Source organism: Rhizobium sp. L9 (assembly GCF_002531885.1).
Taxonomy (GTDB): Bacteria; Pseudomonadota; Alphaproteobacteria; order Rhizobiales; family Rhizobiaceae; genus Rhizobium.
Genome location: NZ_NWSZ01000008.1, coordinates 224,780 through 279,989, shown reverse-complemented (window position 1 = coordinate 279,989; position 55,210 = coordinate 224,780). Strand labels below are relative to the sequence as shown.

Annotated in this window: 59 protein-coding genes and 1 tRNA gene; 30 read left to right on the top strand and 30 right to left on the bottom strand. The window is 60.7% G+C overall.

Annotated features, from left to right (window positions below):
* From CO660_RS11245 to CO660_RS11225, 5 genes are all read left to right on the top strand, one after another.
* On the top strand, nt 1–537 hold a 537-nt coding region (locus tag CO660_RS11245), incomplete at its 5' end, for a TOBE domain-containing protein (protein ID WP_141504831.1).
* Nucleotides 538–552: 15 nt separating this feature from the next.
* The gene (locus CO660_RS11240; protein WP_097598733.1) at nt 553–2,091 is read left to right on the top strand and encodes a GMC family oxidoreductase; all 1,539 of its coding nucleotides are present in this window, start codon (nt 553–555) and stop codon (nt 2,089–2,091) included.
* A 9-nt stretch (nt 2,092–2,100) separates the two neighbouring features.
* Nucleotides 2,101–3,756, top strand: a complete 1,656-nt coding sequence (locus tag CO660_RS11235) for a GMC family oxidoreductase N-terminal domain-containing protein (protein WP_097598732.1) — start codon at nt 2,101–2,103, stop codon at nt 3,754–3,756.
* A gap of 12 nt (nt 3,757–3,768) precedes the next feature.
* Nucleotides 3,769–4,938, top strand: a complete 1,170-nt coding sequence (locus CO660_RS11230) for a Gfo/Idh/MocA family oxidoreductase (RefSeq protein WP_097598731.1) — start codon at nt 3,769–3,771, stop codon at nt 4,936–4,938.
* Nucleotides 4,939–4,951: 13 nt separating this feature from the next.
* Nucleotides 4,952–7,036 carry an FAD-binding protein gene (locus CO660_RS11225; protein WP_097598730.1) on the top strand — a complete coding sequence of 695 codons (2,085 nt, stop codon included), beginning with the start codon at nt 4,952–4,954 and terminating at the stop codon, nt 7,034–7,036.
* An 18-nt stretch (nt 7,037–7,054) separates the two neighbouring features.
* Here CO660_RS11225 and CO660_RS11220 read toward each other — a convergent pair whose 3' ends face one another.
* The 5 genes from CO660_RS11220 to CO660_RS11200 all read right to left on the bottom strand — a co-directional run bounded on the left by CO660_RS11220 (nt 7,055) and on the right by CO660_RS11200 (nt 9,335).
* On the bottom strand, nt 7,055–7,237 hold the full coding sequence (locus CO660_RS11220; protein ID WP_085777852.1) for a hypothetical protein: 183 nt from the start codon (nt 7,235–7,237) through the stop codon (nt 7,055–7,057).
* Between the two features lie 5 nt (nt 7,238–7,242).
* Entirely contained in the window at nt 7,243–7,473 is a 231-nt protein-coding gene (locus CO660_RS11215; RefSeq protein WP_097598729.1) for a hypothetical protein, read from the bottom strand.
* 65 nt (nt 7,474–7,538) lie between these two features.
* On the bottom strand, nt 7,539–8,330 hold the full coding sequence (xth, locus tag CO660_RS11210) for an exodeoxyribonuclease III (RefSeq protein ID WP_097598728.1): 792 nt from the start codon (nt 8,328–8,330) through the stop codon (nt 7,539–7,541).
* Between the two features lie 95 nt (nt 8,331–8,425).
* On the bottom strand, nt 8,426–8,827 hold the full coding sequence (locus CO660_RS11205) for a GFA family protein (protein ID WP_097598727.1): 402 nt from the start codon (nt 8,825–8,827) through the stop codon (nt 8,426–8,428).
* 10 nt (nt 8,828–8,837) lie between these two features.
* Complete coding sequence (locus CO660_RS11200; protein ID WP_097598746.1) at nt 8,838–9,335, bottom strand: hypothetical protein; 498 nt, start codon at nt 9,333–9,335, stop codon at nt 8,838–8,840.
* Between the two features lie 301 nt (nt 9,336–9,636).
* On the opposite strand from CO660_RS11200, the gene CO660_RS33790 reads away from it, so the two are divergent.
* Entirely contained in the window at nt 9,637–10,149 is a 513-nt protein-coding gene (locus CO660_RS33790) for a hypothetical protein (RefSeq protein ID WP_097598745.1), read from the top strand.
* Between the two features lie 43 nt (nt 10,150–10,192).
* Here CO660_RS33790 and CO660_RS11190 read toward each other — a convergent pair whose 3' ends face one another.
* From CO660_RS11190 to CO660_RS33280, 3 genes are all read right to left on the bottom strand, one after another.
* A complete protein-coding gene (locus CO660_RS11190; protein ID WP_097598726.1) occupies nt 10,193–10,816 on the bottom strand; it encodes a response regulator transcription factor in 624 nt (207 codons plus the stop codon).
* Between the two features lie 2 nt (nt 10,817–10,818).
* Nucleotides 10,819–12,207, bottom strand: coding sequence for a sensor histidine kinase (locus CO660_RS11185; RefSeq protein WP_085777856.1), 1,389 nt, complete (start codon nt 12,205–12,207; stop codon nt 10,819–10,821).
* 65 nt (nt 12,208–12,272) lie between these two features.
* Complete coding sequence (locus CO660_RS33280) at nt 12,273–12,449, bottom strand: hypothetical protein (protein ID WP_176536270.1); 177 nt, start codon at nt 12,447–12,449, stop codon at nt 12,273–12,275.
* A gap of 159 nt (nt 12,450–12,608) precedes the next feature.
* On the opposite strand from CO660_RS33280, the gene CO660_RS11180 reads away from it, so the two are divergent.
* Entirely contained in the window at nt 12,609–13,451 is an 843-nt protein-coding gene (locus tag CO660_RS11180) for a methyltransferase domain-containing protein (protein ID WP_097598725.1), read from the top strand.
* 80 nt (nt 13,452–13,531) lie between these two features.
* Here the strand turns inward: CO660_RS11180 and CO660_RS11175 are convergent, their stop codons facing one another.
* The gene (locus CO660_RS11175; RefSeq protein WP_097598724.1) at nt 13,532–13,813 is read right to left on the bottom strand and encodes a hypothetical protein; all 282 of its coding nucleotides are present in this window, start codon (nt 13,811–13,813) and stop codon (nt 13,532–13,534) included.
* Nucleotides 13,814–14,003: 190 nt separating this feature from the next.
* On the opposite strand from CO660_RS11175, the gene CO660_RS11170 reads away from it, so the two are divergent.
* The 6 genes from CO660_RS11170 to CO660_RS11150 all read left to right on the top strand — a co-directional run bounded on the left by CO660_RS11170 (nt 14,004) and on the right by CO660_RS11150 (nt 17,722).
* A complete protein-coding gene (locus CO660_RS11170) occupies nt 14,004–14,402 on the top strand; it encodes a DUF1236 domain-containing protein (RefSeq protein WP_085777859.1) in 399 nt (132 codons plus the stop codon).
* Between the two features lie 106 nt (nt 14,403–14,508).
* Nucleotides 14,509–14,670 carry a hypothetical protein gene (locus tag CO660_RS33275; RefSeq protein ID WP_176536269.1) on the top strand — a complete coding sequence of 54 codons (162 nt, stop codon included), beginning with the start codon at nt 14,509–14,511 and terminating at the stop codon, nt 14,668–14,670.
* Nucleotides 14,670–15,251, top strand: a complete 582-nt coding sequence (locus CO660_RS11165; RefSeq protein ID WP_097598723.1) for a BA14K family protein — start codon at nt 14,670–14,672, stop codon at nt 15,249–15,251. Before CO660_RS33275 ends, CO660_RS11165 begins: the two co-directional genes overlap by 1 nt.
* A gap of 114 nt (nt 15,252–15,365) precedes the next feature.
* Nucleotides 15,366–15,680, top strand: a complete 315-nt coding sequence (locus CO660_RS11160) for a hypothetical protein (protein ID WP_085777861.1) — start codon at nt 15,366–15,368, stop codon at nt 15,678–15,680.
* Between the two features lie 63 nt (nt 15,681–15,743).
* Nucleotides 15,744–16,628, top strand: a complete 885-nt coding sequence (locus CO660_RS11155) for a hypothetical protein (protein WP_097598722.1) — start codon at nt 15,744–15,746, stop codon at nt 16,626–16,628.
* 101 nt (nt 16,629–16,729) lie between these two features.
* Complete coding sequence (locus tag CO660_RS11150; RefSeq protein WP_097598721.1) at nt 16,730–17,722, top strand: L,D-transpeptidase; 993 nt, start codon at nt 16,730–16,732, stop codon at nt 17,720–17,722.
* Between the two features lie 44 nt (nt 17,723–17,766).
* Here the strand turns inward: CO660_RS11150 and CO660_RS11145 are convergent, their stop codons facing one another.
* On the bottom strand, nt 17,767–18,558 hold the full coding sequence (locus tag CO660_RS11145; RefSeq protein ID WP_097598720.1) for a phenylalanine 4-monooxygenase: 792 nt from the start codon (nt 18,556–18,558) through the stop codon (nt 17,767–17,769).
* Nucleotides 18,559–18,681: 123 nt separating this feature from the next.
* On the opposite strand from CO660_RS11145, the gene CO660_RS11140 reads away from it, so the two are divergent.
* Complete coding sequence (locus tag CO660_RS11140) at nt 18,682–19,143, top strand: Lrp/AsnC family transcriptional regulator (RefSeq protein WP_097598719.1); 462 nt, start codon at nt 18,682–18,684, stop codon at nt 19,141–19,143.
* Nucleotides 19,144–19,146: 3 nt separating this feature from the next.
* Here CO660_RS11140 and CO660_RS11135 read toward each other — a convergent pair whose 3' ends face one another.
* Nucleotides 19,147–19,647 carry an Lrp/AsnC family transcriptional regulator gene (locus CO660_RS11135; protein WP_064801992.1) on the bottom strand — a complete coding sequence of 167 codons (501 nt, stop codon included), beginning with the start codon at nt 19,645–19,647 and terminating at the stop codon, nt 19,147–19,149.
* 129 nt (nt 19,648–19,776) lie between these two features.
* On the opposite strand from CO660_RS11135, the gene hppD reads away from it, so the two are divergent.
* Genes hppD through maiA form a run of 4 tightly spaced genes read left to right on the top strand, consistent with a single transcriptional unit; the run spans nt 19,777 to nt 23,990 of the window.
* A complete protein-coding gene (hppD, locus tag CO660_RS11130; RefSeq protein ID WP_097598718.1) occupies nt 19,777–20,886 on the top strand; it encodes a 4-hydroxyphenylpyruvate dioxygenase in 1,110 nt (369 codons plus the stop codon).
* 39 nt (nt 20,887–20,925) lie between these two features.
* Nucleotides 20,926–22,287 carry a homogentisate 1,2-dioxygenase gene (gene hmgA, locus CO660_RS11125; RefSeq protein ID WP_097598717.1) on the top strand — a complete coding sequence of 454 codons (1,362 nt, stop codon included), beginning with the start codon at nt 20,926–20,928 and terminating at the stop codon, nt 22,285–22,287.
* Nucleotides 22,288–22,335: 48 nt separating this feature from the next.
* Nucleotides 22,336–23,361, top strand: a complete 1,026-nt coding sequence (locus CO660_RS11120; RefSeq protein WP_097598716.1) for a fumarylacetoacetate hydrolase family protein — start codon at nt 22,336–22,338, stop codon at nt 23,359–23,361.
* Complete coding sequence (gene maiA, locus CO660_RS11115) at nt 23,358–23,990, top strand: maleylacetoacetate isomerase (protein ID WP_097598715.1); 633 nt, start codon at nt 23,358–23,360, stop codon at nt 23,988–23,990. The genes CO660_RS11120 and maiA overlap by 4 nt, the downstream gene beginning before the upstream one ends.
* Nucleotides 23,991–23,993: 3 nt before the next feature.
* On the opposite strand, the gene CO660_RS11110 is transcribed toward maiA, so the two are convergent.
* Nucleotides 23,994–24,464 (bottom strand): MEKHLA domain-containing protein, encoded by a 471-nt coding sequence (locus CO660_RS11110; RefSeq protein WP_097598714.1) that lies wholly within the window; start codon nt 24,462–24,464, stop codon nt 23,994–23,996.
* A gap of 342 nt (nt 24,465–24,806) precedes the next feature.
* Between CO660_RS11110 and CO660_RS11105 the strand changes: the two genes are divergently transcribed.
* On the top strand, nt 24,807–26,117 hold the full coding sequence (locus tag CO660_RS11105; RefSeq protein WP_245421313.1) for a hypothetical protein: 1,311 nt from the start codon (nt 24,807–24,809) through the stop codon (nt 26,115–26,117).
* Nucleotides 26,118–26,210: 93 nt separating this feature from the next.
* Nucleotides 26,211–27,479, top strand: a complete 1,269-nt coding sequence (locus CO660_RS11100; RefSeq protein ID WP_097598712.1) for a patatin-like phospholipase family protein — start codon at nt 26,211–26,213, stop codon at nt 27,477–27,479.
* Nucleotides 27,480–27,548: 69 nt separating this feature from the next.
* On the opposite strand, the gene CO660_RS11095 is transcribed toward CO660_RS11100, so the two are convergent.
* Together CO660_RS11095 and CO660_RS11090 are read right to left on the bottom strand one after the other, a co-directional pair.
* Nucleotides 27,549–28,070 (bottom strand): histidine phosphatase family protein, encoded by a 522-nt coding sequence (locus CO660_RS11095; RefSeq protein ID WP_097598711.1) that lies wholly within the window; start codon nt 28,068–28,070, stop codon nt 27,549–27,551.
* 312 nt (nt 28,071–28,382) lie between these two features.
* Nucleotides 28,383–32,195, bottom strand: coding sequence for a vitamin B12-dependent ribonucleotide reductase (locus CO660_RS11090; RefSeq protein ID WP_097598710.1), 3,813 nt, complete (start codon nt 32,193–32,195; stop codon nt 28,383–28,385).
* 114 nt (nt 32,196–32,309) lie between these two features.
* Between CO660_RS11090 and CO660_RS33270 the strand changes: the two genes are divergently transcribed.
* Complete coding sequence (locus tag CO660_RS33270; RefSeq protein WP_176536268.1) at nt 32,310–32,588, top strand: hypothetical protein; 279 nt, start codon at nt 32,310–32,312, stop codon at nt 32,586–32,588.
* A gap of 231 nt (nt 32,589–32,819) precedes the next feature.
* Here the strand turns inward: CO660_RS33270 and gpt are convergent, their stop codons facing one another.
* The 3 genes from gpt to CO660_RS11075 form a co-directional block, all read right to left on the bottom strand.
* Entirely contained in the window at nt 32,820–33,320 is a 501-nt protein-coding gene (gene gpt / locus CO660_RS11085) for a xanthine phosphoribosyltransferase (protein ID WP_097598709.1), read from the bottom strand.
* 194 nt (nt 33,321–33,514) lie between these two features.
* On the bottom strand, nt 33,515–34,357 hold the full coding sequence (locus tag CO660_RS11080) for a universal stress protein (protein WP_097598708.1): 843 nt from the start codon (nt 34,355–34,357) through the stop codon (nt 33,515–33,517).
* A gap of 94 nt (nt 34,358–34,451) precedes the next feature.
* Entirely contained in the window at nt 34,452–35,228 is a 777-nt protein-coding gene (locus tag CO660_RS11075; RefSeq protein WP_085777877.1) for a competence/damage-inducible protein A, read from the bottom strand.
* A gap of 278 nt (nt 35,229–35,506) precedes the next feature.
* Between CO660_RS11075 and wrbA the strand changes: the two genes are divergently transcribed.
* Together wrbA and CO660_RS11065 are read left to right on the top strand one after the other, a co-directional pair.
* Nucleotides 35,507–36,103 (top strand): NAD(P)H:quinone oxidoreductase type IV, encoded by a 597-nt coding sequence (gene wrbA, locus CO660_RS11070; RefSeq protein WP_097598707.1) that lies wholly within the window; start codon nt 35,507–35,509, stop codon nt 36,101–36,103.
* Nucleotides 36,104–36,316: 213 nt separating this feature from the next.
* Nucleotides 36,317–36,402: transfer RNA gene (locus tag CO660_RS11065), tRNA-Leu, on the top strand.
* Between the two features lie 395 nt (nt 36,403–36,797).
* Here the strand turns inward: CO660_RS11065 and CO660_RS11060 are convergent.
* On the bottom strand, nt 36,798–37,172 hold the full coding sequence (locus CO660_RS11060) for a VanZ family protein (protein ID WP_085777879.1): 375 nt from the start codon (nt 37,170–37,172) through the stop codon (nt 36,798–36,800).
* A gap of 178 nt (nt 37,173–37,350) precedes the next feature.
* Here CO660_RS11060 and ilvA point away from each other — a divergent pair, with 178 nt between their 5' ends.
* The 3 genes from ilvA (at nt 37,351) to CO660_RS11045 (ending at nt 40,477) form a co-directional block, all read left to right on the top strand.
* A complete protein-coding gene (gene ilvA, locus CO660_RS11055) occupies nt 37,351–38,601 on the top strand; it encodes a threonine ammonia-lyase (RefSeq protein WP_097598706.1) in 1,251 nt (416 codons plus the stop codon).
* Nucleotides 38,602–38,638: 37 nt separating this feature from the next.
* Nucleotides 38,639–38,965: an HlyU family transcriptional regulator gene (locus CO660_RS11050; protein ID WP_097598705.1), complete on the top strand. Its 327-nt coding sequence runs from the start codon at nt 38,639–38,641 to the stop codon at nt 38,963–38,965.
* Between the two features lie 243 nt (nt 38,966–39,208).
* The gene (locus CO660_RS11045; protein ID WP_097598704.1) at nt 39,209–40,477 is read left to right on the top strand and encodes a GGDEF domain-containing protein; all 1,269 of its coding nucleotides are present in this window, start codon (nt 39,209–39,211) and stop codon (nt 40,475–40,477) included.
* Between the two features lie 226 nt (nt 40,478–40,703).
* Here CO660_RS11045 and CO660_RS11040 read toward each other — a convergent pair whose 3' ends face one another.
* A complete protein-coding gene (locus CO660_RS11040; RefSeq protein ID WP_097598703.1) occupies nt 40,704–41,480 on the bottom strand; it encodes an SDR family oxidoreductase in 777 nt (258 codons plus the stop codon).
* A gap of 105 nt (nt 41,481–41,585) precedes the next feature.
* Here CO660_RS11040 and CO660_RS11035 point away from each other — a divergent pair, with 105 nt between their 5' ends.
* Nucleotides 41,586–42,161, top strand: a complete 576-nt coding sequence (locus CO660_RS11035; RefSeq protein WP_097598702.1) for a TetR/AcrR family transcriptional regulator — start codon at nt 41,586–41,588, stop codon at nt 42,159–42,161.
* A gap of 48 nt (nt 42,162–42,209) precedes the next feature.
* On the opposite strand, the gene CO660_RS11030 is transcribed toward CO660_RS11035, so the two are convergent.
* Nucleotides 42,210–42,824, bottom strand: a complete 615-nt coding sequence (locus CO660_RS11030; protein ID WP_097598701.1) for an FMN-dependent NADH-azoreductase — start codon at nt 42,822–42,824, stop codon at nt 42,210–42,212.
* A gap of 139 nt (nt 42,825–42,963) precedes the next feature.
* Between CO660_RS11030 and CO660_RS11025 the strand changes: the two genes are divergently transcribed.
* Nucleotides 42,964–43,932 (top strand): LysR family transcriptional regulator, encoded by a 969-nt coding sequence (locus CO660_RS11025; RefSeq protein ID WP_085780045.1) that lies wholly within the window; start codon nt 42,964–42,966, stop codon nt 43,930–43,932.
* Nucleotides 43,933–43,970: 38 nt separating this feature from the next.
* Here the strand turns inward: CO660_RS11025 and CO660_RS11020 are convergent, their stop codons facing one another.
* From CO660_RS11020 to CO660_RS11000, 4 genes are all read right to left on the bottom strand, one after another.
* Nucleotides 43,971–45,959: a bifunctional 2',3'-cyclic-nucleotide 2'-phosphodiesterase/3'-nucleotidase gene (locus CO660_RS11020; protein WP_097598700.1), complete on the bottom strand. Its 1,989-nt coding sequence runs from the start codon at nt 45,957–45,959 to the stop codon at nt 43,971–43,973.
* Between the two features lie 371 nt (nt 45,960–46,330).
* A complete protein-coding gene (locus CO660_RS11010; RefSeq protein WP_097598698.1) occupies nt 46,331–46,726 on the bottom strand; it encodes a PilZ domain-containing protein in 396 nt (131 codons plus the stop codon).
* A gap of 172 nt (nt 46,727–46,898) precedes the next feature.
* Nucleotides 46,899–47,795 (bottom strand): DMT family transporter, encoded by an 897-nt coding sequence (locus tag CO660_RS11005; RefSeq protein WP_097598697.1) that lies wholly within the window; start codon nt 47,793–47,795, stop codon nt 46,899–46,901.
* Between the two features lie 72 nt (nt 47,796–47,867).
* Nucleotides 47,868–48,329 carry an Lrp/AsnC family transcriptional regulator gene (locus CO660_RS11000; protein ID WP_097598696.1) on the bottom strand — a complete coding sequence of 154 codons (462 nt, stop codon included), beginning with the start codon at nt 48,327–48,329 and terminating at the stop codon, nt 47,868–47,870.
* A 156-nt stretch (nt 48,330–48,485) separates the two neighbouring features.
* Between CO660_RS11000 and ald the strand changes: the two genes are divergently transcribed.
* The gene (ald, locus tag CO660_RS10995) at nt 48,486–49,604 is read left to right on the top strand and encodes an alanine dehydrogenase (protein ID WP_097598695.1); all 1,119 of its coding nucleotides are present in this window, start codon (nt 48,486–48,488) and stop codon (nt 49,602–49,604) included.
* A 16-nt stretch (nt 49,605–49,620) separates the two neighbouring features.
* On the opposite strand, the gene CO660_RS10990 is transcribed toward ald, so the two are convergent.
* The 6 genes from CO660_RS10990 to CO660_RS10965 form a co-directional block, all read right to left on the bottom strand.
* Complete coding sequence (locus CO660_RS10990) at nt 49,621–50,130, bottom strand: DUF1203 domain-containing protein (protein WP_097598694.1); 510 nt, start codon at nt 50,128–50,130, stop codon at nt 49,621–49,623.
* A gap of 145 nt (nt 50,131–50,275) precedes the next feature.
* Nucleotides 50,276–51,451 (bottom strand): MFS transporter, encoded by a 1,176-nt coding sequence (locus CO660_RS10985; RefSeq protein ID WP_097598693.1) that lies wholly within the window; start codon nt 51,449–51,451, stop codon nt 50,276–50,278.
* Between the two features lie 159 nt (nt 51,452–51,610).
* Nucleotides 51,611–52,171, bottom strand: a complete 561-nt coding sequence (locus tag CO660_RS10980) for a GNAT family N-acetyltransferase (protein ID WP_097598692.1) — start codon at nt 52,169–52,171, stop codon at nt 51,611–51,613.
* A gap of 5 nt (nt 52,172–52,176) precedes the next feature.
* The gene (sseA, locus tag CO660_RS10975) at nt 52,177–53,046 is read right to left on the bottom strand and encodes a 3-mercaptopyruvate sulfurtransferase (protein WP_097598691.1); all 870 of its coding nucleotides are present in this window, start codon (nt 53,044–53,046) and stop codon (nt 52,177–52,179) included.
* A 15-nt stretch (nt 53,047–53,061) separates the two neighbouring features.
* Complete coding sequence (locus tag CO660_RS10970; RefSeq protein WP_085777892.1) at nt 53,062–53,799, bottom strand: alanyl-tRNA editing protein; 738 nt, start codon at nt 53,797–53,799, stop codon at nt 53,062–53,064.
* Between the two features lie 6 nt (nt 53,800–53,805).
* Nucleotides 53,806–54,843, bottom strand: a complete 1,038-nt coding sequence (locus CO660_RS10965; protein ID WP_097598690.1) for a cysteine synthase A — start codon at nt 54,841–54,843, stop codon at nt 53,806–53,808.
* 238 nt (nt 54,844–55,081) lie between these two features.
* Here CO660_RS10965 and CO660_RS34285 point away from each other — a divergent pair, with 238 nt between their 5' ends.
* Nucleotides 55,082–55,210 carry a hypothetical protein gene (locus CO660_RS34285; RefSeq protein WP_280952982.1) on the top strand — a complete coding sequence of 43 codons (129 nt, stop codon included), beginning with the start codon at nt 55,082–55,084 and terminating at the stop codon, nt 55,208–55,210.

The following is a 55,210-nucleotide window of genomic DNA, read 5'->3' as shown; positions in this document are numbered from 1 at the left end:
CAGATCGAGGCGATGACGCTCGCCACCCGCATCGCCGTGATGAAGGACGGCATCGTCCAGCAGTTCGGCACGCCGGCGGAGATCTACAACAATCCCGCCAACATGTTCGTCGCCGACTTCATGGGCTCGCCGGCGATGAACCTGGTGAAGGCCTCGGTCGAGAACGGCGCCGGCGGCCTTGCCGTCTCGCTCGAGCGGCCGAACGCCGACCCGCTCAAACTTCCCGTCACGATGACCGGCAACGGCCTTTCCTCCTATGCCGGCCGGCAGGTGATCTTCGGCATCCGCCCCGAGGCGCTGACCGACCCCGACGGCGCCGACCGCAATGCCCGCTCGCTCACCGAAGGCGACTGCCTGATCGAGGTCGTCGAACCGGCCGGCTCCGACACCTTCGCCGTCACCAAGCTCGGCGGCAAGGAAGTCGTCGCCCGCCTGCGCGCCGATGCCGGTATCGCACCCGGCCAGCACACACGCCTCGCCTTCAATCTCGACAAGGCTGTCTTCTTCGATCCGGAAACGCAGGCGCGGATCGCGTGATCACCAGGTGTTGACATGAGCGGTTCACCAGACATCGTCATCATCGGCTCGGGCGTCGGCGGCGCCACCGTCGCTGCCGGCCTGGCTGTATCAGGTGCGCAGATATTGGTCCTCGAAGCCGGCGATCATATTGCTGATCTTCCCGTCAATCGCGACCAGCGCGCCATCTTCCAGCGTGGCCACTTCCGGCCGAATGAGACGTGGTACGAAGCGAACGGCAGGGGCTTCAACCCCGGCAACTATTACAATGTCGGCGGCAACTCGAAATTCTACGGCGCCGTCCTCTCACGCTACCGCAAAGAGGATTTCGACGTCATTGAACATCGGGAAGGCGTGTCGCCGGCGTGGCCCTTTCCCTATGAAGAGCTGGAGCCCTGGTATTCGAAGGCGGAGCTGATGTATCAGGTTCGCGGCAGTCTTGGCGAAGATCCGACCGAACCGCATCACTCGGTTGCCTACGAATTCCCGCCCGTGCCCGATGAGGCGCCGGTCGCCGACGTCAGGGCACGCCTCAAGGCGAAAGGCCTGCATCCGTTTTCGCTGCCGCTCGGCCTGGATCTCGATGCCTGGCTCTCCAAGGCACGCACGCCCTGGGATGCGCATCCGAATTCGCGGGACGGCAAGATGGATGCCGAGACCGCAGCGCTCGCGGTGGCGCTGAAACACGAGAACGTGCGGCTTGAGACCAATGCACGGGTGATACGGCTCGACACTGGGGCGGGGAGCCGGATCGACCGGATCACCTATGTCAAGGACGGACAGACGCTGACCGTCTCGCCCAGGATCGTCATCCTCTCCGCCGGTGCGGTCCAGTCATCCGTGCTTTTGTTGCGTTCGAAAAACGATCGCTTCCCGAGGGGTCTCGCCAACTCTTCCGATCAGGTGGGCCGCAACTTCATGAACCATAACGCCTCGGCCGTGATAGCGGTCTCGCCGCGCTTCAGGAACACCGCCGTCTACCAGAAGACCTTCGCCTTCAACGACTTCTATCTCTCGGACGGGGAGGGCGGACCGCCACTCGGCAATGTGCAGTTGCTGGGGCGTATTTCCGAAAAGGTCCTCAAAGGCTCTCTGCCGCAGGCGCCGGAATGGCTTCTGCGTTTCATGACGGACCATGCCATCGACTTCTATGCGATGAGCGAGGACGTTCCGAATCCCGAAAGCCGCGTGATGGTCGACGGCGATCGGATCATCCTTAAATGGCAGAGGACCAACTGGGACGCGCATATTGCGCTTGTCGCCAAGCTGAAGGCGATCCTGCGGTCGATCGGTTTTCCGATCGTGCTATCCAGACCCTTTGACAAACGCACGCCGTCCCATCAGTGCGGAACGATCCGCATTGGAAACGACCCGGCAACAGCGCCACTGGATCCATACTGCCGGTCCTACGATCACGGCAATCTTTTCGTCGTCGACGCCGGTTTTCTCCCCACATCGGCTGCGGTCAATCCCGCGCTCACCGTCGCCAGTCAAGCGCTCAGAGTTGCCCATCACATCGCATCGGCGGATTTGCAGACACAGGCAGATTCATTAATGCGCGCCGGCTTCAAATAGGACAGTAAAATGGGATTCGATTATATCATCACCGGTGCCGGTCCTGCGGGCTGCGTTCTTGCAAGCCGCCTCAGCGAAGATCCCGATGTCAAGGTACTGCTGCTGGAGGCGGGCGGAAGCGACTGGAATCCTCTTTTCCACATGCCCGCCGGCTTCGCCAAGATGACCAAGGGCGTCGCCAGCTGGGGATGGGAAACCGTTCCCCAGAAGCACATGAAGGGCAGGGTGCTTCGCTACACCCAGGCAAAGATCATCGGCGGCGGCTCGTCGATCAATGCACAGCTCTACACCCGTGGAAACGCAGCTGATTATGATCTCTGGGCCAGTGAAGACGGCTGCGAGGGCTGGGACTACCGTTCGATCCTGCCCTATTTCAAACGTGCCGAGGACAATCAACGTTTCGCAGACGACTACCACGCCTATGGCGGTCCGCTGGGTGTCTCCATGCCGGCTGCACCGTTGCCGATCTGCGACGCCTATATTCGCGCGGGTCAGGAGCTCGGCATACCTTATAATCACGATTTCAACGGCCGCCAGCAGGCCGGCGTCGGATTTTATCAGCTCACCCAGCGCAACCGCCGCCGGTCATCGGCATCGTTCGCCTATCTCTCGCCAATCAAAAACCGAAAGAATCTCATGATCCGGAAGGGCGCGCGCGTCGTCCGCATCATGCTGGAGGCGGGTCGCGCGGTCGGCGTCGAAATCGCGACCGGACACGGTCTGGAGGTCGTGCGGGCTGAACGCGAAGTCCTCGTCTCGTCAGGCGCGATCGGATCGCCGAAGCTCCTGTTGCAGTCCGGGATAGGGCCGGCCGACCATTTGACCTCGGTTGGCGTCAGGCCCCTCCACGATCTGCCCGGCGTCGGCGGCAATCTTCAGGACCATCTCGACCTGTTCGTTATCGCCGAATGCACCGGCGATCACACCTATGACGGCGTCGCGAAGCTGCACCGGACAATTTGGGCCGGAATTCAATATGTTCTCTTCCGCACCGGTCCGGTCGCCTCGTCGCTCTTCGAGACCGGCGGCTTCTGGTATGCCGATCCCGACGCACGGTCTCCCGATATCCAGTTCCACCTCGGCCTCGGTTCTGGCATCGAAGCAGGCGTCGAGCGGCTCAAGAACGCCGGGGTCACGCTCAACTCGGCCTATCTGCATCCGCGCTCGCGAGGGACGGTGCGTCTCTCATCCGCCGATCCGGGTGCGGCTCCCTTGATCGATCCCAACTACTGGTCCGATCCTCACGACAGGAAGATGTCGCTGGAGGGGCTCAAGATCGCCCGCGAAATCATGCAGCAGGCGGCGCTGAAACCCTATGTCATGGCCGAAAGGCTTCCCGGGCCGAAGGTCGTGACCGACGAGCAGCTTTTCGACTATGGCTGCGCCAATGCCAAGACCGACCATCATCCGGTGGGCACCTGCAAGATGGGAACCGGGTCCGACGCGGTTGTCGGGCTCGATCTCAAGGTCCACGGCTTGGAAGGCCTCAGGGTCTGCGATTCCTCCGTCATGCCGCGCGTGCCGTCATGCAACACCAACGCGCCGACGATCATGGTCGGCGAAAAAGGATCGGACCTCATCCGGGGCTTGGCCGCCCTGCCGTCGGCGATCTTCGCCCATGAGCGCAATGATACCAGGCCGCGGGCCCGCGCCGAGATCCGCTAAGGAGTAACGACGATGTCTGAAGTGAAAGTTGCAGTGCTTGGCGCCTCGGGCTGGATGGGAAAGGTCCACACGATGGCCTATCAGACCTTTCAGCATTTCTTCGGCGTGTCGGACGGAACGGCGCGGATCGTGGCGCTTGTCGACAGCAACCCTGACGTAGCGCAGGATATCGGCAACAGGGCGCCGGGGGCCAGGATCTACCAGGATTGGAAGCTGGCGGTCGCCGACCCCGAAGTCGATCTGATCGATATCTGTCTGCCCGACCATCTTCACTATCCGGTGGCCAAGGCCGCGCTGCTGGCCGGCAAACATGTCTATTGCGAGAAGCCGCTGGCAAACACCGCCGATGAAGCGCGGGAGCTGGCCGCGATCGCTAAAGAGAAGGGGGTCATTACACGTGTCGGACACGCTTTTCCCCGAAACCCCGTTCATGATTTGGCGAAAGAGATCATCGAATCCGGTGAAATCGGCGAGATAAAGCTGTTTCGCGGCTGCCAGCATGTCGACATGTATGGGGATCCCACAGCGCCGTACATGTGGCGTGCCGATGGCAAGCTCGCGCCGACCGGGATCGTCGGCGACACCGGTTCGCACATCTTCAGCTTCATGGATTTCCTCGTTGGCCGCGTCAGCTCCCTGATCGCTGACAATCTCATCGTCACCCCGCGCCGGCCGATCGTCGAGGGGCTTGCCTATGGGGAGCAGGTGAAACTGTCAGGCAACGAGGCCTGGGCCGATATCACCAATCCCGACGCGACGAACCTGCTGTGCCGGTTCGAAAACGGCGCCGCCGGCATCGTCGACTTCAGCCGCGTCGCCACCGGCCGCAAATTCATGCAGACCTATGAAATCTACGGAACGAAGGGCAGCATCGCCTATACCTATGACGAGATTAACCGGCTGCGTTTTTACTCCAACGACGACAGCACGGGACGCCGTGGATTTCGCGAGATCGACGTCGGTCCTGAGAACCCCACCTTCAGGGCCTTCCTTCCGCTGCCGAATTTCGGCATTGGCTACAATGAAAGCAAGATCATCGAGGTGGCGGAGGTGATCCGATCGATTGTCGCAAACAAACCGATGTGGCCGACATTCGATACCGGCCACCATATCTGCCAGATCGTCGACGCATGCATGGAGTCCTCCCGGCAGAGACGCTGGGTGGATATCCCGCTCAATTGATTGTGGCGAGCCGATGACAATAGACGTTCCGCAGGAAATTCTTGACGCACTGACCGACGTCGATATGCCGCGGCTTCCGCCGGAGGCTCCTGCTTCCGGAGTAGCCCGCCTCGCAGGCATCGACGTGCCGATCCACCGAGCCAGCTGCGTCGTCGTCGGATCCGGCGCTGCGGGTTTGCGTGCGGCGGTGGAAATGAAGCGGCGCGGCGTCGAAGTCGTCATCATCAGCCAAAGCGCATGGGGCGGAACCTCGGCCTGCTCTGGCTCTGACAAGCAAACCCTGCACACCGCAAACACGGCCGATCAGGGCGACAATTACCGGGCGATGGCCCGCGCCATCGGCGGCGGCGGCGCTATGGACGAGGACACGGCCTATGTCGAGGCGGTGGGCTCGTCGCGGATGATGGCGTCGCTGCAGTTCTTGGGCTTGCCGCTGCCCCAGGATCCGCTTGGCGGAACGCTGAGATATCAGACCGACCATGACGAGGTCGGCCGCGCCACCAGCTGCGGCCCGCGCACGTCACGGCTGATGGTCAAGGTGCTGGCGGAGGAGGCGATCCGGCTCGGCGTGCCATTCTACAACCAGACCACCGCGGTCAAAATCCTCACCGAGGGCTCGGGGGCTGATCGTCATGTCGCCGGCATGCTCGTCATGCGCGCCGGCGACCGTAGGCAGGAGAACCCGCTCGGCATCGCCTTGTTCGTGAGTGACGTGATTGTGCTCGCCGCCGGCGGCCCGGGCGAACTCTATCGCGACAGCGTTTACCCGAACGGCTGCTTCGGCTCCCTTGGATTGGCGCTGGAGGCAGGCGTCGAGCTCGTCAATTTGACCGAAAGCCAGTTCGGCATCGGAACGCGCAGGGAGGGCTTCCCTTGGAATCTGTCCGGCACGTACGTCCAGGCAATCCCACATATCTATTCGGTCGATGGCGAAGGCGCCGAACACCATTTCCTGGCGGAATATTATCGAAGCACCCGGGAGTTGGCGTCAAACATATTCCGCAAGGGCTATCAATGGCCGTTCCACGCCACCCGGATGCTGGATTTCGGCTCGAGCCTGGTCGATCTCGCCATTTACCGTGAGACCGCAGCGGGTCGGCGCGTCTTTATGGACTTCAATCGCAATCCTCTGCCCGTTCCCGGCGACCTGCCATTCAGCCTGGAAAGGCTGGACGAGGATGTTCGGCTCTATCTCGGCAAGGCTGGCGCCGATCAGGAAATGCCGATCGATCGATTGAAGCATATGAACCCGCTCGCGATCGAACTCTATCGCCGCTATAAGATCGATATTGCCGAAGAGCCGCTGGAGTTCGCGGTCAACAACCAGCACATGAATGGCGGCATCATGGTCGATAGCTGGGGCCGCACTAATCTGGGTGGCTGCTACGCGGTCGGGGAGGCGGCGGGCACACATGGGGTAACAAGGCCCGGTGGAGCGGCGCTGAATGCCGGGCAGGTCTTCGGCACCCGGGTGGCCGAACACATCGGCGCCGGCGGCGGGGCGAAGCGGGCTGCCGCGGGACGTGTACCGGAGGCGGCGGAGGCGGGCATCACCAATCTTCTTTCCGCGCTGCGGACCGAAAGCCCGCTCACCGTCAAAGCGGTCCGCTCGGCGGTGCAGGCACGCATGAGCGAGAAGGCGGGCATCATCTGCGATCAAAGGAGCGTCCGCCAGGCCTTGGTCGAAGCGCGGGCGCTGAACGTCGAAATCCGCGCCAACGGCCTCGCCTACGGTCGCGCGGCCGAAGCGGTCCGAGGCGTGCAATGGCGGCACATGGCGCTCGCCTCGGAAGCGGTGCTGAGTGCGCTGGACTTCTTCATCGGCAAGGGCGGCGGCAGTCGGGGAGCACGCGCGATCTGCGATGCACAGGGCGAATTCCTTCCGCTGGCGAGCGTCGGTCCACTGGAGCACTATCGCTTTCGCAAGGAAAGCGAAGCGCATCGCAAGGAGCAGATCGTCGTCCGGCTCGAAGGCGATGAGATCAGGCTTTCAACCCGTCCCAACCGCGAACTGGATGAAAGCGCCAGATCCTTTTTCGAGCGGGACTGGCCCGCCTGGCTGACGGGCCGCATCTACGACCTCGGTGCTTGGGTATGAGGCGATGCTGTAACAATATCAATCGGGATTTGCGACCGGCGGAGGAACTCGGATGCGCTCCGTATCGTCAGAGCCTTCTGTGACGGCTTCTTCGCTTTTGCGCACATGCCTCGGCGGATCTTTTCCTTCGACCGGTTTCGGCGACAACTGGTCGTCGGCCTGGATTTCGTCGGTATTGAGATAGTTCTTGCTTTCGCCCATGACGATCATTTCCGATTGGAGAATTGCGGGGCAGGAATGCGACCCTTCTGATCGGCGCGGCCTGTCTCAGGGTCGGAGCCGGGCACGCCGTCGCCCGCCTCGCGGCTGTTGCCCATGCTAACGGGAGGCTTGCGCTGGTCGTCGACATCTGCCTCGGGCAGCTCGTCGTCCTGAGTATCCTCATTCAACGACTTCGGCGGAAGCTTGGCGGAATCGGGAATGGATTTCGTGCGCATCGGACAATCTCCTTTGCAGGCAAACTCCGGCAGCCATCGCAGGTTCCCTGATATTCTGCGATCGCTTACACGGCTTCAGCTGCGGGAACATCGAGCTCTATCATGACGGGTGCGTGGTCGCTCGTATGCTCCCAGCCCCGCGGCTTGCGCCGGACGGTCGCCGATCGAAGCCACGGCGCCACCGTCGGGCTGAGCAGAAAGTGGTCGATCCGAAGCCCGGCGTCGCGCTCGAAACTGTTCCGCCAATATTTCCAGAAGGTGTAGATGCGCTCGTCCGGATGCAGATGCCTGATGGCATCCGTCCAGCCCTGGGAGACGAGCTGGGCATAGGCTTTGCGGACTTCGGGCCTGAAAAGCGCATCGTCTCGCCAGCGCTCCGGCTTGTAGACGTCGATCTCCGTCGGCATGACGTTGAAATCGCCGGCAAGGATGGAAGGCACCTCGATTTCGAGCAGTTCGGCGGCATAGGCGTGCAGGCGACGGAACCAGCGAAGCTTGTATTCGAACTTGGCGCTGGGAAAGGGATTGCCGTTCGGCAGATACAGGCATCCGATCAGCATGCCCTCGATGACGGCTTCGATATATCGGCTGTGGGTATCGTCAGGATCGCCCGGAAGACCGCGCCGGGTCAGTATCGGTATCTTGTCCTTTGCCAGTATGGCGACGCCGTTCCAGGATCGCTGCCCGTGCCAGACGGCGCCGTAGCCGGCCCGTTCGACCTCCTTTCGCGGAAAATTGGCGTCGTCGGTTTTCAGTTCCTGAAGGCAGGCGATATCGGGGGCATCCTCCTTCAGCCAGCGGAGCAGGTTGTTCAGTCGCCCGTTGATGCCGTTGACATTGTAGGTTGCAATTTTCATGGGCTCACGCCGCGACGGTGGCCAGATCCAGAAGCTGGCCGCAATCTACTGGTTCACTGGTCGGGCGTCACGGGCATAATTTTTCGCGGCATCCTTCAGAAACGCTCCTGAGTTTCCTCCTCCGGTAGTCCGCGCCCGCAGTCGGCCCAGTCAAGCCGGCTCTCAACGCCGTAATGACCTGCCGGGCGTATCCTGTCGGGGTGATCGAGCGAACCGACTGTCACGCGGATCAGTTCGTCGCCGTCATACTGAAGAAAGAGCGGGGTTCCGCATGCGCCGCAAAAGCCACGTGTCGCGATGGGTGAGGATCGGTATACGGCAGGGGAAGCCTTTGTCCAGGCGAGATCTTGAACCTTGGCCTGGACAAGAACCGCGAAAGGACCTCCCGTCGCCTTCTTGCACATGTCGCAATGGCAGTATCCCGAATGCGGCTGATCGCCGCTGAATTCATGTCGGCAGGATCCGCACAGGCAGCCGCCGGTCCATTGGCTCGCCATTGTGGTCCTCTCAGCGCGTTGCGCCGAAGACGAAGGCGATGCCGGCGACGATCGCTGCAGCCGTCAGCGGCTGCCGGCGGATCCGATCCTCAATGTCCTGGACAAAGCTCTTCGCTTCGGCCTTTGCCAGGCGGGCTGTTCCGGAAGCCAGCTCGGAGGCGGATTCGGCCACCCGGCCGGCTTCTTTCTGAAGCGCGCGCAACTCTTCGCGATTTGCATCGAATCTGTCCGAGGCGCGGGCTGTTTGTCCGGTAGAGCGCAAGGCTTGATCGACCAGCGGGTACTCTTGGTCAACCGCGGTCGGATCAGGCTCCCGCTTCACGCGCTCAGCCGCCTCTACATCGCTGCGGCCGGCGGGAATGGAGGTATGAGTGGCGGAAACAGGATCAGAAGCAGGAAACGTGTCTTCGATCGCTTTGTCGAGTTCGCCCTTTCGGGATTGTTTGCGCTGCTCTGCCTGCTCTTTTCGCAAGGACTGGACGGCGGGTGATTCATTCGGGTTCGGCATCGCGGTTTCCTCCGTTGCATTTTGATAATCAAAAGCGACCACGACGAAAGAAGTTCCAGAAAAATGCGTCCGCGCCTCATCCAACATCACGATGGCGGCAAAGTCGACAATACACGCGCAGAGGCAGTATTTTTGATGGCAGCGCTCGTATTTTTAGGGGCGCATCCACTGTTTGCCGGACCAAAGTCCTGCCTTTTCCTAGTACCTAGGTCCGGTTGCATTTAGTCCTCAGAAAGGCGAAAATTCCCAGGCGTCCAAGGAGCGTAGGAACGGCGAAGAACGGATGAACAAGGCAATGGCATTGACTGTCTCGAAACGAGGTTTTTTGAGATTGGGCGGCTGCGCTGCCGTCGCCCTCGTGGTTGCCGCATCACCCGTGACGATTAACCTCGACGGCTCCCTTCGCGTTCTGAGGGCGAAACACGCAGAGGCAAAAGACGGCAATAATGGGAACGGCAATGGGGGCGGCAACGGTAGCGGAAACGGCGGCGGAAACGGCAACGGTGGAGGAGGGGCCAACGGGGGAGGCAATGGCAACGGGGGCGGAAACGGCAATAGTGGCTCCGGCAACAGCTCAGGTGGAAGCTCCAGCAGCAGCGCCGGATCCTCTTCCTCCTCGGCTTCGACGTCGACAGGATCGAAGGCCAGAGCGACCGAAGGTACCGATGGGTCGATCAGCGTTCGCCACGCGAACGGCATCACCGAAAGCCTGCGCAGTGGCCGCTATATCATGAAGGACTCGAAGGGCAGGACGATCATAAGCCGGCAGGCGACGGCTAGCGACGCAAGCCGGCTGAGCCGATTCCTTCGCTAAGGCGCGGAAAACGCCACCGCAGAGATGCCAGGTCGACCCGGTGCTATCGTCGTTCACGCCACTGCAGGGCCGCTTCGGTCCTGTTCGAGGCGCCGAGCTTGCTCAGGATCTGGGTCATATGGTGCTTCACGGTCTTTTCCTGGAGGTTGAGGCGCAGGCCGATATGCTTGTTTGACAGACCTTGGGCGACGAGATCCATCACCTCGCGCTCCCTTGGCGTCAGACTGTTCTTGTCGGAGTTTCCGTTATGTAGCGAATTTTCCATCGCCTTCGCCGACATCGTCGGCGAGACATATCGCGATCCGCTGAGGACGGTTTTAATCGCTTCGGCGAGACCGCGGGAGCCGACACCTTTGAGAACGTAGCCCATCGCGCCCTGCTGCAGGGCTCCGAGCAGCGTGTCCACCTCCTCAGATACCGTCAACATCAGCACTTTCGTCGTCGGGCTCAGCGCCAGGACGTCACCGATCGCAGCCAATCCGCCGCCAGGCATCGAGACATCGAGGAGCATGATGTCGGGACGGTTGCTTGAAGCGATCATGGCAGCGTCTTCGCTGTTGGCCCCTTCGCCAATGACCACGAAGTCGCTCATCTCCGACAAGCTGCGCGTTACGCCCTCGCGAAAAAGCGGGTGGTCGTCCACGACGCCGACGGTGATTGGTGTCATCTCTACTCTCCAGCTTCCATAGGCTCGAAGGTCATGGTCACGGTCGTTCCGCCTTCACCCGTCTTAATATCGAAAGATCCCCCCAGGCTGTCGATGCGTTCGCGCAGCCCAACCAGGCCGAGGCTTGTCGGCCTCACCTCCGTCGGGTCGAACCCATCGCCACGATCACTGACCTCCACACAAACATGACCATTGTGCGACACGGCTTTCACGCTCTGCTGAACGCCGCCGCCGTGGCGATAGGCGTTGTTCAAGGCTTCCTGAACGAAGCGATAGATACAGATCTTTACGGCAGCAGCGAGCTCGGGTCCATCCTCGTCGATGTTCGTTTCGACAACGGTTTCGGTCTTGTGCCGATGCGCTTCGACGACCCGCAGCACGATATCGGTGATGGAGGACTTTTCGATCTGCGGCAGCACCAGTCCGCTGCAGATATTGCGGATTTCCGTCATGGCCTCGGCGAGGCTCGAGCGTATCCACGCAAGTTCTTTTTCGCGCGCTTCGGGCTCGGTGGACGCATTGATCAATAAATCGCTGTCCAGTCGCAGTGAAGCATAGGCAATGTGCTGTGCCGGACCGTCGTGAAGATCGGCGCCAATGCTGCGCAGATATGTTTCGTTCAGCGCCGCTACACGCTGCGAAGCGCGCTGCAGCCGCCGCTGGAGCCCGCGATTTTCAGCCAGCAGCGAAGACAATTCCTGGACCCGTTCCTTGAGATCCCTGCGCTGCGCTTCTATCGTGCGGCTTCCGCGAAAAACCAGGGCGGAGAGAACGAGGAAAAAGACGCCAGTGAGAGCGGCGACTGCCCCCCAGCTCTGCAGCCTCGCGTGAGCCAGACTGTCGCCAAGGCCTTCCGCCGTCTCGTAGAATTCGAGCACAGCGACCGCCTGGCCGGACCACGGCTGGAGAACCGGATTGTAGATTTCCATCAGCGGCTTGCCGAGCGCGCGCTCGGCGCCGCTTTCAGGGTCATCGGAAATCTCATAGCGTGCAACGAGCGAGCCGGCGAATGCCTTCTCCAGCTTGGCGTTCAGGGGAAACTTCTGGCCCACCAGTTCCTTGTCGTTCGAATAGAGGATGGTGCCGTCGTTTCGCCACAACCTGAATGAGACAAGGCGCCGGCCAAGTGCCCCCTGGCCGAGCGTTTCGTCGAGAGCCTGGGCGCTGCCTTCGTCCAGCAGCGATTCCGTTTGCATGTCGGGAAGCAGCGGCGCCACCACACTGTCGACGTAAAGAGCCGTCGCCGCGCCGGAATTATGAATGACGGCTTCCTCGATCAGATGAGTGACAAGGATGCCCACCAGAAACATGGCGGCGATCGAGACCAAGCCACCCGCGATGAAAAATTGCGAGGCGAGTGAGCGGGCATTCCAGCGGCGCAGCCAATTCATTTTGATACCGGTAAGAGACTTTCCCGACTAAACCTACAGCGTCTTTAGAGTTTTTCCAGACTGTATCAGGGCAGATTCCTGGTATCGAAGACCTCAGCGCCTCTGATGCTCTCGGTCAGTTGGAGGCTATCGCCTGACATGGCTGCGCCGAAGACATAGAGAAGGCCGGCCAGAACGATGACGAGGGCGATGACGGACACGTTCCAGGCATCATTCGTATGAGATCTGTTCCTTTGGGTCATATGCGGATCTCCTTCCGTATCGCTCAAACGACACGGTCAGGCGACCGTTCCGTGTCGGGGACTTCGGTCGAAGGGGCTTGGGACCAAGGTCCGTCCCCGTGGACAACAGCGGATTTAGCCATATCTCAATTTCGATAGAGTTTGGCTTGGAGACTTGTGGTGACAGTTTCTGCGAACATCGAAGGCGCCGCATTTGCCGCGTCTCCCCCTCCGTTCGGGGCAGGCGTCGCCGACCTTTACCAAGCCCTTCTCGTGCCGATTCTCTTTGAGCCCTATGCGTTGGAAATGGCAATCGCAGCCGAACGGTCGAAGCCGGTCAGCGTGCTCGAAGTCGCGGCGGGGACCGGCGCCTTGACACGCGCTCTGCGGGCGAAGCTTGATCCGGCCGCAGAGATCGTTGCCACCGATCTCAGCCAGGCGATGATCGACGTCGGCGCACCATCTGTGACGATGTCGCGAACGCATTGGATGCACGCGGATGCGCAAGATCTGCCGTTCGCCCCTTTGATGTTCGATCTCGTCGTTTGCCAGTTCGGCGTCATGTTCTTTCCGGATAAGCCGAAGGCCTACGGCGAGGCGAAAAGAGTGTTGCGGAGCGGAGGCCATTTCCTGTTCTCGACGTGGGATTCGCTTGCTGAGAACGATTTCGCAAGATGTGTGGACGAATGCCTGACAAGCCTCTTCCCGTCGGATCCTCCCGATTTCCTCAGGCGTTTGCCATATTCTTACTTCGACCCCACCCCGATCAAGGCTGAAGTATCATCGGCGGGATTCGAGGCGGTTTCCTGCGAACGGCTCGAACTGACTTCCATCGCGGCCACAGCACAGGATGTCGCGACCGCTTTCTGCCGGGGCACGCCGCTCAGCGGAGAAATCGAATCGCGGGCGCCGGAGCGCATGTCGGAAATCGTTGATGAGGTGGCCGAGCGGGTGGCGTCCCGCTATGGCGCCCGTCCTTGCGGCAGCATGAGTGCCCTGGTCGTCTCCGGCCGCGCTCCTTAACCTCTTCGGTGTCCTCTCGCGCGTGATTGTCCGTGCCGGGGCTAGTGCGGACAATCATTGTCCTGGCGCCTGGATTGAACCTACGGTCGCGGATTAGGGGATGAGGCGGTAGTTGAGGTAGGGAGAGGCATCGCGCCCATGACGTGCTGTTCGATCTCGACACAGGTTTCGTCATATTCCCGCACCAGCTTCAAATTGAACCGTCGCCTTCGAAGCCGATCACGCGCTTCGACCGCCATCTGATAGGCCTCGAAAAGCTCGAGCTGCCACGGGTCGCGCGCCTGCATGATCAGCGTCCGCATTTGCGGCAGACGCATGGCCAGGCGCCTGCGTCCTGCTTCCCGGCGGTTGGATCGTGTCATCTCCTCGGTCTCCTGCCCAAGCCCGCGATGCGATGGCGTGCGGCTCGAGAATAGCGCGGCTGACGAATAATAAAATCCAGACCAAGGGCCGGGATGCCTCAGACCGAGGTCCGGGGCGTGGAACGACCTCGTCGCGAGCAAGTTGGTTTGGCAGCGGCAAGCAGGCCGCATTGAAAGGAAGGAGGAAAAGATGCTCTTCAAGCTTATTGCAGGCGCGGCAACTGCCATGACACTGATGTCAGGTGTCGCATTCGCCCAGTCCTCGACCGTCAATGGTGCGGCTGGTGGCGCAATCACCGGAGCTATCGTTGGTGGTCCGGCCGGTGCTGCTATCGGCGGCGTTGCCGGTGCAGTCGTCGGCACGGCGATCGATCCGCCGCCGCAAAAGGTCGTCACCTATGTCCGCGAGGCTCCGGCACCGTCGGCACGAGTGGTCGTGAAGGAAAAGGTGGTCGTCGGCCAGCCCCTGCCGGAAACGGTCGTGGTGACCCCAGTTCCGGACGATCCGAAATATGCCTACGCGGTGGTCAATGACGAGCGTGTCATTGTCGAACCCTCGTCCCGCAAGGTGATTCAGGTGATCAAGTGACCTGATCGTTCACGTGGCTCTGCCGCGTCTTCCAAATCATCTTCAGATCAGCCGCACGATGGACGGCAGCGTCATCGTGCGGCCGCCAGGGTCGAGGAGAGGGAACATGATTTATCCCGAAAAAAAATCTGCTGGTTTCGCCGTGCCGCTGATCGCCATCCTCTTTGCGATCGTCGGCATTCTCGCCGTGCTGGTCGCCACCGGAGGTCACAGCAGCGCCGCGGCGCGCGTCTGGGTTCCCCAGGCGCAAGAGCAGGAGGCGGGCTGATGAATGGCATTGCGACGGTCGCCTTCGGCATCGTCAGCTCGGTTGGCGCCTGCATGGCAGCGGCATCCGTTGCCTCGCATGTTGTGGCGGATTCCGAACCGCGCGCGTTCACGGACCTTGCGGCCCCCGATCTGTGGACGACGAGTCCGGTGAAGGTCGATCCCCATCGGCAGCATTATGAACGAATTCCACCTGTCTATTCCAGCTATGTCACCGAGGCTCCGACCACCACGGTGCCAAGGGTGGCTTCGCAACCCGCTCGTCCGTGGACAGAACCTCAGAAACCGCGGCCAGAATTCGCTGCCGAGCACCTTGCCTGGTGCGCGCAGCGCTACCGTTCCTTCGATCCTGCGACCAACAGCTATCGATCCTATAGCGGCAGGACCCGCGAATGCTCTTCGCCGTTCCAGCAGGATATCGCCGAGAGCCATGAAGGCGGCGGCCCGAAAGTCAATGCCCAGGCAGCAGCCCGATGCGCCGCCCGCTATAGATCGTACCGACCGGAGGACAATACATATCAGCCATGGGAAGGACCGCGCCGCAGTTGCGACATGTCGGATCTGGTCGCGACGAGCAATTGACCGTTGAAGGGCGAGCCGTACGAAACTGAACCGAACTGGCTAGCCAGACTAAAGTCCGTGTTGTAATCGCAGCGGTTGTGATATCCGGTTGTATTTGAGGGGCGGAGAGCGGGGATGGCAACGACGCTGATAGCAGAAATCCACCTGGCGCAGACAAGGCTTCCGTTCTTGAGCAGGGCGGAACGCGGAGCCCTTATCGTTCGTATTCTTCGCGAGTTGAAGATACTCCGTCGCGAAGTTCTCGGAAATGTGCCGGCCGATCGCTGCGTTTGGATCGATAAACTGATTGCGTCGGTTTCTTCGACAGTATCGGAAATCGTTACGATGCCGGACGCCGAGTTCAACCGTGTCTTGAACGAGTTCGAAAAGCTCATGGCAACGCTGCATAATATTTCGCACCCGCAGAAGCCGTCGAAGACGGTTCACTAGCGTCGTTAAGGCGACGTACGGCTGCGCCGGAAACCGATCCCGACGCGGGAGCGTTCTCCTTCTATGATCGAAACAAAATCGCCCGCTGACCAGGACGAGAGATCGCCCCGTGACGATGAGCCGAAGCCAGGTGCAGAGGTTTCCTTCCCTTACGACAGGATGACTGTCGAGCAGTTTCGAAACCGCTTCCCTCGTGCCCGCTGGAACGACGTGCGAAAGGCCTGGTTCGTTCCCGGCCGAACGGCGTCCCGTCGCATCGGCCGATGGCTTGCCGAGCTGGAGGCCGAAGCCGACGCGCATGCGGATGCGAAGGGACGCGATGCCTTCGCCTTCGATCCCATCGACAGTCCATATCTGGAACTTGGTAAGGCCGGCTTTCGAATCCGAACGCCCTATTCAAAAACCGTCGTCGACGAACTTCGCGAGGTGCCGTTCTCGCGATGGGACGGCGATCTTCGAATATGGCACGTGCCCTTTCGATCCTATGAGGAGCTGAGACGCAGATGGCCTGAGATCGAAGCGGCGGCTCGCAGAAACGAACCGGAGGAGAGGCGACGGCGCGCCGACGAGCGGAAGGGAACCGAACAGGAGATGCGCAGCAGGCTTCGCGCAGCGGAACGCAAGCGCCGCCGTTACCCGCTTCCGACCGACGATCTGCCGCCGACAGGACGCCCGGTCGCCACCTCGTATGGGATCGTCGTCTTCACAGAAATCACCGGCGAACTGGTCGATCCGGCTCTCGTCGCGGATTTCTACCCCGGGGTCACCGAGGATCATCTCTGGGGGTACTGGCGGGTCCCGACATTCGACGAACTTGTCCGTACCTGGCCTGCGAAAACGCCTCCCCGCCGGGATGCCGAATGGTGGCAGCCGACGATCGAAGAGCTGAGGCCCGCCCGGCGCGCCGCAAGAGCACGCGAAGCCAGGAAGCAAACGAAGGCGCCGTGACCGGAGCCTGCCACCGGTCCTTCGGACTTGTAGCAGATTGCTGTGTCGGAGGATGCCCGGCTGGTGTGGGAACAAATTCCCACGTCGGCCATTTGTTGTCCATGAAAACAGCCCTGCCGATGTCGCTGCTCGCTCTGGCCCTTTCCGTTGGCGGCGCCTCCGCGCGGGAGCTTCTCCCCGAAACGATCAACGCCGCTTCCATTGCCGACATCGGGAAAGGAAAGCTGCAGCCCGCAGATCCGGACCCGGCGATCATCCGCCTACAGGTCCTGCTCGACCGCGCGGGCTCGTCTCCCGGCGTGGTCGACGGTCTCTCCGGCGAGAATGTCGACAAGGCGGTGGCCGGCTTCGAGGCGATGAACAAGCTTCCCGTGGACGGCAGGCCGGATCCGGATGTCGCCTCCCGGTTGGAAGACAATTCCCCCGTCGTTGAGAGCTATGTCGTCTCGCCGGAGGACGCCACGGGGCTGGTCGACAGGATTCCTGAGGATTACGGCGAGAAGGCAAAGATGCAGAGCCTCGGCTATACCAGCGTTGCCGAGAAGCTGTCCGAGCGCTTCCACATGGATCTCGATCTCTTGAATACACTTAACCCTGGCTCGCATTTCGCGCCCGGCGAAAAGGTGTGGGTCGTTAATCCCGGCCCTCCCAGGCAAGGCAAGGTCAAGAGCATCGAGGCTGACAAGAAGACAGGGCAGGTGCTGGCCTATGGCGAGGATGGGTCCCTACTTGCCGTCTATCCCGCGACGATCGGCAGCGAGGACAATCCTGCGCCTTCAGGAAAACACAAGGTCAAGGGCGTCTCGAGAATGCCGGTTTACCGATACGATCCGAAGCGAAATTTCAAGCAGGGAAAGAACAACAAGGTTCTGACGATCCCGAAGGGGCCGAACGGTCCCGTCGGCAGCGTTTGGATCGATCTGACCGAGCCGACCTATGGCATACACGGCACACCGGAGCCGAAGCTCATCGACAAGGTCGGCTCGCATGGCTGCGTGCGGCTGACGAATTGGGACGCCGAAGAGCTGGCCGGCATGGTCAAGCCGGGCGTTCTGGTCGAATTCGTCAATCGCAGTCCCGCCGCTCCGAAGTGAAGCGCAGGATCTGCGACTACCTGCACGCTACCGCAGCGTCGAGTTCACGAAGCCTTGGCTTCGAAAGCCGGGGCGAAATCCCCCAGTGATTTCGCTTTGAGGATCGCGCCGCCGATATCCTGCTCCACGATCGCCTCGAGATCGGCAAAGCTATCGATGACATAGTAGATCGGCTGAAGGATATCGATGCGGTAGGGCGTCCTGAGCGCGCTCATCAAATCGAACGGTCGGAATTCGCACGACGTGCCTTCCGTTGCCGCCTTCGCTTCGCTCGGAGAGGAGACGATGCCGGCGCCGAAGCAGCGGCGGCCTTGCGGCGTGTTGATCAGGCCGAATTCGACGGTGAACCAGAAAATCCGGAACAGATGCCATGAATAGCCCTTGCCGAGGCGCATGGCGGTTTCGCCGAAATGCCGGACGAAATTGGCATAGCTCTGATTGGTCAGCAATGGGCAATGGCCGAACACCTCGTGGAACAGGTCCGGTTCCTCGATATAATCGATATGCTCGCGGCGGCGCAGGAAGGTCGCCAGCGGGAACTTGCCCTGCGAGAGAAGCTCATAGAAGCGCGAAGGCGGAATAAGTGCCGGCACGCCTTCGACGCCGAAACCTGTGGTCTCGTTCAGGCGTCTGTTCACATCGAGGAGCTGAGGCACTTTTTCCGGCTTGAGCCCCAGCAGTTTGACGCCGTCCAGATATTCCTGGCAAGCCTTGTCGGCCAAGAGCTTCATCTGACGCCGGTAGAGTTCGCCCCAGATCTGATCTTCTTCGGGGGTATAGTCATAAAGGCCGTCCGGGCCGGGCAGTTTGGCGGTGTAGCTGCTTTCCTTGGTCATCGGCTGATCCTCCCGGGAATGGCGATATTTCTGTCATTATGCTCCGTGTTTGACGGATTTTCTTTTCTTTCATGCCGGGTATCGCCATAGTGGTGGGAGATGTTTCCGAGTACGACGGCTACAATGAAAGAATCTGGGAATTTCCGCCGCAAGCTTCTGCAGCTGATCCAGGCCGACGGCACTCTGTCGCTGGCGGACCTGGCGGAAAAAGCCGGAATGTCGCAGAGCTCGGCCTGGAGGAAGATCCAGGAACTGGAAGCCGACGGCGTCATCCGCAAGCGCGTCACGTTGCTCGATCCCGGCAAACTCGATCTCAAGCTCTGCGTGATTGCGCACGTCACGCTGGAGGATCACCATGAGGAGGCGGTGGCTTCTTTCGCTTCAGTGGTGCTGGAGCGGCCGGAGATCATGGAGTGCTACGCCTTGTCGGGCGCCTTCGACTACATGCTGAAGATAAGGGCGAGGGACGTCGAAAGCTACGAAGCCTTCATGACCCGCTATCTCATGCGCAACCCGCATGTGCGCACCGTCGTATCAAGCTTCGTGCTGCGCGAGCTGAAATTCTCCACCGAACTGCCGCTCTAACGTTTATCGCGCGCTGTCGCCATGCCGGCTGCCCGGCATCATCACTGGATAGCCTTCGAACGTCTTCAGCGTGTCGAGCACGATCGAGGTTTTCACGTGCTGCACGGATTCGTGCGGCAGCAGAACGTCGTTGACGAATTTCGACAGATCGGCGAGCCCACGGGTCGCCACCTTGAGGTGATAGTCCATCTCGCCGGTCAGCGCATAGGCTTCGAGAACTTCGGGCAGACCGTTGATCAATTGCGAAAATCGGCGGGCATTGTCTCGGTTGTGGGTGGCAAGCGTGACGGAAATGACCACCAGCATATCGAGCCCCAGCTTCTCCCGATCGAGGTGGGCACGGTAGCTGCGAATATAGCCCTCGGCTTCCAATCTGGTACGCCGGCGCGAGCATTGCGACGGTGAAAGCGCGATCCGCTCACCAAGCTCGTTGTTCGTGAGCCTTCCATCCTTTTGAAGTTCCAGAAGGAGGCGTAGATCCAATTTGTCTAGGGGCTCATCCATTGCGCAAAATCTCCAGAATGCTCACAGATCGTGCATAATCTGTTCCTTCGGCACTAAGAATGCAAGAACTTTGCGCCAGTTTTGAGCCATAGTTTGCATAGATTGCAATCTCCTCTGGAGGAAAAGAAAATGGGTCCGTTCCCACATGATGCGCCTCCGTCGGAAATCACCGCCGACAATCCGGCCGGCACCGACGGCTTCGAATTCGTCGAATTCGCCCACCCCGAGCCTGAGAAGCTCAGCGAGCTCTTCACACGCATGGGCTATATCGCGGTCGCCAAGCACAAGACGAAAAACATTACCGTCTGGCGCCAGGGCGACATAAATTATGTATTGAATGCCGAGCCCGGTAGCCATGCCGCTGGTTTTGTCGCAAAGCATGGTCCCTGCGCCCCGTCGATGGCCTGGCGCGTGGTCGACGCCAAGCACGCCTTCGATCACGCCGTGTCGAAGGGCGCCGTTCCCTATGAAGGAAATGACAAGGTACTCGACGTTCCGGCGATTGTCGGCATCGGCGGTTCGCTGCTCTATTTCGTCGAGACCTATGGGACAAAGGGATCGGCTTACGAGGCCGAGTTCGATTGGCTCGGCGAGCGCAATCCGAATCCTGCCGGAATCGGCTTTTATTATCTCGACCATCTCACCCACAACGTCTTCCGCGGCAACATGGACAAGTGGTGGGATTTCTACCGCGATCTGTTCAATTTCAAGCAGATCCACTTCTTCGATATTGACGGCCGCATCACCGGTCTGGTCAGCCGCGCCATCACCTCGCCCTGCGGCAAGATCCGCATTCCGCTGAATGAATCGAAGGACGACACAAGCCAGATCGAGGAATACCTGAAGAAGTACCGGGGCGAGGGCATCCAGCACATCGCTGTTGGGACGGAGGATATTTACGAAGCGACCGACCGGCTTGCCGATAACGGCCTGCGCTTCATGCCAGGCCCTCCCGAGACCTATTACGACATGTCCTATGAACGCGTGCATGGCCATGACGAACCGATCGACCGCATGAAGAAGCACGGCATCCTGATCGACGGCGAGGGGGTGGTGAACGGCGGCATGACGAAAATCCTGCTGCAGATCTTCTCCAAGACGGTAATCGGCCCGATCTTCTTCGAATTCATTCAGCGCAAGGGCGATGAGGGCTTCGGCGAGGGCAACTTCCGTGCGCTGTTCGAGTCGATCGAGGCAGATCAGATCAAGCGTGGTGTCATCGGCACGGCAGCGGAGTAAACTCTACGACGTAGTAGAGTTTTCGGGGAGGAGTTGAGCATGGACCAGACATCGATCCAGGCTTCCGACGCGGAAGCGGCGAAGGCAAACAGACTGAAATATATGCCGGGCTTCGGCAACGACTTCGAGACGGAGTCGCTGCCCGGCGCCTTGCCGCAGGGCCAGAACAGCCCGCAGAAATGCAACTACGGCCTTTATGCCGAGCAGCTTTCCGGCTCGCCCTTCACTGCGCCGCGCGGTACGAATGAACGGTCCTGGCTGTACCGCATTCGCCCGAGCGTGCGCCACACCCGCCGCTTCTCGATCGCGTCCTATCCGCTCTGGAAAACCGCACCCTGCCTGGACGAGCATTCGCTCCCGCTCGGTCAGCTCCGCTGGGATCCGCTGCCTGCTCCCACCGAGAAGCTGAATTTTCTGCAAGGGGTGCGGACGATGACGACGGCGGGCGATGCCACGACCCAGGTCGGCATGTCGGCGCATGCCTATGTCTTCAACGAAGACATGGTCGATGATTACTTCTTCAACGCCGACGGCGAACTGCTGATCGTGCCGCAGCTCGGCGCCATCAGAGTGTTCACCGAAATGGGCATCATGGATGTCGAGCCGCTGGAAATTTGCCTCATCCCTCGCGGCATGATGTTCAAAATTCTGAAGAGCGGCGAGCAGGCGGTCTGGCGCGGCTATATCTGCGAGAACTATGGCGCGAAATTCACTTTGCCGGACCGCGGGCCGATCGGCGCCAATTGCCTGGCCAACCCGCGCGACTTCAAGACGCCTGTCGCTGCTTTCGAGGACAAGGAAGAGCCCTGCCGCGTGCATGTGAAATGGTGCGGCAAATTCTATGTTACCGAAATCGGCCACTCGCCGCTGGATGTGGTTGCCTGGCACGGCAACTACGCGCCCTACAAATACGATCTGGGAACATTTTCGCCGGTAGGCGCCATCAGTTTCGATCATCCCGATCCGTCGATCTTCTCGGTGCTGACCGCGCCCACCGAAGATGCCGGCACCGCGAATGTCGATTTCGTGATCTTTCCGCCGCGCTGGCTGGTCGCCGAGCACACCTTCCGCCCGCCATGGTACCACCGCAACATCATGAGCGAGTTCATGGGTCTGATCCATGGGCAGTATGACGCCAAGGAGGAGGGCTTCGTGCCGGGCGGGATCAGCCTGCACAACATGATGCTGCCCCACGGGCCGGATGCGCTCGCCTTCGAAAAGGCATCGAATACCGAGCTCAAGCCGATGAAGCTCGATCACACCATGGCCTTCATGTTCGAGACCCGTTATCCGCAGCAGCTGACGAAATATGCAGCCGAGCTCGAAACGCTGCAGGACGATTACCTCGAATGCTGGGATGGCCTCGAGCGCAAGTTCGACGGAACTCCGGGTATCAAGTGACAGGATCGGTCAAGATCGGCGAAGCTCCCTCCGGCACGGAATTGAGACATGAAACTTGCGACCTTGAAGGACTCCACCAGGGACGGCCGCCTCGTCGTCGTGTCCCGCGATCTGACGCGCTGTTCGGAGGTCGGTCACATCGCCCGCACCCTGCAGGCGGCGCTCGACGACTGGGAGCATGTCGCTCCGAGGCTTCGGCTGGTTGCCGAAGGCATCGAGACGGGGGCTCAGCCGACCATCCGCTTTCACGAACATGACGCCGCATCCCCTTTACCGCGCGCCTATCAATGGGCCGACGGCTCGGCCTATGTCAACCATGTGGAACTGGTGCGCAAGGCGCGCGGCGCCGAGATGCCGGCTAGCTTCTGGACCGATCCGCTGATGTATCAAGGTGGCTCGGACGGTTTCCTCGCGCCGCGAGACCCGATCCTGGCAGCAGACGAGGACTATGGGATCGACATGGAGGGCGAGGTCGCCGTCATCACCGGCGATGTTGTCATGGGAGCCAGCCCCGAGGCTGCGCGCGACGCCATTCGTCTGGTGATGCTCGTCAACGACGTGTCGCTGCGCGGCTTGATCCCGGACGAGCTGGCGAAAGGCTTCGGCTTCTTCCAGTCCAAGCCGGCCTCGGCATTCTCGCCGGTCGCGGTGACGCCGGACGAGCTAGAAGAGGCGTGGGACGGCAGCAGGCTGCACCTGCCGCTGCTCGTGAGCCTGAACGGCAGACCATTCGGCAAGGCAAATGCCGGCATCGACATGACATTCGATTTCGGCCAGCTGATCGCCCATGCCGCCAAAACCCGGCACCTCGCGGCGGGAACGATTGTCGGCTCCGGCACGGTCTCCAACAAACTCGACGGCGGCCCCGGCAAGCCGGTGGGCGAGGGAGGAGATGGCTACTCCTGCATTGCCGAATTGAGAATGATCGAGGCGATCGAAAGCGGATCGCCGAAGACCCCCTTCATGAGGTTCGGCGACCAGGTCCGCATCGAGATGAAGGATCATGCCGGCCATTCGATCTTCGGGGCAATCGAGCAGAGGGTCGGAAGATACCAGGGAGCTGACGGGGGATGAACGAGATCATTCTCTACGACTACTGGCGGTCATCGGCGAGTTATCGCGTGCGGATCGCGCTCAATCTTCTGGGCCTCGATTACCAGACCGTGCCGATCAGCTTGCTCGACGGTGCCCACAGGATGCCCGGCTATCTCGCGCTCAACCCGCAGGGGCTGGTGCCGACATTGATGATCGATGGCAAACCGCTGACGCAGTCGCTGGCCATCATCGAGTATCTGGCCGAGCTCCGGCCGGAATGCGGATTGCTGCCATCGGATAGCCTCGACCGCCACAGAGTGCGCGCCTTCGCATATGCGGTTGCCATGGACATCCATCCGATCTGTAATCTACATGTTGTCTCGCATCTTCTGACGCTGACCGACAAGGCCGAGGCTCGCGAGGAATGGATGAAGCATTTCATCGGCGATGGACTTCGCAAGCTGGAGACCATGCTCGGCGAATCCGATGGCGCGTTCAGCTTTGGGGGCAGACCGTCGATGGCCGATCTCTGTCTTGTTCCCCAGGTCTACAATGCCCGCCGCTGGGGCGTTGATATGACGGATTTCAGACGCATCAGCGACATCGACGCCAGATGCGCCGAACTCCCCGCCTTCCAGGCAGCGCATCCGGACCGTGTTAAACCGTAGCAACTACGCGTCCCGCCAAAAAGAGAATATCGCCGCCTGGCCCAACCGCTTGCCCGTCTCATCGATGAGCTGCCAGACAGTGAAATTTTCGACCCAGAAACGGCGCCCCGATTTCGCGACCCTGAGGCCGCGGCCATTATCGACGAAACCACTGCGCGTGACGGCATCCAGCAGCCGCTGGCGTTCGGCGCGATCAGGCTGCTCGGCCGATAGTCGCGACGGCAGCATGATGAATTCGTCCCAATTATATTCGAAGCAGTTCTGCGCAGTCCGGTTTGCGTAGATGAAGCGCGGGTCGGGCAGTGTATTGTGCGCGAGGACCACGAAAGGTGCATGGCTGTAAAGCCAGTCCGGCCCTTGCCCATCCTCGATAAGAGCGCGGCCGACGATGCGTTTGTAGCTGCCGGTCAAAAGGGCGAAGAAATTTGGATCATTCCTCAGGTCGAGGGCGTGATTGTCGTAGGGGGAAGTCACGAACGGCCTCACTGGTCAAATGTGTCGGTGCAGCCGACATAGCCGATATCAATTGCACGCGTCTATGATGCCTCCAGAACAGCGAAGGGCCGGCATTTACCTTGTCTCATCACTTCTGATTGTGACGCTTGCCAGAAGATTGCCCTTGTGCATTGATCTGACCTGCTGGGGTAGCTGTCAACATTCTCTGCGAAGCTATTGTTCTTCGGACCGTAATTGGCGTCGGCTGGTCGCGAATGAGGCGGGGTAGAGCAGGTCTTCATCATCCGGCTATTCAGACCTGCGAAAGCTATGCTGCGAATGACGACAGGAGAAATACAGGTGCTTGGGGACCGGGGTAGAATGCGGAAATCCGTCTCGTTGATATCGATGCTGCTGGCGTTCGTCGCCCTAGCCGGGGAGGGGCATGCGGCCATTTCCTACGAACGTCTGGAGACCGCGCCGGGAGAGCGCGTCCTGACGATAAAAGGCGTGTTCGAGAGTTCCGACGATGCGATGACGCTTGTCGACGAATATACGCAGTACCAGCCGAGCTATGTCACCTTTGACTCGCCAGGCGGAAACGTGGTCGCCGCGATCAGGTTCGGCCGGGCCCTCCGCCTCCTGAATGCAAAAACGATACAGATCAGAGCCGCCGAGTGCGCGTCGGCTTGCGCCTTCGCCTTCGTCGGCGGCGTTGAAAGATTTGCCGAGCCGGGCTCTATCGGCGTGCATCGGGTTTCCCTGTCCGACGATGTTGCCATCGACAACAAATTGGCCGTCTCGACTGTTCAAGCACTGACCGGCGAGATCATCGGCTATCTCACCGACATGGGGGTAAGCCCCAACCTGCTGCAGCTCAGCCTGTCGATCGACAGCACCGATATACGGTATCTCACCGCTGCGGAAATGCGGGACTGGAATATCAACACGCCCGAGGATATGCCTTCGGCACAGGAAAGCGCGCCGCCCTCGCCAGGCGCCGCACCGCAGGAGAGCGCAACACCCGCCGACATGCCGTCAGAGCCGAGTGATTCCGAGGAGGCGGGCGCACCGGAACCCGGCGACCTGACCACGGAGGCGGTTGATTTCGCAAACCGATACAATGACGAATGGTCGAAAGACAGCGCATCGGCGTTGGCCTTCATGAAGGGCGTCTATGCCGACGAGGTCTCCTTCTTCGGAAACTCGGTCGACAAAGACGCCGTCCTGAAGGAAAAGGCAGCCTTCGCCCAACGCTGGCCGGAGCGCATCTACAGCGTCAAGCCGGGCTCCGTGACTGCCAGCTGTGCCGGAAAATGCGAAATGTCGGGAATTGTCGAATGGTTTGCCGGAAATAGGGACACGGGTAAGACGTCCTCCGGGATGGCCGAATTCTCTTACGTGTGGAACACGGCCTCCCTGCAGATCGAGTCCGAGACCGGAAAGGTGCTCGCCACGGACAAGGGGGCCAAGGCGCCGGATCGGTTGATCCATCAGTGGACAGGACTGGACGACATCTGCCGCACGAGTGTCGATCGCACTGGACCCGAAACGCTGCGGGCATGCAGACGGCGCGACGAACTCGGTCCGCTGCTCAATCGCGCCGACTGGTGCTATGGCGAAAAGGACGAAGCCGAAATAAACTGGGAGTGGCACAAATGCGATGCCAACTCCCGGAGGTACGCAGAGTAGATATTGCCGGTCCGCAGGCAATGACCGCAAAGTTCGGCAGCTTGCCTGAAGGAAGAGATCGGTGAAAACTCATCTTCCTGAGTGAGGCCGAGCATGTCGGAAGGCGAGCATGCCCCATCGAGTGCCGTCTCTTCGGGATCCGACGATCCCGAGAAGCCGGCGGAGCGTTACAAACTCGGCCTCTGCCTCTCGGGCGGCGGCTATCGGGCCATGCTTTTCCATGCGGGATCGCTTGTGAGGCTCAACGAGGCCGGTCTTCTGGCGAAGCTCGATATGATCTCGTCGGTCTCGGGCGGATCCATCGCCTCCGGCCTGCTCGCCTATATCTGGCCCCGGCTGGTGTTCAAGAACGAGGTCGCCGTCAATTTCAAGACGGAATACCTGGATCGCATTCTCGCCCTCAGTCAGGTATTCGCGGATGGCCCGAGCTTCCTGAAGGGCGTGTTCAATCCCTTCTCAAGCGCGGCCGAGGAAGCCGCCAAACTATACGAGCGACATCTGTTCGACGGAAGGTCGCCAACCCTCAGAGATCTTCCGCGCTCGCCCTGGTTCGTATTTTGCGCCAGCAATCTCAGCACCGGTTCGCTCTTCCGGATGTCCAACCGCTATATCGCGGATTACCGGATCGGTGTGTCGTTTCGTCCGGCATTGTCGCTGGCAACCGCGGTTGCCGCTTCGGCAGCATTTCCGCCGGTGCTGTCACCGCTGCGATTGGACCTGTCGCAGTTTTCCTGGAAGAGGGAAAAACTCGATGATACCGTTGGCGAACCAGTCGCTCCGAACCGGGCGATATTAAGCGATGGCGGTGTTTACGACAATCACGGCATCGAGCCCGCGCTGAAACGCTGCGACTGCCTGCTCGTCAGCGATGCCGGCGCGCCTTGGCGCTCCTCGACCCGCGGATACTGGAACTATCTCTCCCAGCTGAAGCGCGTTCTCGATACGACAGACAATCAGGTGCGGTCGTTGCGGCGCCGAGACCTGATTAGCGGCTTCAGGGCTGCAAAACAGGCCGATATGCTTGGCCTCGACGATCTCGCGAAATCGGCGCTGCGCGCAAGAACCCATGGCGTTTATTGGTCGATCGACAGCAAGGATGCCGAACTCAAACCCTACGCCTCTTACACGCTGCCGCCGTCATCGGTCGTTCCCTCCGAGATCGGCACCTACCTCCATTTCCTCGGCGCTGATGAGACGGAGCACCTGACGAATTGGGGGCACTATGTCTGCGATGCTATGCTCAACCGGTTCTATCAACCGCTGCTGGCGCCGTCCTCCGGCCCGCCGTTGGCATCCGGGACGGTGAAACCCTCCTGGGCGGCGAGGGCGAGCAAGCACCTGTTCGACATTCTGCCGTTTTGACGAGAGCCGGAGGTGCCGGGCTACACGACCGTGCGCCACGTCTGCCAATTCAACCGGAAAGTGGCCTTATTATTCCAAGGATCGGGGGGTTACGAACCGCTCGAGATAACCGGTACCTGCCGCGATCTCGTCCCATCCGTCGAGATCGAGGTCAATGACGGCAAGCCCCGCTGTCGGGAACTTCTTCCGCATGCGTCCCACGGCATCGGCATTGCCGTCCGCCACGATAAGCGAGGCCGCATTCTCCATGCCGGGATTGTGGCCGACGATGAGCAGCGTGCGAATGCTAGGTTCGACGGCTCGGATCACATCGAGGATGCGCTCCCCCGACACCTCGTAGATATCCGCCGCTTCGCGTTCGGGGATCTTTTTCGACAGGGCCCCGCGGACAAGCTTCCAGGTTTCCTGCGCCCGGCGGGCCGGCGAGACGAGGGCTAGATCGGGGACCAGCTTTTCGCGCCTCATATAGGTGCCGATAACGGGTGCTGCCTTGCGCCCGCGATCCGCCAATGGCCGTTCATAGTCGGACACACTGTCGGGCCAGGCGGATTTGGCGTGGCGCAGAAGGATGAGGCGGTGTTTCGGCAGCATGGGTTTCGGCGTCGCTTCGTTTCGTGTTGACTCCCGGAGCATGAAGGCCGCCTGCGATACAGTTCGCAAACTAAACGGATGTCACTGGCAGGTCCAGTTGTCTCGTCTTACGTTTACGAACTTGAGCATCCCGCGGACTGGGCGTTTCGCTACTCTTGCGATTGTTTCTCTCCTCAGAGCATTCTCCGGGCACTTGTTAGTGCCCGGACGGCCTCCTGTATCGGGTTGGCCATTTCTTGTGTCGGAAATGGCCAACGCTTTTGACCAGACTTGAAGTCTATTCCTCAAAACACTGAAGAACCGCAATCCTGCTCAGCTGCATCCGCTCGTTGCACCACACGTGTCGCACTTCTCGCAAGTGCCGTTCCGGACCATCGTGAAGTTCTGGCACTCCGAGCACATGTTGCCCGTATACCCCTGCATGATCGAGCGCTGGCGGCGTTCGGCTTCCATCTTCTTGGCTTCAGTCTTCGCCGTTGCGGCGTCGGCTGCCGCCTTGTCGGAGAAGAGGGCGGTGGCGTCGCTGGCGATTTCCTCGAGCACCTCTTCGGCAATCTCCTCGGCCAATTCCTTGGCGCGCTCCTCGTAATCGCGCTTGAAGGCGACGATCTCGGAGGTGGAGACGGCAACCGTCGGTTCCAGCTTGCGGGCAGCGGCACCTGCAAATGCTGTTACCGTGCCGGTGGAGGCGGCGCGGGCAGGGGCTGCGGTGGCCGCACCCTTGGGTTCGCCGACCTGCCGTTCGCCGCCGGTGCCGGGCACCAGCGTCGGCTTGTAGCCGCGGGTCCAGCCGGTGGAGAGCAGGTTGGTCTTGCCTTCCTGAATGCCCTTGCCGAGCGCCGTGTTCGAGAAATCCGACGTATCGACATGCGCGAGGTCATGACGGCCGAGATAGGAGACGGCCAGCTCGCGGAAGACGTAGTCGAGGATCGAGGTGGCGTTCTTGATGGCATCGTTACCGATGACCATGCCGGCCGGCTCGAACTTGGTGAAGGTGAAGGCCTCGACATATTCCTCGAGCGGCACGCCATATTGCAGGCCGAGCGAGATGGCGATGGCGAAATTGTTCATCATCGCACGGAAGGCAGCCCCTTCCTTGTGCATGTCGATGAAGATCTCGCCGAGGCGGCCGTCGCCGAATTCGCCGGTTCTGAGATAGACCTTGTGTCCGCCCACGGTGGCCTTCTGGGTATAGCCCTGGCGGCGGTTCGGCAGCTTCTCGCGTTCGCGCGAAACACGCTCGATCACCCGTTCGATGATCTTCTCGGTGACGGTAACGGCCTGGGCGGCGACCGGCGCCTGCAGCAGCTCCTCCAGCGCATCCTCGTCGTTTTCATCCTCGATCAGCGAGGCATTGAGCGGCTGCGACAGCTTGGAGCCGTCACGGTAGAGGGCATTGGCCTTCAGACCGAGCTTCCAAGAGAGCATATAGGCGTTCTTGCAATCCTCGACGGTTGCCTCGTTCGGCATATTGATCGTCTTGGAAATCGCGCCCGAGATGAAGGGCTGGGCAGCCGCCATCATGCGGATATGGCTTTCCACGGAGAGGTAACGCTTGCCGATCTTGCCGCAGGGATTGGCGCAATCGAAGACCGGCAGATGCTCGGCCTTGAGAAAGGGCGCGCCTTCCAGCGTCATCGCACCACAGACATGGATGTTGGCGGCTTCGATGTCCTTCTTCGAGAAGCCCATATGGTCGAGCAGGTTGAAGCTCATGTCGGCGAGCTGCTCGTCGGAAACCTTCAGCGTGTCCTTCAGGAAGTCGGCGCCGAGCGTCCACTGATTGAAGACGAACTTGATGTCGAAGGCGCTCTTCAGCGCGGCGTTGACGGCTTCCACCTTCTCGTCGGTGAAGCCCTTGGCCTTCAGCGTCGACGGGTTGATCGCCGGCGCCTGGTTCAGGTTGCCGTGGCCGACTGCATAGGCTTCGATCTCGGCGATCTGGCTTTCCGAATAGCCGAGCGTGCGCAGCGCTTCCGGCACGGCGCGGTTGATGATCTTGAAGTAGCCGCCGCCGGCGAGCTTCTTGAACTTGACGAGGGCGAAGTCAGGCTCGATGCCCGTCGTGTCGCAATCCATGACGAGGCCGATCGTGCCCGTGGGGGCGATGACCGAAACCTGGGCATTGCGGTAGCCGTGCTTTTCGCCGAGTTCGAGCGCCTTGTCCCAGGCCGATTTGGCATGGGCGGCGAGATCCTGGTCGGGGTTTTCCGAATGGATCAGCGCGACCGGATCGATCGACAGCGCCTCATAGCCGGAGGTTTCGCCGTAAGCGGCGCGGCGATGGTTGCGGATGACCCTGAGCATGCTCTCGCGGTTCGGCGCGAAATTCGGGAACGGGCCGAGCTCGCCGGCCATTTCAGCCGAGGTCGCATAGCAGACGCCGGTCATGATCGCCGTCAGCGAACCGGCGATGGCGCGGGCCTCAGCGGAGTCGTAGGGGATGCCCGACGACATCAGCAGGCCGCCGATATTGGCGTAGCCGAGGCCGAGCGTGCGGTATTCGTAGGAGAGTTCGGCAATGCGCTTCGACGGGAACTGCGCCATCATCACCGAGATTTCGAGCACGACGGTCCACAGGCGAACGGCATGTTCGTAGTCGCCGATATTGATGCGCTTGGTGGCCTTGTCCTTGAACTGCAAGAGGTTCAGCGAAGCGAGGTTGCAGGCCGTGTCGTCGAGGAACATGTATTCCGAGCACGGGTTCGAGCCGCGGATCGGGCCGCCGGCCGGCGAGGTGTGCCAGTCGTTCATTGTCGTGTTGAAATGGATGCCCGGATCGGCCGAAGCCCAGGCGGCATAGGAAATCGTTTCCCAGAGGTCGCGCGCCTTCAGCGTCTTCATGACCTTGCCGTCCTTGCGGGCGGTCAGCTTCCATTCGCCGTCGTTCTCGACGGCGCGCAGGAAGTCGTCCTTGATCGAGACGGAGTTGTTGGAGTTCTGGCCCGATACCGTCAGATAGGCTTCCGAATCCCAGTCCGTGTCGTAGGTCTTGAATTCGAGATCCTTGTAGCCCTGGCGGGCGAACTGGATGACACGCTGGACGTAGTTCTCCGGAACCTGATCCTTCTTGGCGGCGCGGATCTCGCGCTTCAGGGCAGGGTTCTTGGCCGGGTCGAAGCAATCGCCGTTGTCGCCTTCGCAATTGAAGCAGGCCTTCATGATCGCCTTCAGGTGCCTGGCGACGATTTTGGAGCCGGTGACGAGAGCCGCAACCTTCTGCTCTTCCTTGACCTTCCAGTTGATGTATTCCTCGATATCGGGATGGTCGATGTCGACGACCACCATCTTGGCGGCGCGGCGGGTCGTGCCGCCCGATTTGATGGCGCCGGCGGCGCGGTCTCCGATCTTCAGGAAGCTCATCAGGCCGGAGGAGCGGCCGCCGCCGGAAAGCTTCTCGCCTTCGCCGCGCAGCATGGAGAAGTTGGAGCCGGTGCCGGAGCCGTACTTGAAGAGACGCGCTTCACGCACCCAGAGATCCATGATGCCGCCTTCGTTGACGAGATCGTCCTCGACCGACTGGATGAAGCAGGCATGCGGCTGCGGGTGTTCGTAGGCGGACTTGGACTTGGTCAGCTTGCCGGTGAAGGGGTCGACATAGAAATGGCCCTGGCCGGGGCCGTCGATGCCATAGGCCCAGTGCAGGCCGGTGTTGAACCACTGAGGCGAGTTCGGAGCGACCCGCTGGGTGGCGAGCATATAGGCAAGCTCGTCCTTGAAGGCGGCAGCATCTTCTTCCGAAGAGAAATAGCCGCCCTTCCAGCCCCAATAGGTCCAGGTGCCGGCGAGGCGATCGAAGACCTGGCGCGCATCGATTTCGGAGCCGGTCTGCTCCTCCTTGGGCAGGGTCTTCAGCGCCGCATCGTCGGGAACGGAGCGCCACAGGAAGGAAGGAACGTCATTCTCCTCGACCTTCTTCAGCCGAGTGGGGACGCCGGCCTTGCGGAAATACTTCTGCGCCAGAACGTCGGTCGCGACCTGGGAGAACTGCGCAGGCACGTCGATATTCTCGAGGCGGAAGACGATTGACCCATCCGGGTTCTTGATCTCGCTCGTCGCCTTACGGAATTCGATATCCGCATAGGCGCCTTGGCCGGCCTTCGTGAAACGACGTTCGATGCGCATAGTCTTGACCTCGCGTTGGCGCCCGTCCCCAGGGCGCAAATTTCCTATCCGGCGGCACATTGTCATCGTGCAGCCAGTCTCGTTTCCGTATCGTGACAGGGGTGTCATCCGGAGATGTCCTTCCTGTATCTTGTGGTGATGGTGGCTGCAAACACTAAATATAGTATTAACAGCTTATTATCGCCAGCCCCGATGTCACTTTTTTTGGAGGCAGAAAACCGCGCAGAAATCCTCTCTGGCTTAGGCCGGTTCCGGCACAACAGCCTGATTCTGCGTCTTGTTTTCAAAGGGAACCGGGCTCGTACCTCCGGTCCTGTCGCCGCCGCAACATCAGGAACAGTAAAGTTTGAAACCGCTGATTCCGTCAAGGGCTGGTTTTTAATTGAATGGTAACCACAACATCTTGTGGACGCGCCTGTGGAGATTGGGGAAAGCCGGGGAGCGCTGAAAATACAATGACTTGCGGACGTCGCCGGCTAAGGCAAGTGCCGCAGCGGCAAAAAAGTGTCCTGCGGCAAATCTTGTGATGGCATTTCCGGTGCAAATGCGCTTGCCGATTCGCTGAGGAAATCAGCGCTGTCCAAAGTGCGCCGAGGATGGCGGCGCAATTCGGGTTTGCGGCGATCAGCGCGCGCCAGCGCCCTTGGCGATCGGTTCCTGGTAGGTGAAGCCCATGTCCCAGGGGAAATAGATCCAGGTGTCCTGGCTGACCTCGGTGATGAATGTGTCGACGGTCGGCACACCCTTCGGCTTGGCGTAGACGCAGGCGAAATGCGCCTTCGGCAGCATGGTGCGAACCTGCGCCGCGGTTTTGCCGGTATCCGTCAGATCGTCGACGACGAGCACGCCTTCGCCACCGTTTTCAGTAAGCTCGGGCGCAATTCCCTTGAGCAGCACCATGTCGCCCTGATTCACATAGTCATGATAGGAGGCGATGCAGACTGTCTCGATCAGCCGGATGTTCAGTTCCCGGGAGATGATCGCGGCCGGCACCAGGCCGCCGCGGGTGATGCAGACGATCGCCTTGAAGGCTTGATCGAGGCCGGCAAGCCGCCAGGCAAGGGCGCGCGCATCGCGGTGGAATTGATCCCAGGAAACGGGAAAGGCTTTATCGGGAAGGGACATCGGGCTGCTCCGCGGCATGAATAGAGACGAAACGCCGTTGACCGGCGACCGGACGGCTTCAGCGGCAAAACGCAAATCGCGCAGCCGGAACTGCGCGAGATCGCGAGCTGCTGCGCGAGGCGTGGCCGGGGCTCGAAGCCTTCATCGGTCGCAGCAATTAGCGGGATTTGCCGGTAAAACGCAAGAGGAGCCGCTCATCGCGACAACAGGGTCAGCGCCGTCATTGATTGCAGCAGGCTCTTCGTCGTGCCGCCGAAGATCGCCTGCCAAAGCCGGGAATGGGTATAGGCGCCCATGACGAGAAGATCGATGCTGCTGTCCGACAGCCGGTTTTCGATGACATGCGAGGTATTCCTGTCGACGCTGTGGCCCGTCGCAAGCGTCGTCTTCACGCCATGGCGTGCAAGTGCGGCGGCGATCTCGGCGCCTGATGTGAGCGGCGACTGCAGAGCGGTATCGGCCGGGTCGACCGAAAAAATCTCCACTTCCTCGGCCGCTTTGAGGAAGGGCAGCGCATCGAAGGTCGCGCGCGCCGCCTCCTTCGAGCCGTTCCAGGCGATCAGCACGCGCTTGATCGGCTTCGGCTGGCGGATGACGCAAGGGATCATCAGCACCGGCCGGCCGGCTTCGAAGAGGAAGCCGTCGACGTCGACATGGCTGTCGGAGGGGTTGGCCGGGTCGGCCTGCGATGCGATCAGAAGATCGGCGCTGCGGGCGCTTTCGATCAGCGGTGCAGAACCGTAGCCGGTGGACGTGGCAAAGCTGCGCCATTCCGAGGAGGCGTCGGCGGCCTGCGCTTTGGCGCGAAAGATGCGTTCCACGGCGACCGTTTCACCATGCGCCATATCCTGCAGCGCCTGGACGGCGACGGGATCGGGAATTTCCATCGGCGCCACCAGCGGCACGGCCGGTATGGTTTCGGCATGCAGGCCGATCACGTGAGCACCGCCTTCGGCGGCAACGGCAAAGGCAAAATCGGCAACGGCGGCGCTATTGTCTGCCGTATCGAGAATGGCGAGAATGGTTTTGTAAGACATATCAATTCTCCTTGCGCTGAAATGACGTGCGCGAGGGACGGAATGCACCAGACCGTTCTCCCGTTCTTCCTTGACGGGGATCAAGTCCGGCTTCTCATGCCTCGGCGGAATGGTTTTCTGCGATCTCCTTGTTCCGGCGGATGGCGTCGATCATCGCGTGGACCTCGGCGCCGGCCGCATCGATTGCCGCCTGCGCGCGGCCGCGCACGACGATCTCGGTCGAGAATTTCTGGCCGATATAACGCGGGTAGGAACCGATGCTGGTATCCGGATGCGCTTTCTGGATCGCGGCAAGGGGCGTGCCGATATCTCCTTCGCCATAAGGGCAGGCGATGGCGAGCGAGAGAACCGGCGTGCCGGTCCGAAGCGTCGGCAGCACATTGTCGACCATCGCCTGAAAGACCTGCGGCACGCCGGCCATGACATAGACATTGCCGATGATGAAGCCGGGTGCCGTCGACACCGGATTGGGGATATGAGCGGCACCCCGCGGCATGCGCGCCATGCGCTGGCGCGCCTCGGTGAATTCCATCTCGCGGCGACGGTACATATCGGCCAGCAGCGTCATCGCCGCTTCGTCATATTCGCAGGGCAGGCCGAAAGCCTTGGCGATCGCATCGGCGGTGATGTCGTCATGCGTCGGCCCGATGCCGCCCGAGGTGAAGACGTAGTCATAGCGAGCGCGAAGCGCATTCAGCGCCTCGACGATCGCCTGCTCGTCGTCGGCGACGATTCGCACTTCCTTGAGATCTATGCCTGACAGGGTGAGCAGATCGGCGAGGTGGCCGATATTCTTGTCCTTGGTGCGGCCGGAAAGGAGTTCGTCGCCGATGGCGAGCATGGCGGCGGTGACGACGGTGTCATGGCTCATAGGATGTTCCGTGATGTGAGGCTGGTCAATAGGTAGCGCCCTCAGGCTGCTTTGCAAACACGCGCGCGTAATGCCGAAAAGGATGAGCGATTTCGGACGATACCATGCTCTTTAGAACGAGCCGATGCGTCACTTTCGCGCCAAATCAGAACCGCAAGCGAATTTTCGTCTACGCACGTTGAACACTGAGTTCTCCCGCGCAGGGCTGCCTTCGGCCCTGGGCGCTGGTAGAAATCCGCCGGTTACGAAATTCCCCGCTGTTTCAAGGAAAATGGAAGATGGCGAAAGTTCTCGTTCTTTATTACTCGGCCTATGGCCATATCGAAACCATGGCCTATGCCGTTGCTGAAGGCGCGAGGTCGGCTGGTGCCGACGTCACCGTCAAGCGCGTCCCGGAACTGGTACCGGAAGAGGTCGCCAAGGCCTCTCACTACAAGATCGACCAGGCCGCGCCGATCGCCACCGTCGATGAACTGACGGATTATGACGCAATCATCGTCGGCGCCGGCACCCGCTTCGGCACGGTCGCCTCGCAGATGCGCAATTTCTGGGACCAGACGGGCGGCCTTTGGTTCACCGGCAAGCTCGTCGGCAAAATCGGTTCGGTCTTCACCTCTTCGGCGACCCAGCATGGCGGCCAGGAATCGACCATCCTCGGCTTCATCCCCACCTTCCTGCACCAGGGCATGGTCGTCGCCGGTCTGCCTTACGCTTTCCAGGGCCAGATGGGCACTGAGGAAGTCAAGGGCGGCTCGCCTTACGGCGCCTCCACCATCACCAACGGCGACGGTTCGCGCCAGCCTTCCGAGATCGAACTCGAAGGCGCCAAATACCAGGGCGCCTATGTCGCCCGGCTCGCTGCCAAGCTCGCTTGATCTCGATGCGTAAATGATGAAGGCGCGATGGGCGTGAGCCCGCCGCGCCTTTTTCAGTTTCTCGGGCCAGACGAAACGAGCGGCGCCGACAGTCACTTTCGCGTTAAAATACCTGCCCATTCATTCCGTGGCGCTGCCGGCAGAGCCAATATTATTTTTACGCCCCACGGCTCTTCCCATCGCCCATGACGCAAGATATTGAAAACGCCGCAAGCGGGCGTGGCGAAACTGGTAGACGCAAGGGACTTAAAATCCCTCGGCCTTAGGCTATACGGGTTCGATCCCCGTCGCCCGCACCAGCCTACGCTCTGTGAGCTTCGGCTCGGCGAGCCGAAGAGAGCAGCCAAGCGAAGGCTGTCGCGCCGTAGTTCCGTCAGGAACGAAGGCGGACCGGTTCGATAATGCCCCGGTTAGCTGCAACAATCGTTATAATCCTGTTGGAATATGCCTGTATCTTGCGCGTAAGAGCGCGTTATTGCTTGACAATGACATTTTCGGTGCAAGGATTGCGCCGCGGCGGTAGAGTAAGTGTTGTCTTGTGGGAGTAAGACGATGGTTTACGATTGGAGCGGGACCAGGGTTCGGCGCGTCCGGATCTTCAGGACGAGCGTCGCATTTGTTCTTGCAACTGTTGTGGCTGCGATACCGCTGTTTTTCTGGGCAACGGATTTGCCGGGTTTCTGATCCGCAATAGTCAGCGTTCTGTGAAAGGCAGGCTGTTTGGAGCTCTGCTCTCGCGCCATCTGTTGATCACCCAGCCGGCAGCGAGGCCGAGGGCAGCGCCCATGGCCTTGATGCCTGCGTCATGCAGGCGCGGATGGCGGGTCGGCGCGAAATACTGCAGATATTCGATGGCGACCGCCCCAATGATCAGCAGCACGGCCACCAGTTTCCACTGCTTCGGATAGGCGAGCGCAAAGGCAAGGCCGAGCAGAACATAGGCGGTGCCGCGGTCCGCATCGACCGTCGTCACCGTATCCGGTCTCAGCCCGATCGGCGAAACCGTGACAAACAGGATGAGGGCGAGCAGCAGCCAGGCGAGCGGTCTTGCGAATTTGAAGATCATCATCGCTCCATATAAGTGGCAGGCCTTTCCATTGACAGTTAAAATCAGTTCATCTGCCGCCGATTTTGCAATTGGCTTAAGAAAGGCTCTATGGGCTGAGCCGGCCGGTCAGTGAACCTTTCCTTTAGCCGCCGGTCTGTGCCATAGCGGCGGTGACCAATCATGAGAATGGACCACGCCCGTGACGAGACTTGACGTCGAAAGCGCCGAAGAGGCAATGCGCAGCCTCTTTCCGGCAACGCCGCTGCAGCTCAATGACCATCTCTCGGCCCGCTACGGTGCCGATATTTGGCTGAAGCGCGAGGATCTGTCGCCGGTGCGCTCCTATAAGATCCGCGGCGCCTTCAATTTTTTCCGCAAGGCGATCGGGCAGGGGGCGGCCGGCAAGACCTTCGTCTGTGCCTCGGCCGGCAACCACGCCCAAGGCTTTGCCTATGTCTGCCGTCATTTCGGCGTGCCGGGCGTCGTCTTCATGCCGGTGACGACGCCGCAGCAGAAAATCGACAAGACCCGCATGTTCGGCGCTGAATTCATCACTATCCGGCTGTTCGGCGACTTTTTCGATCAGTGCTATCAGGCGGCGCGCGAGCATGTCGAGGCGGTCGGCGGCGTCATGGTGCCGCCCTTCGACCATGCCGATATCATCGAGGGGCAGGCGACGGTCGCTGCCGAGATCATGCAGCAGCTGCCCGAGGGAACCGTGCCCGATATGGTGGTTCTGCCCGTCGGCGGCGGTGGACTGGCCGCCGGCATCACCGGTTATCTCGAGGGCATCGTGCCGAAATCGGCCTTCGTCTTCGCCGAACCGGCCGGTGCGCCAAGCCTCAGGCGCAGCATCGAGGCAGGCAAGGTGACGACGCTTGCCAAGGTCGACAATTTCGTTGACGGCGCAGCGGTCGCCCGCATCGGCGACCTGAATTTCGCCGCCCTTCGCGATTTTCCGGCAAGCCAAGTGCAGCTGATGCCGGAAAACGCCATCTGCGTCACCATCCAAGAGATGCTGAACGTCGAGGGCGTCGTGCTGGAGCCGGCGGGCGCCCTGTCGCTGACGGCAATCGCCGCGATGGACGCCCAACCGATCCGCGGCAAGACCATCGTCGCTGTCGTCTCCGGCGGCAATTTCGATTTCGAGCGCCTGCCTGACGTAAAGGAAAGAGCCATGCGTTACGCAGGGCTGAAGAAATACTTTATCCTCAGGCTGGCCCAACGTCCGGGAGCGCTCCGGGATTTCCTCAATCTGCTCGGCCCCGACGACGATATCGCCCGCTTCGAATATCTGAAAAAATCGGCGCGCAACTTCGGCTCGATCCTGATCGGCATCGAAACCAAGGCGCCTGAGAATTTCGCCCGGCTGATTGCAAATTTCGAAGCTTCCGGCATGGGTTACGAGGATATCACCGAAAACGAGATCCTCGCGAACCTGATCATTTGACTTGGCGATCGGAAGGGCGTCGTGCTAGAGACACGACATGGCTTCGTTCATTTCAAATCTCTTTTCGATGTTCTCCGGCGGCGGCAAACCGGCCGGTGAGGCGGCAGCCCCGTCCGGCGAGCCGCAGCTTTATGGCGATTGCACGATCTATGCGGAGCCGCGCAAGGAGGGCAGTCAGTATCGCCTTGCCGGCCGTATCGAAAAGAAGGTCGGCGACGAGGTGCTGGTGCGCAATTTCATCCGCGCCGATATGTTTTCCTCCTTCGACGATGCGATCGAATGCACGGTTCGCAAGGCGCAGCAGATTATCGATCAGCATGGTTCGTCGCTCTTCGGTGACGGCGAGAAGGTTCGTCAGGTCTGAAATCGATCCCGATCAATCGGAATCGGCCGCAGCCCGGAAATCCCGTTGCTTTTCAACACCGTGACTTGCGCTCTAGAAGGAAGCAGGTTTGCATACGTAATCTTAAAGGATTGCGGTGAAAGCTATTGCCTGCAGGATTTGCAGGGCTGCCATCGTGTTCCACTTTTTCAGACGCTCGAGCATTGGATCCGCCGCCGTGCCGGCAGGGTGCCGAAGGCACCGGCCTGAAGCCGAGGTGTTGTCATGGAAGCGCTGAATCTCGCGCTCTTCGTCGTCGAAGCCATCGCCTATTTCGTGCTGATGGTGACGCTTCTGCATTTCCGCCATCGGCTTGGCCTCGGCGTCTTTCTGACGGCGCTCGGCGTCATGCATTTCATGGAGACTTATCTGGCGGCGGTCTTTTACGTCTCGCTTCCGTTCGGCGATGTGTCGCCGGGCTCATCCGTCTTCTTCTCCGGCAAGCTGATGATGATCCTGATGCTGTATCTGTGGGAGGATGCCGCTACGGTGCGCCAGCCGATCTACGGCCTGTTTCTCGGCAATCTGCTGACCGTCGGCATCGCCTGGGTGCTGCAACTGCACCAGCCGCTGCAGCTGTCGTCGAACCACACGCCCGACGTCGATTTCCTGAAAGAGATGGGCTGGCTGATGATTTGGGGCACGGCGCTTCTCTATGTCGATTCGCTCGGCATCATCCTGCTCTACGAAAAGCTCGGCGATTTCTTCCGCAGGCGTGTCGTCCTGCGTTTCATGATCTCCGGCTTTGTGCTGCTGACTTTCGACCAGATCGGCTTCTTTGCCGCACTGCACTATTTCCTCGATGTTCCAGTCGCCGTATTCTGGGGTGGCTGGAAGGCGAAGATGCTCTCCGTCGGCCTCTATGGGGCGATGTTTGCCGTCTATGAATATCGGATCCGCCGCCTTGGCGCTGACGCCGCCGCACGCTCCATCAGCGACGTTTTCAGTGATCTCACCTTTCGCGAGCGCTATAATGACCTTCTGGAGCGCACCGGCCGCGATATGCTTACCGGCGTTTATGACCGCACACGCATGGAACTCGAAGCGCCGGTGATGCTGCGCGAGGCCTTGAGGCAGGGGCTGCTTGCCACCGTCCTCATTATTGACGCAGATCACTTCAAGGATGTCAACGATGGTCATGGCCATCTTCAGGGCGATGAGGTGCTGAGGGCGATAGCCGCCCGTCTCGGCACGACGCTGCGGTCCAGCGACCGCATCTTCCGCTTCGGCGGCGAGGAATTCGTCGCCGTCTGCCCCGGCACAAGCCATGAGGAAGGGTTGCTCCTTGCCGAACGCCTGCGCTGGACGATCGAGACCAGCGTCAAAACACCGGACGATAAGCCGGTCACGGTCAGCATCGGCGTTGCGACCGCTGACGAGGACGGCATCAGCTTTACGACGGTGCTCACCGCCGCCGACGGCAGGCTCTACGCGGCAAAGAAAAGCGGCCGCAATTGCGTCGTCGGCCGCTCCGCCATGGTGCAATCAAGTTAGGCGGCGGGTCGCGTCACCCACCGCAGCGCGGCGTTGCGGTGTTTGGGATGTTGAGAAATCGAAACAGATTCCTTCAAGCCTATGGTTTTGCCACCCTCAATGTGGCAATCGTCCTACTTCGTATTGCTCACCCGCGCCATGCGTAAGAGTTGGGATAAAGTAGCCGTAGCAAGGCTGGCTGCGCAGGGAGCGGGGGCTGGGCAGGTTTTGCCAACCCCTGCTGCAGTCAGGCGGCGCGGAAGATCTTGGCGCCCGACGGCGCGCTCGTCATGCCGCCATCGACGGTGATTTCTATGCCGGTGACGTTGGCGGAATCATCCGAGGCGAGATAGAGCGCTGCCTTGGCGATTTCCTCGGCTTCGCTCATGCGGCCGAGCGGGCTCAGGCCGCCCATGCGAGCCTCCAGCGCCGACATCGCATCTTCCGTTGGTGCCATCGGCGACCAGATCGGTGTCTTCGTGCCGCCTGGAGTCACCTGGTTGACGCGGATGCCGCGCGGCGCAAGTTCCGACGCCATATTGCGCGTCATGGCGCGCACCGCAGCCTTGGTCGCCGCATAGGCCGACCAGCCGGGAGCGCCGAGCACGGCATGCACCGAACCGTTGAGAATGACCGAGCTGCCGTCGCTGAGATGCGGCAGGGCCGCTTGCACGGTGAAGAACACCGCGGTCAGGTTGGTGTTGATGATCCGATTGAACTGCTCCGGCGATGTGTCACCGAGCGGTGTTGCGCCGCCGATGCCGGCGTTGGCGAAGACGATGTCGAACTTACCGACCTTCGCGGCCGCTTCCGCAAAAGCCTTCTCGATGGCGACGGCATCGGTGACATCGACCTTCAGCGCCAGCACACCGGCCCCAAGCGCCTTTTCGGCGGCGGCAAGCGTTTCCGGGTTGCGGCCGGTGATCACCACCTTGGCACCCTCGTCGATGAAGACTTTGGCAGTCGCAAGACCGATACCGCTGTTTCCGCCGGTGATCAGGGCGACCTTGTTTCTTAGACGCATGATTCATGCTCCTCTTGGAAATGACAACGATCTGGATTATGATCGTTATCTATAAGGATTATGATTGAAATCCACATGAGTCAAGAGGCAATACGGGAGAGTCCGATGGGCCGTTCGCAGCTGGAAAAACTGAAGACCCACGAGAAAATCGTCGAGACTGCGTCAAAGCGGTTGCGCGAAGAGGGGTTGCAAGGCATCGGCGTCGCCGACCTGATGAAGGAGGCCGGGCTGACCGTCGGCGGCTTCTACAAGCACTTCGCCTCCCGTGACGATCTCGTCGCCGAAGCGATCGAATCCGCTTTCGATTCATGGGGGCGCAGGCTGGAAGCAGAGGGTGTGGACCCCGCGAAGATGACGGCTGCCGATGTCGCCGATCGCTATGTCAGCGCCTATCATCGCGACAATCCTGGCGAAGGCTGCCCTTTCGCCGCGCTGACCTCCGATATCGCGCGCAGCAGCGAGAAGGCGCGGCGCATTGCCACGGAGCGGCTCGAACGCAATTTCCAGGCTTTGGCCGGCAAGGCCACGGGAGCAAATGAAGGGGAAAGACGGCGAAAGGCAATCATGGCTTTCGCCATGATGGCAGGCGGCGTCGGCCTTGCCAGGGTTTCCTCGGATGAGGCTCTTTCGGGCGAAATCCTGGAGGCGATCCGGGATTTCGTCGCCGATATCGGCAAATGACGAACGGCCAGCAGGTGCCGGCCGTTCAATGGAGGATTCGGAAGCCGATCAGGCTGCGAGTGCGATTTCCTCGACGCGCGACTTGGCGGCGCCAATGGCCTTTTCGGCGGCTTCCGGGCCGAAAGCAAGGCCTTCGACATAGATGGTCTCGATATCGGTGATGCCGAGGAAGCCGAGAACCGATTTCAGGTAAGGCACGGCATGGTTCAGGGGAGCAGCCGGTCCCTGCGAGTAGACGCCGCCGGAAGCAAGCACCACATAAACCTTCTTGCCGGTTACGAGGCCGACCGGGCCGCTTTCCGTGTACTTGAAGGTCACGCCGGCGCGGGCGACATTGTCGATCCACGTCTTCAGCGACGAATAGATGTTGAAGTTGATCAGGCCGGTGCTGATGACGATCGTGTCGGCGGCAAACAGTTCGGCGACCAGTTCGTCGGAGGTCTTGATGGCTGCGATCTCTTCGGCGGTGCGGGCTTCCGCCGGCTTGCGGATCGCGCCGGTGAAGAGGTCGTCGATATGCGGCAGCGGCGCGGCGGCAAGGTCGCGGCGGACGACGACGCTGCCCGGCTTCTGGTTTTTCAGCTTCTCGGCGAGATCGGCGGCGATCGGGGTCGAGAGCGATTCGGCACGCGGGCTGGACGTCAGAAGAAGAATGGACGACATGGATCATTTCCTTTCGAATTGAACGGAACGGCTCGTTGCTGGGAGATGAGCCGCGGTGTCGAACAGGAAAATAAGTCTGGCCTGCTATCGAAAAAACGGAGATAATGTCGATCGAAACTATCGATGGAATGGATGGAAGATGCTTCCGAACCCCACCCTGGATCAATTGCAGGTGTTTTTGACCGTTGCCGAAACCGGCAGCTTTTCGGCCGCTTCGCGGGCACTGAACCGGGCGCAATCGGTTATCAGCTATACGATCGCCAACCTGGAGGCGCAGCTCGAAATGCCGCTTTTTGAGCGTTCCGGCGCGCGCCAGCCGAAGCTGACCGAGGCGGGCAAGGCGATGCTCGAGGATGCCCGCCGCATTCTGGGTGACCTGCAGGTCATGCGGGCTCGTGTCAAAAGCCTGAGGGAAGGTCTCGAAGCGGAAGTTTCCGTAGCCATCAGCGTCATGGTGCCCTCGCGGGCCGTGGTGGACGTGCTGCACGAATTCCGCGAGAGGTTTCCGACCGTTTCATTGAACCTCAACGTCGGCGAGCTCGGAATGGTCATGGATCTCATATTAACGGGCAAGGTGACGATCGGCATCGGCGGCGCTGTCCTCAAGCAAGATGATTCGCTCATCACCGAGCGAATCGGCCACTCCTTCATGTTGCCCGTTGCCGCGCCCAACCATCCGCTTGCCCAAATCAGCCGGCCCTTGACACTCGGCGACGTGCGCGAGGAAGTGCAACTCGTCGTTAGCGACGCCTCAGGCCGCACGAAGGGGCGGGATTTCAACGTCCTGTCCTACAAGACCTGGCGTGTCAGTGATATCGCGACGAAACATCAGCTTATCAAGGCCGGGCTGGGCTGGGGCGGTCTTCCGGCTTCGATCTTGCATGACGACTTGCGGAGCGGCGCGCTCGTCCATCTCGATCTGGATGCCTATGAGCAGGGCGAGTATGCCATCTATTCGATGCGCCAGCTCGCGAACCCGCCCGGACCTGCCGCCGCCTGGATGATCGAGGCGTTCCGCACCCGGCTTTCCTTCTGCCCCAACCAAGCCGATTTCCACGCCCAGATGGCGGAATTGCGCGACACCGTCTCGCCGCTTGCGGCCGAATGACGAAGGCGCGCGGCCGCGCCTTCGCTGTCTGTCTCCGCTTAAAGGACCAGCCGGAACTTCGAGAAGCCGTCGGCACCGTCGCCGGCTTCCTCGATCTTGACGCTCTTGACTGCAGCGAGGAACTGTTTTGCCTTCGGGCCGCTGTCGAAGGTAACGGTCGTGCCCGGCAGCGGCTTGAAGGTCCAGTTCGCATCGGCCGACGGATTGATCGTGCCTTGGTCGTGAACATAACGGACGATGACGTCGCGATTGGTATCAGGCGCCTGGAAGATCACCTTATCCGCTGCAATCTCTGGGAAACTGCCGCCGCCGCCGGCGCGGTAATTGTTGGTGACGACGACGAACTGCTGAGCCGGATCGATCGGCTTGCCGTCGAAGGCGAGATTCTGGATGCGGTTGGCATCCGGATTGATGGCCTTGCCGGAGGAATCATATCTCGGCGGCTGCGAAAGGTCGATCTGATAGGTCACCCCGTCGATGACATCGAAATTATAGGATGGGAAGTCGTTGTTGAGCAGCGGCGCATCCTTCGATCCGGCTTCGATGTGATTGAACATGCCGGCCGACATTTCGAGCCAGTTCTTCACTTGCGCGCCGGTGATGGCGACAGCCTGCACCGTGTTCGGATAGAGGTAGAGGTCGGCGACGTTCTTGATGGCGATATCGCCGGCCGGAACGTCGGTATAATAATCCGCGCCGCCGCGACCGCCGGCCTTGAAGGGAGCCGCAGCCGAAAGCACCGGCAGATCCTTGAATTCGGTGTCGGCGAGCATCTGCTTGATGTACCAGGTCTGAGCCTGGCTGACGACCTGGACGGAAGGATCGTCGGCGACGAGCGCGAAATAGGAATAGAGCGGCGCGGAGGTCTTGCCGACGGGCGTGCGGACATAGGCGAGCGTCGCCTCATGCTCTGATTTGGCGGCCTCGACCACCTCTTTCTTGTCGGCGTAATCGGCGACTACTTTCTTCTTGTCGTCGCGATGATAGATCGGCCGGGCTTCCGAGGTGAAATCGACGATCTTCCAGCTGTTGCCGTCCTTTTCCAAGAGCAGGTCGATAAGGCCGAGATGCGAGCCCCAGAAGCCTGCCATCACGGCGGGCTTGCCATGCAGTGTGCCCTTGACCGGGTCGGCATTGGCGATGCCGTCCCAGTTCTTCGGACCGGGGAAGACGAGATGCTGGTGACCGGTGAAGATCGCGTCAATCCCCTCGACTGCGGCCAGATGCAGCGACGCGTTTTCCATTTTTTCGGACGGCGCGGCTCCGTCGATGCCGGAGTGGGAGAGTGCGATGACGATATCGGCGCCTGCCTCCTTCATCGCCGGGACCCAGGCTTTGGCGGCCTCGACGATGTCGCGCGTCTGCGCCTTACCCTCGAGGTTCTTGATATCCCAGAGCATGATCTGCGGCGGCACGAAGCCGATGAAGCCGATCTTGACCGGGCTCTCCTTGCCGGCGCCGTCCTTGATCTGCTTTTCCACGACGACGTAGGGTTTGAAGAAAAGGTCGTCCTGCTTCGGGTCCGAGGCGAGCTGACCTTTGGTCAGGTTGGCGCAGACGAAGGGGAAGTTGGCGCCCGACAGCACCTTGAACATGAAGTCGAGGCCGTAGTTGAACTCGTGATTTCCGAGCGTGCCGACGGTATAGCCGAGCGTGTTCATCGCCTTGATCACGGGATGGACGTCGCCGTCCTTCATACCGTGCTGATAGGCCATATAGTCGCCCATCGGATTGCCCTGGAGTACGTCGCCATTGTCGACCAGCAGCGAGTTGACGGCCTCGGCGCGGATCGCGTCGATGATCGTTCCGGTGCGCGCCAGACCCATCGTGTCGTTCGGCTTGTCGGCATAATAGTCATAGGGGAAGACGTTGACGTGAATGTCCGTCGTTTCCATCAGCCGGAGATGCGCCTGGTTGGCGCTGGCGCGCGCGCTGAAAGGGTGCAGCAGCACGAGGGCGGAGGTGGCGGCAATGCCGCCAAGCAAGGAACGGCGGCTCATCAAGCCAACGTCGAAAATGGAAGACATGGAAGCTCTCCTTCAAAGATCGTGCATCGTCCGGCTCCTCAGAATTAGGACGATTTGGCGAGGAGTACACTGCGAAAATGACAGGACGGCAAACAATCAGTGGCAAAGGCGCAATGGTTTTGAAACGCAACTTGTAGTCTGAGGCGGTATCCCTTGGGAAGGGGGCGCGAGCAGGGTCGTGATTGCAAAGGACAAAGATTTCGGAGGCAACGCGTCCAGTGCGGACGACAACGCGGAGACGTTTACGGCGGCGATACGGAAAGTCGCTGGCGGCGGCAGATCCTCAATCTCCATCGCCTGCGGGCGGCACCAGCACCAACCGCAGCTCCTGACCGATCTCAGCCGCTCCTCGGCGTAATAGCGGTGCGGCCTTACGCTTTCAGCGTCGACGGCTGAGGTGGGCGGTCGCCGCCGGTCGCGGCTCTCAGCTGACGAACCGCCAGCACAGGCCGTATTTCCTTATGGAAAAAGCGGAAATAGGAGGCGACCTGTGCCCGCGCATTCGAATTCACATCGAACTGCACGCCGATGCGGCCATTGTGCTTCCAGCGGATGATCCCTTCGAGCAGTCCGAGATTTTCGGCTTCGATGCGCACCTTGCTGCCGGAAGCGGCATGGAGCGGCGTCTTCGTCTCCAGGGCGGCGCCGGTCACCGACAGGTTGAGAATGCGGACATCCACTTGGCTGTTCAGATATTTGACGCTGCCGAAGACACGGCAGTTTTGCCGGTCGGCCTTTCTTGCCGTGATTTTCAAGTTGCGGGTCATACTGTCTCCCTTGGATACAGTCGGAGAGCATAGCGCCCGAAAATTGAAATGGTTTTAGTGGCTTGGCTAAAATTGCAGTGAAACTGTCAGTTAGGGTTACTGCATGTCACGGAGATGCGTGCAGCGATTCTGGAAGCCAATCTGTGTAAAACGGGCTAACGCAGGTCGACACTCAATCAAATGCGACGCCGCTGGCTTTGGCAGCCCTGCGTCCCACAACATGTTCGCGCCAGACCGTGAAGATGCCGGCGGCGACCACGATCGCCGAGCCGACGATCGTGTTGAGGCTCAGCGTTTCGCCATAGATCGTCACGCCGATGATCGAAGCGTAGACAAGCGACAGATAGGTCAGCGGCTGGACGGCGGCGGCATCGAGACTATCGTAGGCGCGGATGAGGAAATAATGGCTGGAAATGCTGGTCATGCAGACGAGCGCCATCCAGCCCCAGTCGCCGGATGACATCCAGCTCCAGTAGAACGGCCCGATCAGCGTCATCGCAACGGCGCCGACGACACCGGTATAGAAGAAGCTGGTCGTCGAAGAATCGTCTCGGCTGACGAGCCGTGTAGCGATGACGTAAAAGGCGAAATTGAAGCAGGAGGCGACGGCGAGAAGCAGCTTTACGTCGAAGAAATCGCCTTCCGGCTTCAGGATCAGCAGCACTCCAAAAAGCCCGGCGCCGATTGCCGCCCATCGGCGCCACCCGACCCGCTCGCCGAGGATCGGCATCGCCAGCAGCGCAATCAGGATCGGCGTCGCGGAAAAGATCGCCTGTGAACGGGCAAGGCCGATCACGGCAAAACAGGTGATGGCCAGAACCACCTGAACCGCAAGCAGCAGGCCGCGGGCCACCTGCAGGGCGGGGCGTTTGGTGCGAGCCGTCGCCTTGAGACCGCCGTGCATCTTCGAAGCGAGAATGATTGTGAAAAGCCCGAAGGCCCAGTAGCGGATCATCGTCACGAAGATCGGCGGATAGGCGGATGCCAGGTGTTTGGAGATGGCGTCCTGCAGCGAAAAGATGGTCAGCGCCAGCAGGGCGAAAATGTAACCGTGGGTCTTCGATTTCATGACATGCCAATAAGCGGGAGACGCCCGCGCGCGCCGAAAGTCTGGTCAGGCATTCTGAAAATAAGCAAGGCCTCAAAGCCCCACATTCGGCCTGTCGATGATTTCTCTAAGCGCGAAACTCGAATTGATCTTGACCACATGGGGAAGGGCCGACAGCCAGTCGCGATGGATACGCTCATAGTCTTCGAGATCGCGGGCGGCGACCCTGAGGATGTAGTCATATTCGCCCGACATCAGGTAGCAGACGAGCACGTTCGGGCACAGCTTCACCGCCGACTCGAACTCCGCCAGCGTCTTGGCGAACTGGCCCGAGAGGGAAATATGCACGATGGCGATCATCTTGTAGTCGAGCGCCTTGTGCGAAAGCCGCGCATGGTAGCCGTCGATGACGCCGCTCCTTTCAAGAATGTCGAGCCGGCGCGAACAGGCCGAAGGGGAAAGCCCGATCCTTTCGGCGAGCTCGGCATTGGTGATGCGGGCATTGGCCTGCAAAACCTTCAGAATCGCAAGATCGATGGTATCGAGATCGGCCATTCGAAGAACCTTCGAAGAGAGAGGGCAGAGACGCAATAATCACCGAAAAATCGCGTTTGCGCAAACCGTCTTTGCAAGGACATTTCGCAGCCTTGGTGGTTGGATTGGTCGCAGAGGAGATCCGCGACCGCGGAGACAAAAGGAGAGGAACGCGAAATGCGTGTCGGTTGCCCGAAGGAAATCAAGAATCATGAATATCGCGTCGGGCTGACGCCTGCTTCGGTGCGCGAATATGTGGCGCACGGCCACGAGGTCTGGGTAGAGACCAAGGCGGGAGCCGGCATCGGCGCCGATGATGCCGCCTATGCCGCGGCTGGCGCGAAGATCGCCGCCTCCGCCAAGGATATTTTCGAAAAGTGCGACATGATCGTCAAAGTCAAGGAGCCGCAGCCTTCCGAATGGGCCCAGCTTCGCGATGGTCAGCTGCTCTACACCTATCTGCATCTAGCGCCCGATCCCGATCAGACCAAGGGTCTTCTCGCCTCCGGCGTCACCGCAATCGCCTATGAGACCGTGACCGACGAGCGCGGCGGCCTGCCGCTGCTGGCGCCGATGTCCGAGGTCGCCGGGCGCCTGTCCATTCAGGCCGGGGCGACTGCCCTGCAGAAGGCCAATGGCGGTCTCGGTGTCCTGCTCGGCGGCGTGCCCGGCGTGCTGCCGGCCAAGGTCGCCGTCATCGGCGGCGGCGTCGTCGGCCTGCATGCCGCCAGAATGGCCGCCGGCCTCGGCGCCGATGTCAGCATTCTCGACAAATCCCTGCCGCGCCTGCGTCAGCTCGACGACATCTTCGCTGGCCGTGTCCACACCCGTTATTCCAGCATCCAGGCGCTGGAGGAGGAGGTCTTCTCGGCCGATCTCATCATCGGTGCCGTGTTGATCCCGGGTGCTGCCGCTCCGAAGCTCGTTACCCGCGAGATGCTGTCCGGCATGAAGAAGGGCGCCGTCATCGTCGACGTCGCCATCGACCAGGGCGGCTGCTTCGAAACCTCGCATGCGACGACGCATTCCGACCCGACTTATGAGGTCGAGGGCGTGGTGCATTATTGCGTCGCCAACATGCCCGGTGCAGTACCGGTCACGTCGGCGCATGCGCTGAACAACGCCACGCTGGTTCATGGGCTTGCACTTGCCGACCGCGGCCTGCGCGCCATCGCCGAGGACAAGCACTTGAGGAACGGCCTCAACGTGCACAAGGGTCGTATCACCAACAAGCCGGTCGCCGAGGCGCTCGGTTATGAGGCCTTCGCGCCGGAGAGCGTGCTCAACGTAGCGTAAGCTGCTTGACCCACGGTCAGGTGAGGGCGCCGGTCTCTGCCAGGGCCGGCGCCTTTGCCTTGTCGATCCGACACTGGAAGCAATTGTTGCGCGCCGAACGCACATGCACGTAGGCGATGTCAGCTCGTGCCAGCAGCTTTTCGCCATAGGCCGCAATTTCGCTGACCAGGGTCACCGCGCCGGTACCGTACACGATGCGGTTGTTCTCATTGTAGCCGCGGACGATGAAGTCGCGGCTCGTCGTCAGCACCAGCGGCAGAATCTCTTCGGCGGCGTAACGCCGGCAGGGCTGTTTGTGGAGGAAAATGGGCCCGGTTTCGGCATAGGGCTGCAGCTTCGGGAAGGGCCGGTAGGCGAAAACCAGCATCTCCTCGCCCTCTTCGATATTCTGCAGGCAATGGCGGCAAGGATTGCCGTCACCGTCTGATATCATCGTCTCGGGCGGGTTGTCATAGGCGTCGCGGCCACCATTCCAGAGGGCTTCGGCATCAGCGGTCGGCATGGCAATAAAGCGAATGGCGTTCATGGTAAATCTCCTCTGTGATCGCCACGAAATGCACCCGCGTCATCGTGGAAGCCACCCGTTTCTTGCGACGCTGCATGGTGAAAGCAGAATGCCTTGGTCGAAGTCGATCTTGCGCTGCTGGCGCAGCGCGCTGAAGCCAGCCGCGTCAGCCTTGGGACCGCACAGATCGCTGCGCTCCTATGGCCAGCATGGGAGCTGCTGCAAGCGCCTTGGTCATCGAGAGAGCGGCGACGATAACGGGGACCACCGCCCAATAGGAAAAGCGGATACCGACATATTCGGCAATGAAACCAAGCAGGGGCGGGCCGGCAAAAAACACGAGGAAGGTCGTCTGCCCAAGTGCTGCGACGTTGACCGGAGCCGGTCGGTCCGCACGGCGGGCCGCAGCCGAGATGGCAAGCGGATAGACCGACGAGCAGCCGATACCGGTCAGGCCGAAGCCTACCAGCGCTATGACGGGGTGTGCTGCCGTCGCGACCAGTAGAAGCCCGGCGACGACGATTGCGAGAAGGACTATTGCGACCGGTTGTGGATTGAAACGGTCGATCACAGGATCCATTGCAAGCCGTCCGGTGGCGATGCAGAAGGAGAATATCGTCACGCTGAGGCCGCCGACGAACGGTTCGGCCGCAAAGACGTCACGCATATAGATTGCTGACCAATCGACGCTCGCGCCTTCAGCCAAGAGCGGTGCTGCGCCTATCACGCAAAGGGGTAGCAGCCCGATAGTCGGAAAAGCGATGAGAGGGATTTCTCCGGAGTGCGCGTCCTGCCGCGGAGGTGCAGTCTCGATCTTCGAGAAGACGATCGAGCCTGAAATGAGGACGGTCAGGAGGACGAGGAAGATGTGCAGTTCGATGGAGATGCCGGCCTGTCGCATGCCGGCGGCGACAAGGGCTGTCATGCAAAAGCCGAGGCTCCACATGCCGTGCGCGCGGCTCATAATGCGATATCCAAGCAGGGCCTCGTGACGGTCGGTTTCGATATTGGCGTTGATCTCGAATGCGCCGGTGAATAGACCGGAGATGAAGAAGAATGGCATCGCCGGGAGAGCTGAAGGCATCCAGGTGATTATCGATAGGAACAGGGATGCACCGAACACCGTGACGAAAGCTGTGGTGCGCGCACCAAGCCTCTCAATGATCCTCACCGAAAATGTCAGCCCGCAGAGAACCCCCAAGGACATGATGGCGAGCAAAAGCCCGAGCTCGCCCTCGGTGAGGCCGAATTTGCGCTGGAGATCAGGCAGGCGCGAAAGAAAAGCCCCCACGGAAAGGGCGACGGCAAACTGGATGAAGAAAATACGGTGGTGCGGCTTCATCTCAGGACCTGCTCCGATGGAATATGGACTGAAGCCCAGCGAGCGCCAGCATAGTGAAGCTTTCCGGGTAAGATGGCTCGGTTCAGAAACCGGCGGTTTCCAGATTATCTACACCGCTGCTGACAACTAATGTCAGCATAAACCCCGTCAGCAACAGCCTCAGCTTTTCCGCGCAATTTCCAGGAGCTCCTTGTCACTCAGCGGCCGCACAATGCCGGTGCCCGTCGAGACAGGGGAGAAACCGTACATCTGATAGAGCTGCAGCGCGCGCGGATGGTCGAGATTGTTGGTGGTCGTGGTGACGCGCTTCGGATCGAGCGCCCAGATGGCATAGAGCGCCTGCAGCAGAAACCATTTGCCGATGCCGAGCCCGAGCGCATGTTCGATCAGGCCGAAATGGCTGAGTTCAATCGTCTCCTCGTCCGCGCAGAAATATTCGTAGAAGCCGGCCGGTGCGCCGTTCACGTAGAGGACGCTGATATTGTTGCGCTTGTCGTTCAGCGTTTCTGCCAGTTGCTCGTCGCTCAGGCGCAGCCGGTCCACCCACTGCCAGCGCGCGCCCACCTGTCGATAGAGATAGCGGTAAAAGGGCAGCGGTATGCCTGGCGCACGCATGATCGCAGTCTGGATATTGACGGGCACCGGCATGCTGGCCTTGGGCGCCGCCGTCATTTCGAGACGGGTGATATGAGCTTTGAGCGAAACGGGCGTCTTTGCCATGGCGGTCAGGCTTTGACCGGCGTCGGCGGACCGGTGACGACAGGCGTATCGTCACGACTGCCCCATTCGCTCCATGAGCCGTCGTAAAGCTTGTTGTCGTGATGGCCGAGGGATTCCAGCGCCAGGGTGATGATCGCGGCCGTGATCCCTGAGCCGCAGGAGGTGACGACCGGTTTGGAGAGATCGATTCCGGCCTCTTCGATGGTCTGCCTGAGTTCGGGCAGCGATTTGAACCGGCCCTGGTTGGCGAAGACGCCGGAGGGCAGGCTTCGGGCGCCGGGCATATGGCCGGACCGCATGCCGGCACGCGGCTCGGGTTCGGTAGCGGCGAAGCGGCCGGCGCTACGGGCGTCGGCAATCTGCATCGCGCCGCTCGAGACGATGTCGCGCATGCTGTCCAGCGTGACGACGCGGCTCTCATCGAAGTCAGGCGTAAACGTCGCCGGGGCATAGTTGGGGGCCGCTGTTTCGAGCGGACGGCCCTCAGCCTTCCAGCCGTCGAGACCTCCGTCGAGGACGAAGACGTTCTTTGCCCCCATCACCCGGAACAGCCACCAGACGCGGGGCGAGGCAAACACGCCGATACCGTCATAGACGACGATGCGATGATTCTCGCTGATGCCGAGCTTGCCGACTTCGGCGGCGAAATAATCGGGCGAGGGTATCGTATGCGGCAGCGCCGTCGAGTGGTCGGCGATCTTGTCCTGATCGAAGCGGATGGCCCCGGGAATATGGCCGGCGGCATATTCGGCATCGGCGTCGCGTTTTTGCGCCGGCAGGTAGAAGGAGGCGTCCAGCACGCGCAGATCCGGCTTGCCGAGCTCGGCTTGCAGCCATTCGGCCGAGACAACGAAACGGCTCTTGCTCTCAGTCATTATGGTCTCCCCTTATCAGGCTTCTACGCCGGGCGTGCCGAAGCGGATGCGGAAGCGCCGGTTCTCCTTGCCCTTCTTTTCGATCTTGGCGATGTGGATCTGACCGATTTCCTGCGTCTCCGAGACATGTGTGCCGCCGCAGGGCTGGCTGTCAATCGAGGAGTTCTCGCCGATACAGACGAGGCTGACCCGACCAAGCCCCACCGGCGGGCGCACGTTCTTCGACTTGACGATGTCCGGATTGGCCGCCAGCTCGTCATCGGTGATCCATTGCAGATAGACCGGGTGGTTCTGGCCGACCAGTTCCATCAGCTTGGCCGTGACCTCGTCCTTGTCGATCGTCTCGCTCATGTCGAAGTCGACGCGGCTTTCTTCCTCGCCGACGGCGGCTCCGGTGATCGGATAGGAGCAGATGACCGACAGCAGGTGGCAGGCCGTGTGCATGCGCATCAGCCGGTAGCGGCGCGGCCAATCGACATGCAGCACCAGCGTCTCGCCGACCTCCGGCCGCGGCTCGTTTTCGAGCGGCACGTGGATGATGACATCCTTGCCGGCGCCGTGTTTTGTCTGGCCCAGTGCGATCTTGGTTCCGTCGGCGCGTTCAAGCTGGCCAGTGTCACCGGGCTGGCCACCCGATGTGGCATAAAAGCAGGTCTGGTTGAGCTCGATGCCCCCGTCGTCGTGAACGGCAGTGACGACCGCCTCGCATGTCGAGAGATAGAAGTCGTCGCGATAGAGGGCATTGACGGGCATGAGGTCTCACACGGGCTCGTAGGGAACGTGTATGTCGGACGAACCAGTCATCCAGCCGGGAACGGGTAGTCCCTTCGATCGCAGAAAATCCGGATTGAAGAGCTTCGATTGGTAGCGGTTGCCGTAGTCGCAGAGGATTGTCACCACCGTGTGACCGGGCCCAAGATCGCGGGCGAGATTGACCGCGCCGGCAATGTTGATCGCTGTCGAGCCGCCGAGGCACAGCCCCTCGTTTTCCACGAGGTCGAAAAGATAGGGAAGTGCTTCGGCATCGGAGACGCGATAGGAGAAATCGGGTGTGAAGCCCTCGAGATTGGCCGTGATGCGGCCCTGGCCGATGCCCTCGGTGATCGAGGATCCCTCGGATTTCAGCGTGCCGTTCTGGTAGAATTCATAAAGAGCAGCGCCGTCGGGATCGGCGATGCCGATCTTGACGCCGGGATTAAAAGCCTTGAGGCCGGCGGCGACACCGGCAAGCGTGCCGCCGGAACCGACCGAGCAGATGAAGCCGTCGACCTTGCCGTCGGTATCGTTCCAGATTTCCGGCGCCGTCGTTTCGATATGCGCCTGGCGGTTGGCGACGTTGTCGAACTGGTTCGCCCAGATTGCCCCGTTCGGTTCGCTCTTCGCCATTTGTTCGGCAAGACGCCCGGACACCTTCACATAGTTATTCGGGTTCTTGTAGGGAACGGCCGGCACTTCGACGAGTTCGGCGCCGAGCAATTTCAGCGCGTCCTTCTTTTCCTGGCTCTGGGTTTCCGGGATGACGATGACGGTGCGGTAGCCGAGCGCCTTGGCGACTAGCGTCAGCCCGATGCCGGTATTGCCGGCCGTGCCTTCGACGATGACGCCGCCGGGTCGAAGCAGCCCCTTCCGCTCCGCATCGCGGATGATGTAGAGCGCGGCACGGTCCTTGACCGACTGGCCGGGGTTGAGAAACTCCGCCTTGCCGAGAATGGTGCAGCCGGTTGCAGCGGAGGCGCCCTTGAGTTTGATCAGGGGCGTATTGCCGATGGCTTCGAGGACGGAGGGATGGAAGGTCATGGAATCTGCCTCTTTCGAACTCTTACTTTAGGAACGGTCTTTTCCCTTCACAAGGCTGTGTTGGCAAGAAATGCTATTCCATACCCCTGGTGGTCACGATAAAATTTCGCTTTCCTTATCCGAAATGGCCCGCGACGGCGATCCCACCGTGCCTTGGTGATCCGAAAACTGGCTTTCCCCGTATGGATGACGACAAAGTGACAACGGAACACGGGCGGCGAGCCCGGCCGAAACCGACATGATTCACGATCAGATCGACACGATCAACGCACTGAGGGCGCATTATGTCGCCGGTTCCTTGCCCGAGGGCTACGACGCGCGCCGGCCGGTCGACCATCCGACTCCGTTTAAGCTCCAACCCGAATGA

Coding starts and splice junctions, on each gene's coding strand:
- CO660_RS11105 (WP_245421313.1), top strand. CDS start 24,807: ATGCGGAAATCCGTCTCGTTGATATCGATGCTGCTGGCGTTCGTCGCC.
- CO660_RS10970 (WP_085777892.1), bottom strand. CDS start 53,799: ATGCCCGTCAATGCCCTCTATCGCGACGACTTCTATCTCTCGACATGC.
- CO660_RS11010 (WP_097598698.1), bottom strand. CDS start 46,726: ATGACCCGCAACTTGAAAATCACGGCAAGAAAGGCCGACCGGCAAAAC.
- sseA (WP_097598691.1), bottom strand. CDS start 53,046: ATGACTGAGAGCAAGAGCCGTTTCGTTGTCTCGGCCGAATGGCTGCAA.
- CO660_RS11060 (WP_085777879.1), bottom strand. CDS start 37,172: ATGATGATCTTCAAATTCGCAAGACCGCTCGCCTGGCTGCTGCTCGCC.
- CO660_RS11040 (WP_097598703.1), bottom strand. CDS start 41,480: ATGCGTCTAAGAAACAAGGTCGCCCTGATCACCGGCGGAAACAGCGGT.
- CO660_RS34285 (WP_280952982.1), top strand. CDS start 55,082: ATGATTCACGATCAGATCGACACGATCAACGCACTGAGGGCGCATTAT.
- CO660_RS11145 (WP_097598720.1), bottom strand. CDS start 18,558: ATGACCAAGGAAAGCAGCTACACCGCCAAACTGCCCGGCCCGGACGGC.
- CO660_RS11235 (WP_097598732.1), top strand. CDS start 2,101: ATGGGATTCGATTATATCATCACCGGTGCCGGTCCTGCGGGCTGCGTT.
- CO660_RS11140 (WP_097598719.1), top strand. CDS start 18,682: ATGAAAGAATCTGGGAATTTCCGCCGCAAGCTTCTGCAGCTGATCCAG.
- CO660_RS11025 (WP_085780045.1), top strand. CDS start 42,964: ATGCTTCCGAACCCCACCCTGGATCAATTGCAGGTGTTTTTGACCGTT.
- CO660_RS11080 (WP_097598708.1), bottom strand. CDS start 34,357: ATGTCTTACAAAACCATTCTCGCCATTCTCGATACGGCAGACAATAGC.
- CO660_RS11225 (WP_097598730.1), top strand. CDS start 4,952: ATGACAATAGACGTTCCGCAGGAAATTCTTGACGCACTGACCGACGTC.
- wrbA (WP_097598707.1), top strand. CDS start 35,507: ATGGCGAAAGTTCTCGTTCTTTATTACTCGGCCTATGGCCATATCGAA.
- CO660_RS11005 (WP_097598697.1), bottom strand. CDS start 47,795: ATGAAATCGAAGACCCACGGTTACATTTTCGCCCTGCTGGCGCTGACC.
- CO660_RS11100 (WP_097598712.1), top strand. CDS start 26,211: ATGTCGGAAGGCGAGCATGCCCCATCGAGTGCCGTCTCTTCGGGATCC.
- CO660_RS11170 (WP_085777859.1), top strand. CDS start 14,004: ATGCTCTTCAAGCTTATTGCAGGCGCGGCAACTGCCATGACACTGATG.
- CO660_RS11135 (WP_064801992.1), bottom strand. CDS start 19,647: ATGGATGAGCCCCTAGACAAATTGGATCTACGCCTCCTTCTGGAACTT.
- CO660_RS11165 (WP_097598723.1), top strand. CDS start 14,670: ATGAATGGCATTGCGACGGTCGCCTTCGGCATCGTCAGCTCGGTTGGC.
- CO660_RS11150 (WP_097598721.1), top strand. CDS start 16,730: ATGAAAACAGCCCTGCCGATGTCGCTGCTCGCTCTGGCCCTTTCCGTT.
- gpt (WP_097598709.1), bottom strand. CDS start 33,320: ATGTCCCTTCCCGATAAAGCCTTTCCCGTTTCCTGGGATCAATTCCAC.
- maiA (WP_097598715.1), top strand. CDS start 23,358: ATGAACGAGATCATTCTCTACGACTACTGGCGGTCATCGGCGAGTTAT.
- CO660_RS11090 (WP_097598710.1), bottom strand. CDS start 32,195: ATGCGCATCGAACGTCGTTTCACGAAGGCCGGCCAAGGCGCCTATGCG.
- CO660_RS11160 (WP_085777861.1), top strand. CDS start 15,366: ATGGCAACGACGCTGATAGCAGAAATCCACCTGGCGCAGACAAGGCTT.
- CO660_RS11030 (WP_097598701.1), bottom strand. CDS start 42,824: ATGTCGTCCATTCTTCTTCTGACGTCCAGCCCGCGTGCCGAATCGCTC.
- CO660_RS11230 (WP_097598731.1), top strand. CDS start 3,769: ATGTCTGAAGTGAAAGTTGCAGTGCTTGGCGCCTCGGGCTGGATGGGA.
- xth (WP_097598728.1), bottom strand. CDS start 8,330: ATGAAAATTGCAACCTACAATGTCAACGGCATCAACGGGCGACTGAAC.
- CO660_RS11050 (WP_097598705.1), top strand. CDS start 38,639: ATGGCTTCGTTCATTTCAAATCTCTTTTCGATGTTCTCCGGCGGCGGC.
- ald (WP_097598695.1), top strand. CDS start 48,486: ATGCGTGTCGGTTGCCCGAAGGAAATCAAGAATCATGAATATCGCGTC.
- CO660_RS11045 (WP_097598704.1), top strand. CDS start 39,209: ATGGAAGCGCTGAATCTCGCGCTCTTCGTCGTCGAAGCCATCGCCTAT.
- CO660_RS11215 (WP_097598729.1), bottom strand. CDS start 7,473: ATGCGCACGAAATCCATTCCCGATTCCGCCAAGCTTCCGCCGAAGTCG.
- CO660_RS10980 (WP_097598692.1), bottom strand. CDS start 52,171: ATGGCAAAGACGCCCGTTTCGCTCAAAGCTCATATCACCCGTCTCGAA.
- CO660_RS11190 (WP_097598726.1), bottom strand. CDS start 10,816: ATGACACCAATCACCGTCGGCGTCGTGGACGACCACCCGCTTTTTCGC.
- CO660_RS10985 (WP_097598693.1), bottom strand. CDS start 51,451: ATGAAGCCGCACCACCGTATTTTCTTCATCCAGTTTGCCGTCGCCCTT.
- CO660_RS33280 (WP_176536270.1), bottom strand. CDS start 12,449: ATGACCCAAAGGAACAGATCTCATACGAATGATGCCTGGAACGTGTCC.
- CO660_RS11175 (WP_097598724.1), bottom strand. CDS start 13,813: ATGACACGATCCAACCGCCGGGAAGCAGGACGCAGGCGCCTGGCCATG.
- hppD (WP_097598718.1), top strand. CDS start 19,777: ATGGGTCCGTTCCCACATGATGCGCCTCCGTCGGAAATCACCGCCGAC.
- CO660_RS11075 (WP_085777877.1), bottom strand. CDS start 35,228: ATGAGCCATGACACCGTCGTCACCGCCGCCATGCTCGCCATCGGCGAC.
- hmgA (WP_097598717.1), top strand. CDS start 20,926: ATGGACCAGACATCGATCCAGGCTTCCGACGCGGAAGCGGCGAAGGCA.
- CO660_RS11240 (WP_097598733.1), top strand. CDS start 553: ATGAGCGGTTCACCAGACATCGTCATCATCGGCTCGGGCGTCGGCGGC.
- CO660_RS11200 (WP_097598746.1), bottom strand. CDS start 9,335: ATGCCGAACCCGAATGAATCACCCGCCGTCCAGTCCTTGCGAAAAGAG.
- CO660_RS33275 (WP_176536269.1), top strand. CDS start 14,509: ATGATTTATCCCGAAAAAAAATCTGCTGGTTTCGCCGTGCCGCTGATC.
- CO660_RS11095 (WP_097598711.1), bottom strand. CDS start 28,070: ATGCTGCCGAAACACCGCCTCATCCTTCTGCGCCACGCCAAATCCGCC.
- CO660_RS11155 (WP_097598722.1), top strand. CDS start 15,744: ATGATCGAAACAAAATCGCCCGCTGACCAGGACGAGAGATCGCCCCGT.
- CO660_RS11220 (WP_085777852.1), bottom strand. CDS start 7,237: ATGGGCGAAAGCAAGAACTATCTCAATACCGACGAAATCCAGGCCGAC.
- CO660_RS11120 (WP_097598716.1), top strand. CDS start 22,336: ATGAAACTTGCGACCTTGAAGGACTCCACCAGGGACGGCCGCCTCGTC.
- CO660_RS33270 (WP_176536268.1), top strand. CDS start 32,310: ATGTCCTTCCTGTATCTTGTGGTGATGGTGGCTGCAAACACTAAATAT.
- CO660_RS11000 (WP_097598696.1), bottom strand. CDS start 48,329: ATGGCCGATCTCGATACCATCGATCTTGCGATTCTGAAGGTTTTGCAG.
- CO660_RS11020 (WP_097598700.1), bottom strand. CDS start 45,959: ATGTCTTCCATTTTCGACGTTGGCTTGATGAGCCGCCGTTCCTTGCTT.
- CO660_RS11185 (WP_085777856.1), bottom strand. CDS start 12,207: ATGAATTGGCTGCGCCGCTGGAATGCCCGCTCACTCGCCTCGCAATTT.
- CO660_RS11205 (WP_097598727.1), bottom strand. CDS start 8,827: ATGGCGAGCCAATGGACCGGCGGCTGCCTGTGCGGATCCTGCCGACAT.
- CO660_RS10990 (WP_097598694.1), bottom strand. CDS start 50,130: ATGAACGCCATTCGCTTTATTGCCATGCCGACCGCTGATGCCGAAGCC.
- CO660_RS11035 (WP_097598702.1), top strand. CDS start 41,586: ATGGGCCGTTCGCAGCTGGAAAAACTGAAGACCCACGAGAAAATCGTC.
- CO660_RS10965 (WP_097598690.1), bottom strand. CDS start 54,843: ATGACCTTCCATCCCTCCGTCCTCGAAGCCATCGGCAATACGCCCCTG.